The 57,671-nt window shown below is 39.4% G+C and carries 50 protein-coding genes and 1 tRNA gene (2 of these 51 cut by a window edge); 10 read left to right on the top strand and 41 right to left on the bottom strand.

Going from position 1 to position 57,671, the window contains the following annotated elements; genetic code table 11:
• The 24 genes from A2536_02590 to A2536_02475 all read right to left on the bottom strand — a co-directional run.
• Positions 1-587 carry the 5' portion of a hypothetical protein gene (locus tag A2536_02590; GenBank protein ID OGF47497.1) on the bottom strand. Its footprint begins 382 nt before the window's first position, so only the first 587 of its 969 coding nucleotides appear in the window; it begins with the start codon at positions 585-587; its stop codon lies beyond the left edge, outside the window.
• A gap of 281 nt (positions 588-868) precedes the next feature.
• Positions 869-2,233 carry a hypothetical protein gene (locus tag A2536_02585; GenBank protein OGF47496.1) on the bottom strand — a complete coding sequence of 455 codons (1,365 nt, stop codon included), beginning with the start codon at positions 2,231-2,233 and terminating at the stop codon, positions 869-871.
• A 130-nt stretch (positions 2,234-2,363) separates the two neighbouring features.
• Positions 2,364-3,863: a hypothetical protein gene (locus A2536_02580; GenBank protein OGF47495.1), complete on the bottom strand. Its 1,500-nt coding sequence runs from the start codon at positions 3,861-3,863 to the stop codon at positions 2,364-2,366.
• A 2-nt stretch (positions 3,864-3,865) separates the two neighbouring features.
• Positions 3,866-4,573 carry a hypothetical protein gene (locus tag A2536_02575; protein ID OGF47494.1) on the bottom strand — a complete coding sequence of 236 codons (708 nt, stop codon included), beginning with the start codon at positions 4,571-4,573 and terminating at the stop codon, positions 3,866-3,868.
• A 1-nt stretch (position 4,574) separates the two neighbouring features.
• Positions 4,575-5,528: a hypothetical protein gene (locus A2536_02570; GenBank protein ID OGF47493.1), complete on the bottom strand. Its 954-nt coding sequence runs from the start codon at positions 5,526-5,528 to the stop codon at positions 4,575-4,577.
• Positions 5,529-5,796: 268 nt separating this feature from the next.
• Positions 5,797-8,460 (bottom strand): DNA mismatch repair protein MutS, encoded by a 2,664-nt coding sequence (locus A2536_02565; GenBank protein ID OGF47492.1) that lies wholly within the window; start codon positions 8,458-8,460, stop codon positions 5,797-5,799.
• On the bottom strand, positions 8,460-9,050 hold the full coding sequence (locus A2536_02560; GenBank protein OGF47491.1) for a hypothetical protein: 591 nt from the start codon (positions 9,048-9,050) through the stop codon (positions 8,460-8,462). The genes A2536_02565 and A2536_02560 overlap by 1 nt, the downstream gene beginning before the upstream one ends.
• 426 nt (positions 9,051-9,476) lie before the next feature.
• A complete protein-coding gene (locus A2536_02555; protein OGF47490.1) occupies positions 9,477-11,495 on the bottom strand; it encodes a hypothetical protein in 2,019 nt (672 codons plus the stop codon).
• The gene (locus tag A2536_02550) at positions 11,492-12,919 is read right to left on the bottom strand and encodes a hypothetical protein (GenBank protein OGF47489.1); all 1,428 of its coding nucleotides are present in this window, start codon (positions 12,917-12,919) and stop codon (positions 11,492-11,494) included. The genes A2536_02555 and A2536_02550 overlap by 4 nt, the downstream gene beginning before the upstream one ends.
• 184 nt (positions 12,920-13,103) lie before the next feature.
• Positions 13,104-14,450 carry a hypothetical protein gene (locus A2536_02545; protein OGF47488.1) on the bottom strand — a complete coding sequence of 449 codons (1,347 nt, stop codon included), beginning with the start codon at positions 14,448-14,450 and terminating at the stop codon, positions 13,104-13,106.
• Positions 14,451-15,671 (bottom strand): tyrosine--tRNA ligase, encoded by a 1,221-nt coding sequence (locus A2536_02540; GenBank protein ID OGF47487.1) that lies wholly within the window; start codon positions 15,669-15,671, stop codon positions 14,451-14,453.
• Between the two features lie 141 nt (positions 15,672-15,812).
• Positions 15,813-16,535: a dolichyl-phosphate beta-D-mannosyltransferase gene (locus A2536_02535; protein ID OGF47486.1), complete on the bottom strand. Its 723-nt coding sequence runs from the start codon at positions 16,533-16,535 to the stop codon at positions 15,813-15,815.
• 8 nt (positions 16,536-16,543) lie between these two features.
• Positions 16,544-17,221 carry a hypothetical protein gene (locus tag A2536_02530; protein OGF47485.1) on the bottom strand — a complete coding sequence of 226 codons (678 nt, stop codon included), beginning with the start codon at positions 17,219-17,221 and terminating at the stop codon, positions 16,544-16,546.
• A gap of 179 nt (positions 17,222-17,400) precedes the next feature.
• Positions 17,401-17,763 (bottom strand): hypothetical protein, encoded by a 363-nt coding sequence (locus A2536_02525; protein OGF47484.1) that lies wholly within the window; start codon positions 17,761-17,763, stop codon positions 17,401-17,403.
• A 3-nt stretch (positions 17,764-17,766) separates the two neighbouring features.
• Entirely contained in the window at positions 17,767-19,356 is a 1,590-nt protein-coding gene (locus A2536_02520) for a hypothetical protein (GenBank protein ID OGF47483.1), read from the bottom strand.
• Positions 19,357-19,498: 142 nt separating this feature from the next.
• Complete coding sequence (locus A2536_02515) at positions 19,499-22,141, bottom strand: hypothetical protein (protein ID OGF47482.1); 2,643 nt, start codon at positions 22,139-22,141, stop codon at positions 19,499-19,501.
• A 173-nt stretch (positions 22,142-22,314) separates the two neighbouring features.
• A complete protein-coding gene (locus A2536_02510; protein OGF47481.1) occupies positions 22,315-24,237 on the bottom strand; it encodes a hypothetical protein in 1,923 nt (640 codons plus the stop codon).
• Positions 24,230-25,477 (bottom strand): hypothetical protein, encoded by a 1,248-nt coding sequence (locus tag A2536_02505; GenBank protein OGF47480.1) that lies wholly within the window; start codon positions 25,475-25,477, stop codon positions 24,230-24,232. The genes A2536_02510 and A2536_02505 overlap by 8 nt, the downstream gene beginning before the upstream one ends.
• A complete protein-coding gene (locus tag A2536_02500) occupies positions 25,474-26,724 on the bottom strand; it encodes a hypothetical protein (protein ID OGF47479.1) in 1,251 nt (416 codons plus the stop codon). Before A2536_02500 ends, A2536_02505 begins: the two co-directional genes overlap by 4 nt.
• Before the next feature lie 24 nt (positions 26,725-26,748).
• Positions 26,749-27,135 carry a hypothetical protein gene (locus A2536_02495; GenBank protein ID OGF47478.1) on the bottom strand — a complete coding sequence of 129 codons (387 nt, stop codon included), beginning with the start codon at positions 27,133-27,135 and terminating at the stop codon, positions 26,749-26,751.
• Positions 27,135-27,689, bottom strand: coding sequence for a hypothetical protein (locus tag A2536_02490; GenBank protein ID OGF47477.1), 555 nt, complete (start codon positions 27,687-27,689; stop codon positions 27,135-27,137). Before A2536_02490 ends, A2536_02495 begins: the two co-directional genes overlap by 1 nt.
• A 4-nt stretch (positions 27,690-27,693) precedes the next feature.
• Positions 27,694-28,320: a hypothetical protein gene (locus tag A2536_02485; protein ID OGF47476.1), complete on the bottom strand. Its 627-nt coding sequence runs from the start codon at positions 28,318-28,320 to the stop codon at positions 27,694-27,696.
• Positions 28,317-29,264, bottom strand: coding sequence for a hypothetical protein (locus A2536_02480; protein OGF47508.1), 948 nt, complete (start codon positions 29,262-29,264; stop codon positions 28,317-28,319). The genes A2536_02485 and A2536_02480 overlap by 4 nt, the downstream gene beginning before the upstream one ends.
• A gap of 62 nt (positions 29,265-29,326) precedes the next feature.
• A complete protein-coding gene (locus A2536_02475; GenBank protein ID OGF47475.1) occupies positions 29,327-31,045 on the bottom strand; it encodes a proline--tRNA ligase in 1,719 nt (572 codons plus the stop codon).
• Between the two features lie 419 nt (positions 31,046-31,464).
• Between A2536_02475 and A2536_02470 the strand changes: the two genes are divergently transcribed.
• Positions 31,465-32,031 carry a hypothetical protein gene (locus A2536_02470; protein ID OGF47474.1) on the top strand — a complete coding sequence of 189 codons (567 nt, stop codon included), beginning with the start codon at positions 31,465-31,467 and terminating at the stop codon, positions 32,029-32,031.
• A gap of 253 nt (positions 32,032-32,284) precedes the next feature.
• Here A2536_02470 and A2536_02465 read toward each other — a convergent pair whose 3' ends face one another.
• The gene (locus A2536_02465; protein OGF47473.1) at positions 32,285-32,659 is read right to left on the bottom strand and encodes a hypothetical protein; all 375 of its coding nucleotides are present in this window, start codon (positions 32,657-32,659) and stop codon (positions 32,285-32,287) included.
• A 455-nt stretch (positions 32,660-33,114) separates the two neighbouring features.
• Between A2536_02465 and A2536_02460 the strand changes: the two genes are divergently transcribed.
• Together A2536_02460 and A2536_02455 are read left to right on the top strand one after the other, a co-directional pair.
• Positions 33,115-33,516, top strand: coding sequence for a hypothetical protein (locus A2536_02460; GenBank protein OGF47472.1), 402 nt, complete (start codon positions 33,115-33,117; stop codon positions 33,514-33,516).
• Positions 33,513-34,061, top strand: coding sequence for a hypothetical protein (locus A2536_02455; protein OGF47471.1), 549 nt, complete (start codon positions 33,513-33,515; stop codon positions 34,059-34,061). The genes A2536_02460 and A2536_02455 overlap by 4 nt, the downstream gene beginning before the upstream one ends.
• Before the next feature lie 161 nt (positions 34,062-34,222).
• Here A2536_02455 and A2536_02450 read toward each other — a convergent pair whose 3' ends face one another.
• Both A2536_02450 and A2536_02445 read right to left on the bottom strand, forming a co-directional pair.
• Entirely contained in the window at positions 34,223-35,083 is an 861-nt protein-coding gene (locus A2536_02450) for a 4Fe-4S ferredoxin (protein ID OGF47470.1), read from the bottom strand.
• The gene (locus A2536_02445; protein OGF47469.1) at positions 35,061-35,486 is read right to left on the bottom strand and encodes a hypothetical protein; all 426 of its coding nucleotides are present in this window, start codon (positions 35,484-35,486) and stop codon (positions 35,061-35,063) included. Before A2536_02445 ends, A2536_02450 begins: the two co-directional genes overlap by 23 nt.
• Before the next feature lie 161 nt (positions 35,487-35,647).
• Here A2536_02445 and A2536_02440 point away from each other — a divergent pair, with 161 nt between their 5' ends.
• Positions 35,648-38,293 (top strand): hypothetical protein, encoded by a 2,646-nt coding sequence (locus A2536_02440; GenBank protein OGF47468.1) that lies wholly within the window; start codon positions 35,648-35,650, stop codon positions 38,291-38,293.
• Between the two features lie 233 nt (positions 38,294-38,526).
• Here the strand turns inward: A2536_02440 and A2536_02435 are convergent, their stop codons facing one another.
• Together A2536_02435 and A2536_02430 are read right to left on the bottom strand one after the other, a co-directional pair.
• Positions 38,527-40,110: an ATP-dependent RNA helicase gene (locus A2536_02435; protein OGF47467.1), complete on the bottom strand. Its 1,584-nt coding sequence runs from the start codon at positions 40,108-40,110 to the stop codon at positions 38,527-38,529.
• A 232-nt stretch (positions 40,111-40,342) separates the two neighbouring features.
• Complete coding sequence (locus A2536_02430) at positions 40,343-40,861, bottom strand: hypothetical protein (GenBank protein ID OGF47507.1); 519 nt, start codon at positions 40,859-40,861, stop codon at positions 40,343-40,345.
• 334 nt (positions 40,862-41,195) lie between these two features.
• Here A2536_02430 and A2536_02425 point away from each other — a divergent pair, with 334 nt between their 5' ends.
• Complete coding sequence (locus A2536_02425) at positions 41,196-42,017, top strand: hypothetical protein (GenBank protein ID OGF47466.1); 822 nt, start codon at positions 41,196-41,198, stop codon at positions 42,015-42,017.
• A 2-nt stretch (positions 42,018-42,019) separates the two neighbouring features.
• On the opposite strand, the gene A2536_02420 is transcribed toward A2536_02425, so the two are convergent.
• From A2536_02420 to A2536_02395, 6 genes are all read right to left on the bottom strand, one after another.
• A complete protein-coding gene (locus A2536_02420; protein OGF47465.1) occupies positions 42,020-42,352 on the bottom strand; it encodes a hypothetical protein in 333 nt (110 codons plus the stop codon).
• A complete protein-coding gene (locus A2536_02415; GenBank protein ID OGF47506.1) occupies positions 42,324-42,830 on the bottom strand; it encodes a hypothetical protein in 507 nt (168 codons plus the stop codon). The genes A2536_02420 and A2536_02415 overlap by 29 nt, the downstream gene beginning before the upstream one ends.
• A gap of 206 nt (positions 42,831-43,036) precedes the next feature.
• A complete protein-coding gene (locus tag A2536_02410; GenBank protein ID OGF47464.1) occupies positions 43,037-43,561 on the bottom strand; it encodes a hypothetical protein in 525 nt (174 codons plus the stop codon).
• 58 nt (positions 43,562-43,619) lie between these two features.
• Positions 43,620-45,179, bottom strand: coding sequence for an AAA family ATPase (locus A2536_02405; GenBank protein ID OGF47463.1), 1,560 nt, complete (start codon positions 45,177-45,179; stop codon positions 43,620-43,622).
• A 149-nt stretch (positions 45,180-45,328) separates the two neighbouring features.
• A tRNA-Gln gene (locus A2536_02400) sits at positions 45,329-45,402 on the bottom strand.
• Positions 45,403-45,524: 122 nt separating this feature from the next.
• Positions 45,525-46,715 carry an MFS transporter gene (locus A2536_02395; protein OGF47462.1) on the bottom strand — a complete coding sequence of 397 codons (1,191 nt, stop codon included), beginning with the start codon at positions 46,713-46,715 and terminating at the stop codon, positions 45,525-45,527.
• 186 nt (positions 46,716-46,901) lie between these two features.
• Here A2536_02395 and A2536_02390 point away from each other — a divergent pair, with 186 nt between their 5' ends.
• Entirely contained in the window at positions 46,902-48,008 is a 1,107-nt protein-coding gene (locus A2536_02390) for a 2-nitropropane dioxygenase (GenBank protein OGF47461.1), read from the top strand.
• A gap of 24 nt (positions 48,009-48,032) precedes the next feature.
• Here the strand turns inward: A2536_02390 and A2536_02385 are convergent, their stop codons facing one another.
• Complete coding sequence (locus tag A2536_02385) at positions 48,033-49,097, bottom strand: hypothetical protein (protein OGF47460.1); 1,065 nt, start codon at positions 49,095-49,097, stop codon at positions 48,033-48,035.
• A gap of 371 nt (positions 49,098-49,468) precedes the next feature.
• Here A2536_02385 and A2536_02380 point away from each other — a divergent pair, with 371 nt between their 5' ends.
• Entirely contained in the window at positions 49,469-50,152 is a 684-nt protein-coding gene (locus A2536_02380; protein OGF47459.1) for a hypothetical protein, read from the top strand.
• Between the two features lie 56 nt (positions 50,153-50,208).
• Here A2536_02380 and A2536_02375 read toward each other — a convergent pair whose 3' ends face one another.
• Positions 50,209-53,202 carry a beta-galactosidase gene (locus A2536_02375; GenBank protein OGF47505.1) on the bottom strand — a complete coding sequence of 998 codons (2,994 nt, stop codon included), beginning with the start codon at positions 53,200-53,202 and terminating at the stop codon, positions 50,209-50,211.
• A 168-nt stretch (positions 53,203-53,370) separates the two neighbouring features.
• Positions 53,371-53,718 carry a hypothetical protein gene (locus A2536_02370; GenBank protein OGF47458.1) on the bottom strand — a complete coding sequence of 116 codons (348 nt, stop codon included), beginning with the start codon at positions 53,716-53,718 and terminating at the stop codon, positions 53,371-53,373.
• Positions 53,719-53,864: 146 nt separating this feature from the next.
• Between A2536_02370 and A2536_02365 the strand changes: the two genes are divergently transcribed.
• Complete coding sequence (locus tag A2536_02365) at positions 53,865-54,254, top strand: hypothetical protein (GenBank protein OGF47457.1); 390 nt, start codon at positions 53,865-53,867, stop codon at positions 54,252-54,254.
• Positions 54,255-54,349: 95 nt separating this feature from the next.
• The gene (locus A2536_02360; protein ID OGF47456.1) at positions 54,350-54,550 is read left to right on the top strand and encodes a hypothetical protein; all 201 of its coding nucleotides are present in this window, start codon (positions 54,350-54,352) and stop codon (positions 54,548-54,550) included.
• Here the strand turns inward: A2536_02360 and A2536_02355 are convergent.
• Together A2536_02355 and A2536_02350 are read right to left on the bottom strand one after the other, a co-directional pair.
• Positions 54,534-55,472, bottom strand: coding sequence for a transketolase (locus A2536_02355; protein ID OGF47455.1), 939 nt, complete (start codon positions 55,470-55,472; stop codon positions 54,534-54,536). The genes A2536_02360 and A2536_02355 overlap by 17 nt on opposite strands.
• Complete coding sequence (locus tag A2536_02350) at positions 55,469-56,278, bottom strand: transketolase (protein ID OGF47454.1); 810 nt, start codon at positions 56,276-56,278, stop codon at positions 55,469-55,471. The genes A2536_02355 and A2536_02350 overlap by 4 nt, the downstream gene beginning before the upstream one ends.
• Before the next feature lie 388 nt (positions 56,279-56,666).
• Between A2536_02350 and A2536_02345 the strand changes: the two genes are divergently transcribed.
• A complete protein-coding gene (locus A2536_02345; GenBank protein OGF47453.1) occupies positions 56,667-57,356 on the top strand; it encodes a hypothetical protein in 690 nt (229 codons plus the stop codon).
• 41 nt (positions 57,357-57,397) lie between these two features.
• Here the strand turns inward: A2536_02345 and A2536_02340 are convergent, their stop codons facing one another.
• Positions 57,398-57,671: the 3' portion of a hypothetical protein gene (locus A2536_02340; GenBank protein ID OGF47452.1), read on the bottom strand. 194 nt of this gene lie beyond the right edge of the window; 274 of the gene's 468 nt are visible here — the last part of the coding sequence; the start codon falls outside the window, past its right edge; its stop codon occupies positions 57,398-57,400.

Here is a 57,671-nt window from a genome sequence, read left to right as displayed (position 1 = left end):
TTTGCGCCTGCTTTCACAGCTTCTTGTATATCTTGTTTTGCTTCTGCTATCAGAGTTTCTGATTTTTTTATAATTTCACATAATTTTCTGGCTTCAGCTGCTTCTTCGTAAGCTTTCTTTGCCGGTTCCAGCACTCCGGGATAATCCTTTCCTGAATATATTTTCTTAGCGGAAAGCAGATCTTTAAAGGCACGCATAAACAAATCAGTCGCGTGTTTTTCCGCCCCCAGCTCCCGCGCGGCCTTTACTTCCGCTTCGGCTTTTTCCAGAGCCAAGTCTGCTAAAGTTTTTGCTTTTGCCGCCTTTGCGTTTTCCAAAGACTTTCCCGCAAAGGTAACGGCAACTTCAAGGTCTTCTTTCGCAAGAGCATCTTCCGCAACAACAAGCTTGGACTCCGCAGAGTCAAGAAGATCTTTTGCGTATTTTTCCGCGCCTGCCTTCTTTGCCTCTGTAATTACAGTTTTTGCTTCTGCTATTAACACTTCCGCATCACGAAAGGCCTTATCCTCTTTTGTCAAATCTTTGTTGGCAGCACAACCGGAAAAGAAAATAGAACCGAGGAGAAAAATCGTAAACATTAGTTTCATAAAAACCCCCTTAGAAACAAATTCGAAAAAACCGGCAAATAGTGAAACTCCACGCCCTTACGGACGTGGCGTCATTTCATACTTGAGCTATGCTCAAGCCAAAGGAGTATCCTCCTTTGGAATCCTCTTGTGAGCGGAGCTTATTTATTATATGCGGTTTTTTCATCCACGAGCTTACGCCAGTGGTTTTCAAAACCGCCTGCACAATAAAACTCCAAACCCAATCTATTTTTATTCCCTTTTCTTTTTCATTCTTTTTCGGATTTCGAGTTTCTATTTTTTCACTTTGTACTTTGTATTTGTTCTATCTCTTTGAGTTTTTCCAATATATCCGCAGAGACAATGAACACGGATTCACTACTGTCTATTTTAACATAAATTCCGGAATTTGCAACATTTCCAATCAAGATTTTTGCTTTTACCTGTTTTTCGTTGTTTACCATGCCGGATAAAGTTATTATAAAATCAGGATTCTTAAGCCCGTACTTCTCAAATTTTTTACCCGAATCATCCGCAAAAGTTTTCGCCTCAAAATTAAGCAGGCTTTCTATTAAATTGGAATACGGCGTTTCTGCGGTTTTTCTCCCCGCAGGTAAAACAGGTTCAGTGACTGTATATTTCCCGTCAACGCCCTTTTTTGCTGTTATCTTTTTCTTGTCTTTTACAAGCTCTACCTCATTAATATCACTGCCGGTAAGATACAGGAGTTTTTTATCTCTGAAATCGTTATAGACTTTATCCGCACCTCTCAAATAGGCACTGTCTATGGAATAAATTACCGGAGAATTATCCAATTTCGCGTAATCTTCTTCTTTTGTCAGATGTTTTTTTCCGATCAAAACTGTTATATTTTTCTTATCTGATAAACTTGAAGCAAGGGTAAGTCTTGGATTTAAAAGACCATACTTCTTTAAATCTATTCCGTTATCGTCAACAATGCTCTTCGCCTTTAGCTCTTTCATTCCTGATATGAATTTATTTACTTCCTCGTCTTTGGCTTTGAAACCATAAGGATTAATTAGCCATTTTCTATCTTCCCCTTTCGCTAAGGAAAATTCCTTTGCCTCATACTTCAGGTCAATCCTGTTTACTTTATCGGTGTCTATTTCAAAGAGAGATTTTTTCCTGAGACTATCCGCGTTTTTCATAACATTTTCAATAGAAAAACTATAGCCAATATAAAGCTCAGACCGGTCTTTATCTTTTACGTAATAAAAAGTCCCTGTGGGATTTTTATCACCGATCAGCAGAGTATTTTTCTTTCCATTCTTAAGAGTGAAATTTACATTGTAAGACGGCTTTTCCAGACCATAGTTTGAAAGAGCCTCGGGCTTTTCGATTTTTCTATCTATAGTCAAGGCGGCAATATTGGTAACCACTATATCTACTTCGGATTTTTCAATTTCATAGGATTTTGGTTTTACCATAACCCAATCATCTCCATATTTTTCACATAACACGGTTTCTCTGGAAGCATTGTTTACCAACTCAAAGGATTTAATATCATCCTTGACCATATTAAATATTTTTATTTTACCCCTGTCTATCTTATCCCCTCTGTCAAGATAAAGGCTAACGCCTCCAAGAACAACAAATATCCAGACGACAATCCAGGCAGATAAAAATCTTTTCTTTTTAGGGCTCATAATAAGTCCCCCCTTTTTAAAAATGACCCCGCACCATTCACTGCATTCAGATGCAGGACCATGAACCTGATCCTAAACAATCGTTTCCTCAAGTATAGGGGAATGGTTCATGGTTTCTAAATATATTATCTTATTTCTTCCGTCTTTTAAGGAAAACTAAAATTCCGCCGCCGACCACAATAAGCGGAGCTACAACAATAGTCATAATAAACATGATTGTCCATTGTGTACCGGTCAGGGATTGCAAAGACCTGACATCAATGGTTTTTGGTCTTATGGAAATCTTTGACCCTTCGTCAATCAGCCAGTTAACGGAATTTACAAATAAATCAAGATTGCCCTGCATTCCGCCTATTCCGGCGGGAGCATTGGTAGCAAAATCTGAATCTCCTATTATCACAAATTTCATTTGCTTGGAACTCTCTGTGTCTTCTATTTTGGAATCTTTTTTATCTTTTATATATTCCGTAACAGCCCAGCCCAAAGACAGCGGCGGTTTCACGTCTTTATCGTCCTCTTTCGGCCCGGGTTGCACCTTAAGACTCTGTAAATTTGTTTCTCCCCAGCTTGCGTCGGAAGTAGTCATTAATTTATCTTTAGAATAAGCACGCGTTCCCTGCCTGCCGGTATCTGAAATAGACCTGCTGGCCGGGAAAAAAACAGGTATCCTGTTCTTAATAAAAGGTTCCGTAATAATATGATTCTGCCACTCCGGAATCGGAGCACCCGGATCTTTTACAACTACCATATTGAGGTATGATTTTGGATCTACTACAAAATCATTATCCAGTTTTAAATTCCAGTTACCAAGTAAAGTTTCAAAACCCGTAGCCACAAACGGGTCAAAGAGCATAATTGCTTTTCCGCCTTTATCCAGAAAAGTTGAAACCATATCCACTTCTTTGTTCCCAAATGAAAATTGCGGTCCGCCTACAACCAAAACTGTGCAATCCTCCGGTATTTTTCCTTCTTTCATCAGATTCAGGCTTTTTACTTCATAATTATCGTTCACCAGAAGCTGTTTAAGGAACCCGAATCCGGAGACATTTTGCACGTCTTCCAGTTCTCTTTCCCTGTGCCCTTCTGTGAAATAAATAACTTTTTTCTTTGCCTCGGAAACAGAAAGGATCGCATTTACTATCGCCTGCTCTCCCTTAAACTCCCTGTTTCTGTCATAAGTGCTGACTACATCTTTTTCGAAAATGTCTTTTCTTTTGTCTCCCATTTCCACCACGGTAATATTGTAATCATTCACCTTGTAGGCGGAAGCGGCAGCTTTGTCATAGTCCAGATCCAATATTTTTACTTTAATCTTTGAATTCTGCTTTGCCATATCTTTAAGCAGCTCTCCCATATAGCGGTCAAAACCCATGTTTTTCTTGACAATAGCCGTAATGCGCAGTTCCTCTTTAAGGTCTTTCAGGATCTTTACAGTCTGAGGGGACAAGCTGTATTGCTTATTAGCCGTCACATCATACTGCAGATTAAAATTACTTAGAATTTTCGAAACAAACCAGAAGCAACCGAGGATAAGAATAACTATCAGGATAGAGGCTGTTCCGTACCTGGTATTTCTTTTATTAAAAATATTTTTTATACTATTCGCTATATTTATTATCATATTTTTCATCTTTACCACCTCTTCCATTCAAGCCGCTTGACCGTAATAAAAAGAAAGAAGAAGATCAGGGCAGCGTAATAGAACATGTCATTTACGCTTATTACACCTTTTGAAAGATTATCCAGAGGTTTAATAAGCGAAAGAGAACCGAAGAAATTACCGATTCCTCCTGGAAGTAAATCCCCCATCCAGCCGATAATCCAGAAAAAGATAAGAGTAATCATCCCGACAACCGCAGAGATAAGCTGGTTTTCCGATAAGGAAGAAGCAAAAAGCCCTATGGCAAGACACGCAGCGCCATTTAAGATAAAAGCAAGGACGGAGGTGAGTACCGGCCCCATATCCGGCCTGGCAAAGAGAACCAGATACAAAGGATATTGAAGGAAAAACACCGCGGTAACCAGATATAAAAACAGAACCCCGAGATATTTTCCGATAACGATATCGGACACTTTTACCGGAGAGGTGAAGAGAAACTCAATAGTCCCGAGCTTTTTCTCTTCCGATAAAAGCCGCATGGAAAGAATAGGAGCCATCAACATGAAAGTAAAACACATGTTCATAAGAAAACCCCTGACTTCCGCGATCCTTGAAGTAAAAAGTATTGAGTAATACATAAATCCCGAAATCAGTAAAAACATCCCGATAATTACGTAGGCCACAGGAGAAACAAAATAGGACTTAAATTCTCTTTTTGCGATAATAAGCGCTTTATTCATTTTACGCATCCTCCTTTGTGGTCAACCTTAAAAATACTTCTTCAAGACTCAAGCTCGAGCTCTTCATCTCAAATATAATCCAATCATTTTTTACGGCAGTTTTAAATAACTCTTCCCTGACATCTTTACTGCCGGCACGAACAACTTCTACAATGGTCAGTCCGCCTTCCACAGCAACCTTTACCTCTCCAAGGCCTTTGATCTTTTCGTATTCTTTTGCGACCTCAGATAGAACCTGTTTCCCTTTAAGTTTCACGACTACTTTATCGCCGCCTTCTATTTTTCTGGATAATTCTTCCTGCGTATCTTCTGCAACTTTTTCACCCTTGTCAATGATGACAATCTTATTACAGGTCATAGCTACTTCAGGAAGGATATGACTGGAAAGGATAATAGTGCGTTCACCCGCCATATTTTTTATCAGCTGCCGGATTTCTATTATTTGTTTCGGATCCAAACCCCGTGTAGGTTCATCAAGGATCAGTACTTCAGGATCATTCAAGAGCGCCTGAGCGAGCCCTACTCTTTGTTTGTACCCGCTTGAAAGACGGCCGATTATCCTGTTTTTTACATCTTTAATACCTGCAAGCTCCATTGCTTTAAATACGTTTTTGTTACGCTCTTTTTTTGGCGCACCCTTTAACTGCGCGGCAAAATCTAGAAAAGAGTAGACTGTCATTTCATAATATAAAGCCGGCCCCTGATGCCCTTCCTGCATATACCCGATCCTCTTTTTAACCTCAAGAGGATCTTCGACCACGTCAAAACCCGCGATTTTCGCGCTTCCCCCTGACGGCTGAAAATATCCGGTAAGAATTCTCATTATTGTAGTCTTACCCGCACCGTTTGGACCGAGCAAGCCGAGAATCTCGCCCTTATCCACGGTAAAAGAAACGCCTTCCACCGCTTTAGTCGGACCGTAAAACTTGGAAAGATTTTTAACTTCTATCAAGATAAACCTCCTTTAAAAAAATAAATTACAAAAATAGTTACGAGTAGCGGGTTGCGAGTTGAGCAAAGTCTAAATATCAAACCATAGTCCTTTGTGTAATCCACCTAGGCGGATTACGGGTGCTACACTAACGTGTTATTATAAACTAAAAACAGTTTACCGTTTACAGTTATTATTTGCCTGCTTTTTCTCGCTGTCAACTATACACTGTAAACGGTAAACTTCTTTATAATGACAGTGTTTTTCAGTATTATGTTCCCTAATGTCCGGCTCAAATGTCTTTTTTAAGCTCATTTAACAGGTTCAGCGCTTCAATCGGGCTCAAGGAATTTACATCAATTTCTTCAAGCTTTTCGAGAATCTTTCTGCCTTTATCATCTGTAGAGGCTTTTTTTTTGTCAAAAATTGAAAGCTGGGAAATTACACCTGCCCCGCCTGCCAGTTTTGATTTACCTTCTTTATCATAATTAGCTTCTTCCAGATTATGCAGAATTTCTTTAGACCTTTTAAGAACTTCTTTTGGAAGCCCTGCCAGACGGGCAACCTGAATTCCATAACTCCTGTCCGCGGCGCCTTCCACTATTTTCCTTAAAAATATTATCTCTTCGTTCCATTCTTTGACCATGATATTATAGTTCTTTACCCGCGGCAGTGTCAACGCCAATTCGGTTAACTCGTAAAAATGCGTCGCAAAAAGAGTTTTTGCTCCGAGTTTTTTATTATCATGTAAAAATTCCGCCACCGCCCAGGCAATGCTTATTCCGTCAAAGGTGGCCGTACCTCTTCCTATTTCATCAAGAATAATAAGAGACTTTTTTGTGGCATTGTTTAAAATATTGGCGGTCTCCAACATTTCCACCATAAATGTGGACTGACCCAGGGCAAGATTATCAGAAGCTCCTACTCTCGTAAATATCCTGTCCACCACTCCTATTTTGGCTGAATCCGCGGGGACATAGGAGCCAATCTGGGCCATTAAGACGATCAGAGCCGTCTGCCGGAGATAAGTGGACTTTCCCGCCATATTCGGACCTGTGATAATAACCACCTGGGTATCCGTGTTATCCAGAATTGTATCGTTTGGGACAAAACCGTCTTTCACTATAAGTTCTATGACCGGATGCCTGCCGGATTTTATTTCTATTATGTCCGTATTGTTGACTTCCGGCTTGACATACTTATTTACCGCCGCGGCTTCCGAGAAAGAAGCAATAACATCCAGGGCGCCTATTAGTTTTGCATTTTCCTGCAATTTGGGTATACTCTTCGCAATTTCCTCCCGCACCTGACAGAAAAGTTCATACTCAAGAAGCCCTATCTTCTCATCGCTGGAAAGGACCAGGGATTCATATTCTTTCAGTTCCGGAGTAATAAATCTCTCTGCATTCGACAGCGTCTGTTTTCTAATGTAATTTTTAGGCGCGCTTCCCTGGTTAGCCTTGCTCACTTCTATATAATAACCAAAGACGGAATTATAGCCGACTTTGAGCGAACTTATACCGGTGCGTTTTCTTTCATCTTCCTGATATTTTGTTATCCAATCCTTTCCGCCCCTGCTGATATTCCTCAGTTTATCAAGCTCTTCATTAACGCCGTCTTTCAAGATATTTCCTTCTTTTACGGAAAGGGGAGGATCTTCTTCTATCTTTTCTTCGATCAAGCAGGCTTGTTCTTTCAGCAAACAAATATTATCTTTTATCTTCATTAAAATACCGGAATCTGATTTACCGAGAAGCTCTTTTATCTTTGGAAGTTCTTTTAAAGAATTTTTTAGCGAAATAAGTTCCCGGGCGTTCAAGGCCTTGCAGCCGATCTTACCGCAAACCCTTTCAAAATCCGCAAGTTGTCCGATAACATTTCTCAACTCCTGCCTTAAAATATAATCCTGCAGGAATTCGTCCACACCTTCCAGTCTGCTTTCTATCTCCTTTACGTCTATAAGGGGCTCCAGTATCCACCTCTTTAATACACGGCCGCCCATAGCGCTTCTTGTTTTATCAAGAACATAAAAAAGCGTACCTTCCTGGCTTTTATCCGCCATGCGCTCAAATAATTCAAGGTTCTTCCTGGTCGCGCTGTCCACCAGCATGAACATTCCCGGATTATACACGCTGATCTTACTTAAATGAGATACCGAACCTTTCTGGGTTTCTTCGGCATATTTTAAAGCCACTCCGGAGGCCGATACCGCCGCTTTATATTCTGCCAGGCCAAAACCGTCAAGCGAGGCAGTTTTAAAGTGTTTTAGCAGTATTTCTTTCGCAACTTCATGATCGAAGTAATAATCCTCCTGAAAACCCGTTAAAACACCGCTGCTTTCAAGATATTTGATCAATCCGGGTTTGCTGCTTTCATAGGAGGCCGGCAATATTATTTCTTTGGGTTTATATTTATTCAATTCGTCGTAAACAGTATCAAGTCCGTCTTTTATGTTAACTTCAGAAGTCAAAAGCTCGCCCGTAGAAATATCCAAGAACGCCACTCCCGCTTCTTCCCCTTCTATATATAATGCGGCCAGGAAGTTATTTGATTTTTGTTCGAGCAACCCGTCTTCAAGCACCGTCCCAGGGGTAATTAATTTTACTATCTCCCTTTTTACTATTCCTTTTGCCAGCCTGGGATCTTCTACTTGCTCGCAAATTGCAACTTTATGCCCGCTCTTTATCAGCTTGGTAATATAATTTAACGCAGAATGAAAAGGAATACCGCACATAGGGACAGGTTCAGAAACTGAAGTATCCCTGGGATCTTTCGGATTCCGGCCCCCGCCTCTTTTTGTTAGTACAATTTGAAGCAGGGAAGAGGCCAGCTTGGCATCCTCAAAAAACATCTCGTAAAAATCCCCCAGCCGGAAAAACAAGATAGCGTCGGGATGCTGCTTTTTAAGCTCCCGGTATTGCCGCATCATGGGCGTCAACAATCCATTTTTTTCCATTAAAATTCCTTTAGCTGCAACGCGCGTTTAAGTTTGCGCGCAAATTTTAATATATCATAAGTGGAGTACACTTCTTTTACAAATTTTCTTGTTTCGGGAAAACTTATTACCATAACCGCCCTATCAGGATCTCCTTTATAATTTTTGATCCACTCGTCGGCATTTTTTGTGCCGGCATTATAGGCCGCAAGAGCAAAAACCAGGTTGCCGTTATAACGCTTCAGGAGTTTTACCATATAGTAATACCCCAGGTGAATGTTAATCTCAGGGTTGTACAAGTCTTCTATATTCACATAATCAACGTTCAACTCATGAGCCATTTCTTCCGCTGTTTCCGGCATAAGCTGCATAAGACCTATCGCCCCTTTTTCTGAGACCGCAATCGGATTAAAAGCGCTTTCAGATCTGATAATCGCGGCCACTAAGAGAGGGTCAAGTTTATACTCTTTAGAGTATTTTTCCAGCAAAATATTATGTGTTACAGGAGAAAGTGCGGTCCAGAACCAGTCACTGACCAAAAATAAAATAACCGTAAGGACCACCAGTACGGCGCTCAATATTATTATTTTCTTATTGTTCTTGTTTTTCATACAGCTTTTTCGTTTTTGAGAAGTACGGATAGTTTTTGCATCTTTAGATGAGGCTCGCAGGGGGATTTGCTATTAAATCCAAAATCTTTGTAGTATATAATTTATACATCAGCTTTTAACGTGGTTGATAACTTCTTTACCGCTTTTGAAAGAACCACTAATATTCTTAATCTCTTTTTCAGAATTAAGCGTCTCGTAAGTAAAAATCTTTTTCTTCAGGCTTTCCAATTCCTTATTCAAGCGGTCTATCGTTATTTCGGCTCCATGTGCTCTATTCACTTTAAAAACCTCCGTTTATTACTGCTTAATTTTAACATAATACTTCTACTTTTACAATATTCAGTTAATTCTCTTTCCTTCAATCTAAATCAAATACTTTTGAATCAAGAAGCACTATGAAATTAAGAGAATCATCCTTTCTCCTTGTTATTTTTTCACAACGCAAACATATAGATCAGAATTGGTATCATTAAAAACCACTTCAAAAGCGTCATTAAATTGACTGCTTCGCAATATTAACGGTAAATCAGCATTATTATAACTCGAAAGCCGTTTCGCCTCCCTGATATTAATGAGAGCAAGCGAGATGTTTTCTTTTTTTAAAACATTTTTCAGGCCGCCTTCACTTTTCGCTCTTTCCATGTATTGAAGCAGCGGTATCACGTCATAATCTGTTCCCGCTATGAACGGTTTTTTACAGTAAAAAGCTCTGCTCTCTCCTATAAAAAGTACTTTACTTCCCGGCTCCGTTTTTATTTTATTTAAATATTCCACAGCTTTAAAATACGGATTAGGATACGTACCTCTTTGAATGCCGAGATATTTTTCTTTTGTGAGTTTACCGGAAAATAGCGAAACCGGGTCCATATTTCTGAAGTTAATATTTGAGACCCAAACCAGGTTATTGACAGCAAGTACAGCAAGTACAGCAAAAACAGTAAAAGAAGCGTATTCGTCTTTTTCTTCCTTAAGGAAACTGGTTATCACATAACCAAAATACAGCGAAAGAAAAATAAGTCCGGGAATAAAAAACCTGGCTATTCTGGTAACACTTACCCAAAACAGCGCAGTAATTGCTATAAATACCAGCAAGGATTGTAACGGCTTCTTTTCTCTTCTTTTTTTCAGGAGAGGCCAGAAGAGAAACGGCAGAAACGCCAACAAAGCCGGTCCAAGGTTCATACTCGCAAAGGGGCGGGACATTGTTAATGTCCAGGGCAGTTTAAGAAAATCAACCATGGAATTAACGGGAGTTCCCGTCTGCTCCGCTAAGAGCTTAAGCATTCCCGGAGTTCCGGAAAAATAAGGATATACAGGATTGTCAAAGAATAAGTAATTCTTAATCAGCCAGGGTACAACAGGGATAAGGGCAAAAAAGAAGAAGACGGCAAATACTCCAGGAGCTTTTTTAAACACCCTGTTTTTAAAACAATAGTATAGTAGAACTGACACAATCCCCGCAGCATAAATAATGCCGGAATACTTTATTCCCATACCAAAACCCGCGAAAAGCCCTGCAAGGGCTACTGTTTTACTTGTATCAGAAAAGCCTTTCTCCGCCGCATTCACCACCAGATAGAACGAAAGAAAGAACCAGAATGCCGACAAAGCATCCACCTGCGTATTTACAAGATTAACAGAAACCAGCGGTATTATACAAAAAAGAGCAATTGCAAATAAACCTGCCTGCCGGCTTATATATTTTTTCGAGAAAGAGTATACTGAGACCAAAAGAAGCATCCCGAAAAGAAAATTAATGAGTTTGGCAGTTACCGGCCCGTTTAAAACTAATCCTACCAGATACAGGATCTCTCCATTTCCGGGAAAACCGGAAAAAATATTATAAGGCATCGAAATTATGCCATGGTTTAGCAAGAAGGAAGCGGGTATTGCAAGGTGATATTCAAGAGAATCAAAAAAAGTCTCCGGCGTTAAAGCCATAAAGAGGTTCATCAGCATGAAAATACCGGTTATAACAAGTAAAAGTTTTTCCGTCCCGCTGTATTTTTTCGGTTCAAACCTGATACCGGAAGGATTACTGTAAAGTTCAAACAGAGCATAAATACAAAGCCCTATAAAAGCCGTAAAAATAACCCCCTCATAAAGAATACCCAGAACGGCTATCATGAAAACAAATGCCGTAATAACAGAAAAACCCGCTGCTGCAGAAACAGCAAAATAACCCGGAGTATCAAAATCTTTTTTTAAAGTATTTGCAAGTTTTCTTCCGATAATATAAGAGACAGCGAAAAGGAAGCAGGCAAGAAAGATTTCAATTAAAACTTCAACCAGATAAGAGGAAGCTCCTTTCAGATTAAAGCACGCGGGGAAAGTTGATACATACGCCAGAAATTTATTATAATCTGCCGGCAATACAGTATTATATGTAAATATTACAACCAGAGCCCAGATTAAGAAAATTACAAAAATCAGCCTGTTCTTCACTTTTCACCTTGTTTTGCTCCGAGAACTTCAAACACAAGATTATAAGAGGTTTTTCCCTTAAATTGTACAAGTTCTACCTGCCTGGTTTCAAAATGATCTGTAATTAAATCATTCGTTTGCTGGGAAATAAGAATCTGAGTGCCGTAATTTTTATTTAACGCCTGGAGACGGGCAGCAACATTAACCGCATCACCTATCACAGTATACTCCATATGTCCCATCGAACCGATATTCCCAAGTACCACTTCTCCGGTGGTAATACCGATCTTCATACCAAATATCGGCCTGCCTTCACCTGCCCATTTAATCCGGAGTTTATTCAATTCCTTATTCATTTCCAAAGCCGTAGCCACAGCCTTAACAGCATGGTCCTTAAGAGGTACCGGTGCGCCGTAAAGGGCCATAATTGCATCTCCCATATATTTATTTATCATTCCTTTATTTTTAAATATTACTTCGTTCATACATGAAAAATATTCATTTAGAAGCCTTACCACCTGCTGAGGATCAAGAGCTTCCGCCATAGAAGTAAAATCACGGATATCTGAAAACAGAATAGTTACAAGACGTTTTTCCCCTCCGAATGTAGTCTTCCCGCCGCTCTTTATTACCTCATCTAAAAGTTCAGCGCTCATATAACGGGAAAACGCCACCTTTATCTGCTCCTTCTCTTTCAGGTTTTTAGCCATGTCATTAAAGGAGCTCACCAGATCATCAATCTCATTCATCATTCTTACTTTAATTTTAAGATCATAGTTACCCGCGCTTATTTTTGAAGCACCGTCAATTAAAAGTTTTATGGGCCTCACTAAAAACATTGCAACAAGAGAAGAGATAAAAAATCCGAAGACAATAGTAAGGATAGCTACAATTATCACGGTTCTGGCAGCGACGGACATAAGCGCATCAATCGCATTCTGAGAAACCCCAAGATGAACCTTTCCTATTATCTCCTCACCTTTCTTCACATCTGATCTAACCTCATAAATTTTTTCTCTTTTGCCGTTGCTCATCCCAAAATAATACGGGGTTTTTTCTTTTATTTCAAAAACTGGAGAGATGTACTTTTTATTCCATTCTCCGGAGATATTGTTTGAAGCAATAATTATAGATTCATCCGCATCGGTAATCCGGACATATTTTATCCATTTTTTATTATCTCTGCTGTTTACTACTTTGGTAATAGTGGAAATGAGAGCCGTATCGTCAATAGGAGACTGGGACAGGGCATCGGAAACATTGCCCGCAATACTTTCACAAAATTGCTGGCCGGTGGCGATAAAATTGTCTTTTAATATTTTAACTTGGTTTTGAAGTGTCAATAAACTTACCGAACCGATAGAAAGAGCTATAAGCACTGAGAAAATAATACTTAACTGGCTTCTAAGGGTGAACTTCAAGAGTTTTTCCAAACGTTTTCTCATAAGACTCCATAAATATAAATTAACCGTTATACGTTATCAGGTAATAAATTCGTCCATAAAAGCCGATAAAAGTCCGTAAAGGTCCATAACGTTCTACACTATGGTGTTATTATATATTAACAACTCCCTTTATTGCCGCGCCTCTGCGCATCCGACCATCCAAGCATCCGCTTTATTTTCTGCTTTATTTCCCTTTCTTTCTGGCTGCCTTTTTAATATTTAAACCTGCTTTTTCAAAAGACGGATCCAGGATCAAAACGTCATTCCATTTTAATATTGCCGTATCTATATCTTCCCGGCCGTAAGCTTCCAGACCATCGAGATAAACTTTATCGCGAAGCTCAAATATTTCTGTTTGATATTTTTCCAATAATTCCATAGCTTTCCGGTTTTCGGGGTCAATTCTTAAGCAATCTCTGAGTTCTTTTGCCATATTCAGCCAGTCTTTGGCATCGGCAAATCTTGAGGCACTATCTAAGTATACTTTTCTGGAAGACTCCACAAGATTTTCAATTCTTTTAATCTCTGCAATTAAATAGCTGACATCCTTTTCTTTGTTGAGTTTCGAAGCAAATTTGGAAGCCAGCTGATAATTCTGTATGGATGCAAGGTAATTTTTTTCTTCATACTCTTTTTTTGCCGCGGCAATATTTGTTTCATATTCCATCTTCACTCTTTCCATACTGGAGAAATTATTCAGACGCTTATTTGCCGTCTCAATACCTTTTTTTGCAACGGGATCGTCTTTCTCTATTGCAAGGATAACATTCCACTCTGCGGCAGCTTCTATCAACTTGTCCTGATTAAAAAGGTCCGTTGCTTTTTTATTATGTTCTTCCACTATTTCTTCTTTGTTCTTTTTTATTTCCCTGGCAATATCGGCATCATTCGGACTGGAGGAAAGCGCCATCTGCCATTCCCCCGAAGCTGCCAGAAGCTTACCATCTCCGGCTAACTCAACTGCTTTTTCCAGATGCGCTTTTGCCTCTTTTTGTTTATATTTTTTATTTATATCCCCCAGTAATTTCTGCGCCAGCTCATATCTCGGATTAAGAACAAGTATGGCTTGACAGAGTTTCATAGCTTCTTCATGATTACCGTTATTATGCGCTCCCAGAGCTTTTGTGTAGAGCGAGGAGGATTGAGCTTCTTTATCTTTTTTATCATCTTCATATTTTTTCCCGCCCATAACTTCAGGAAGCGCCGCTTGTTTTCCCTTAATAATAATATCAGTGAGATAAGTTTTTCTATTATGTACAGCCCAATAGAATTTCCCGATATCTTTATTATTATAAAGTTCGTCAAGCTTGGCAATCACACTTTCAGGCGCAGAATAATCCGCATCTTTATAAATTAAGATATAACTGGAGTTGTCCCAGATCGTCACCTGTATTCTGTTCGCGTTTTTTACTGTAACCCTTCCGGTAATGGATCCATCTGTTCCGGTTAAACTGTCATTTGACTGGCAAAATGCAAAAAAAGCCGAAAGAACAAACATTGAAAGTTTTGCAATGAAAGAATATTTTTCCATTTACACCTTTATTTTAAAGTATTTTCTTTTTCCGACTTTTACTATATCCCCTGTTTTGATTTTGACATCCGTATCGGTCTTCTCCACCCTTAAATCATTAATATATACTCCGCCCTGTTCCACCAGTCGTTTTGCCTCAGTCTTATTTGTAACCGCATTAAGCGCTATCAGAAGGTTAATAATCCAGATGCCGCCTTCTTTTAAGGAATCAGCAGGAATAGAATATTCCGGAATATCTTTCGGCAGCTCTTTTTCTGTAAAAACCCGCTCAAATTCAACAGCTGCTGCTTCTGCAGAATATTTATCATGATACATTGTAACAATTTCTTTTCCCAGGCGTTTTTTAAGCTCTTTCGGATGAAGTTTACCGTTTTCTAGTCCTTTTTCCATCTCCCGGATTTCCGGCATAGGAACCTCTGTTAAAAGTTCAAAATAGCTGATCATAATAGAGTCGGGAATTGACATTATTTTTCCGAACATTTCACGGGGGACTTCATCAATGGATATGTAGTTATTTAAAGATTTACTCATTTTATTCTTCCCGTCAGGGCCCATAAGTATCGGAAGAAAAAGCCCCACCTGAGGAGGCTGACCGCTTTCCCGTTGTAAATCTCTTCCGACTATAACATTAAACCTCTGATCTGTCCCGCCAAGTTCAACATCAGCCTTAATTTCAACCGAATCCCATCCCTGCATCAGAGGATATATAAATTCATGAAGAGCTATTGGAGTCCGGCTCTTATATCTGTTATCAAAATAATCGTGTTCCAAAAGAGAGGCCACGGTTATCTTCGAAGCCAGGCGGATTACATCGTTAAATGAAAATTTAGAAAACCACTCGCCATTATAAACAACTTCCGTTTTGGTCTCATCCAGTATCTTAAATATTTTCTCCCGGTAGTTTTCTGCATTAACCATTACAGCTTCATAGGTAAGCTGCGGACGCGTGGCATTCTTCCCGGAAGGATCTCCGACCATAGCAGTATAGCTCCCGATTATAATAACCACCTGATGTCCGAGTTCCTGAAACTGCTTAAGTTTGCGGAGAGGCACGGTAAAGCCAAGATGGACATCCGGCGCAGTCGGATCAATACCGAGTTTAACCCTGAGAGGTTTATTTTCTTTAACCGATTTTTCCAGTTTAAGGAGAAGTTCTTTTTCACTGACTAAATCAGCGACGCCGCGTTTTAAAAGAAGAAGTTGTTCAACGGCTGTTTTCATTTTTTTCCTTTTCTAAAAAAATTCAACTTAAAACTTAAAAACCGTCACGGGTAGCGGGTGACGAGTTGCGGATGCTACATTAATGTGATATTAAAACTCCTTGATGTAAACCTAGCCCCCAGAACCCAGCACCTAGCGCCATTATTTATTGTTTTTTTTTCCGAAAATATTTTCAAACCGCAATTGCCAGGGTATAAGCAAAGCCTCAATAACAATGTTCCTGTTTAGTTTGGAGGTGCCGCTGTGCCGGTCAATAAATATTATCGGGATCTCGCATATTTTAAAACCACTTTTACGAGCGCGGTAATTCATTTCTATTTGAAAAGAGTATCCGTCACTTTTTATTTTGTCCAGATTAACAGCTCTTAGCACTTCAGCTTTAAAGCACTTAAAACCGCTTGTGGCATCCTTAACCGGCAAACAAAGTATTATTCTCACATACAAATTAGCAAAAATAGAGAGTAATAATCTTTTTAACGGCCAATTTACGACACTTATACCATTGATATATCTGGAACCTATCACCAAATCATAGCTGCCCGCTTTTTCAATAAACAGAGGTAGTCTTTCCGGGTTATGTGAAAAATCAGCATCCATTTCGAATATAAAGTCATAACCCTTCTCCAGGGCATATTTAAATCCCGCAACATAGGCTGAGCCAAGGCCCTGTTTTCCCTCACGGTGCAAAACCTTCAGCCGTGGTTCACCCAGAGCCATCTTATCTGCGATATTTCCCGTACCATCAGGAGAATTATCGTCCACAATTAAGATGTTGATTTCCGGAGCAAATTTAAAGACACTCTCAATAAGCTTTTCTATGTTTAAAAGCTCATTATATGTCGGAATTACTGCTAAATATTTCATCGTGTATGCTATTTTGCTTCTTTTACAAATTTTACATTGTCAAAATAGAAAACACCTGAACCTTTAATAATAAGCTGTGCCTTATTAATATTTGCCCATTTACCTTCACGCGTATCGGAAACAAATTCCGAGTCTTTCACTGTGATTTGAACCCATTCACTCTTATCGGCATTTATTGTCTGTGAAGTCCATTTTTTCCATTTAGAATCAAATAGGTTTATAGCTATTGACCCCTTACCTTTCTCAACAAAAACATAAAAAGAAACGGCATTATTCAGAGCCATTACATTCTCGGAAGAGAGCGTAATCTGAGCAAATTTCTTTTCGTTTGCCGGATTCTGAGAATACGCCAGTTTCGCACTCTTTTTTCCGGTTTTAAATTTTTTACCATCCTGCACAAGAAGAATTTTATCTTCCACTGTTTCTTCCATGCCGGAAGCATCTCCAATATAGGAAGAAGCCTTCACTGTAAACGGTTCAGCTTCAAAGTCCTCTAAAACAGCTTCTGCAGCTTTTACCCCTGCAGGTTTTACTGTTTCAGGCATCACAACTTTTAAATCCTTAGGTACTTCCTTAACAGCCGCATTTTTATTTACCGGAGCAGTTGTCTTCTTTTCGGTATCCGCCGAAAAGCCATATGCCGCAAGAACCGACAAAAGAGCTATTACCGATACTGTTTTTTTCATACTGTCCTCCTGAATTTAATTATCTCTAACGAAACACCATTTTACCTTTATTGATCACCGATTAGAGTATTATCAAACAATAACTACGTTTAACTTTCAGGCCGGGGCACCTCCTTTAAATAAGTATTTTACTTATCACTCCCGTAATCCCGACAGTAATTTTCTATCATCATCGCAAGCTATTTTTTCTCTATAATATTTTTTACGGTATTTTTAAGCTCGTCAAGATCACCTGATTTAATAAGATATTTTTCGGCAAGCCAGACATTACTGTTGTTTTCATAGCCGGAGTACGCAGAATTCAGTATTACCGGCGGAACTTTCCTGGCGGAATCCCTTGAAAGCTTTTCTAAAACCGACAGGCCATCTATATCAGGAAGGCGAATGTCCAGGATTATTAAATCCACTGTATTTTTAGAAACCAATTCAAGCCCCTCCGCGCCGGTCGAAGCCAGCAACACATTATAGCCTTCTTCTTTAAAAGTTTCGGAGTACAGCTGCCTTATATTTTGCTCATCATCTACCACCAATATTGTTTTCATAGTTTATCCCATATTCTGAAAAGGCAAAATTATTTTTACAACAACTCCGGTAGAATTCGGAATTATCATAAGTTTTCCTTTGTGTTCTTTTACAATTTTCTCTGCAATAGGAAGCCCGAGCCCCATGCCGCCTTTTTTCGTAGTAAAGAAAGGTCTGATAATTCTATCAAGATTTTCGAGTTCAATCCGAGCCCCTTCGTCTTTTACCTCCAGAACAAAGCTATTATTTTCTATTCCGGCAGTTACCATTATTGGAGTTATTTCCGCCGCATCCAAGGCGTTTTCCATAAGATTAATTAACACCTGTTTAATTCTCTCACCGTCAGCTATTATCGGTTTTAATGTTTCCGAAATATCCACTTTAACAATATTTTTTGTTTTTCTGCCTGTTTCCACCAAAACAACTGCTTCTTCTACTACTTTTCTAACATTTATTGGCGCTAAAGTCAATTCAAAAGGCCTTACAAAATCAAGCACATCATGAATAATTCTTTCCAGACGTTTTACTTCATTTATTATTATTTCCATATGCCTCTGATTCTCCGGATGATTCTTCACTTTATCCATTACCATTTTGGCAAAACCGCCCACTGAAATCAAAGGAGTCCGCATTTCATGAGCTACTGTTGCCGCCATTTCTCCGATAACTGCGAGTTTCTCCGTTCTCATCAATATTTCCCTTGCTTCTTTAAGCCGTTCGTTTGTTTCTTCCAGTTCTTTTGCCCTTATTTCTAAATTCCGATAAAGCAAGGCGTTTTCAATGGCTAATCCCGACTGAAAAGCAAATCCTGACAGCAAATTCAGATATTCTATGGTTATTTCCTTATTATTTGCGAAGTTATCTGCAACAATAACACCTCTTACACTGGCTCCGGAAAAAATAGGAGCAACAGCAAAATATTCGGCTTTCCAAAAATTAAGAAAAGTCTTTGGTATTAAATCTCTGTATTTATAATCACAAACCACGGCTCTTCTTTCCTTCATGCAAATCGAGAAGACATTTTTTTCCGAAAGAGGAAGCATTATCTTTCCCGGTTTATATTTTTTTCCCGAAGCCTTAAAACCGCTTTCATATATATTTATAAGTTCAGGCAGATTTGCCGAGCTTACATCCAGGTTTGCTATTTCCTGCCAGACCCTGTAAGCTTCCTCCTTCGAAGCCGGAGAAACCATCATTCTGTCTTCCAAAAAAATTTCACTTTCGTCTACCATGAGAAGCATGGCCCTGTTAAACTGCAGTCCGTAACCGGCGGTTACACAAGTAAGTATAACATGAAGTGTTTTATCAATCTCTATCGTGCTCTGGACTAAACTGCTGATCTTTCGAAATAATAGGTTTTGCGCCTCACTCTTTTCCAGTTCTGAGTAAAGCTGATTAATCAGCCCCATAAACCCGTTTTCTGTATCTGTCTGTGTTTGCCTTTTAAATATCTCACAAGAGAGGCACTTCTTAAAAGCACTTGATGATTCCATCCCGTTAAGACAATGTTTATTTCCGGAAGTTGCCCAGCAGTAGATATCCTTCCTGCCAAAAGCAGGACAGGATTTTTCCCCGCACTTCATATGTTCCCAACAATTTAATTTATCCGGCACTTATCCTCCGCCTAGGCGGATTTCGCAAAGAGTTTATGGTTAGTTATTTAAACCTTTGCTCAACTCCCCTATATTCACTTTCTTCACTGTGATTACTGCACTTTCTGTACTTGCTTCACTTACTTCCTTTGCTCAACTTTCTTTACTTATTTTCTTTCCATAAAAATATTTTTCTATCACCTGCAAAGCATAAATATCTAAAACCTTCTTTATCCTGTGAAAAAGCAGGAGTACGATAGATTAACGACGGTTCTTTAGCAAGATCCACAGGAAAACCGGGAGCTAAAGCTCCGTCATGCGTAAAGGCATAAAGTAACGCATCCCTGCAACCGATAATTGTTTCCAGTTTTTTGTCCCCGATTATATCTGCAAGCAGCGGATTGTTACACATCCATCCCTTTGTTTCGGCAGGCCAAAACGGATAAGCTTCCCCCGTTGAGTTTATGGCCCAGACTTTGTTTCCAAGATTAGTCCCGACTACTATTTCTTTAGCTCCGTTTCCCGACAAATCACCGATCACAGCAACTGATTGAATATTACTTTTTAAATTAACGGGAAAACCCATCAGAGCCTCTCCGCTTCCTTTCCAGGCATAGAGGTAACCGGATTGGGCATTATTGCAGCTTCCTATAACAATCTCCGGTTTACCGTCGCCGTCAAGATCACCTATAGTCGGAGTTACATAAAATACATCACCTTCTATGGCAGAAACAGGCCAGCCTTTTGCAGGAGCCCCATTTGGCTGCCAAACATAAAGTTTTCCGCTGACAGAAGCAATCAGAAGCTCCGATATCTTATCTTGATTAATATCTGCAACTACCGGAGTAGAAAGCCATTGCGAAGTCCCTCCCTCCGGCAAAACGTATTGAGGCCATCCGGGAAAGGTGCTGCCATCTTTTCTGAAAACATACACTATTCCTGTATTCGCACCATTTACGGGTATTATCGTTGCCGCTATTATTATTTCTTTCTGTCCGTCCCCGTCCAAATCGGAAACGGCAGCAGAGGTGCCAAGATCCGCAGAACCTTTGATCTTCCAGGGTGTATTAAACTTTGTTTTGCCTTCTTTATCAAACACATAAATATTCATAAGATCCGGGCCTGTTTTTGTGGTAACCACAATTTCAGGTAAACCATCACCGTCAATATCGGAACAGGAAGGGGTATTCTCGCATCTTTCAGTAACAGGAGCCGGCCACCCCGGAAGAAGCTTGCCTTTTTTATCCAGTACATATATTTTAGATGTAGTAGCAGCTACAACTTCCGGCTCCCCGTCACCGTCAATATCAGAAAAAACCGGGGAAGAGTAGACAAACTGGCCTTCGGCTTCATAAGGAAATCCGCCTGCAAGATAATACGATTCACCTCCTGCTGCTTCTACTTTGGATGATACTAAACCGGGGAAAAGAAACAAGCACAGAAGAAGATTTAAACCGTATTCCTTAATTTTATTAAAAAGTGTTTTATAGTCTATTTTTAATATTTTTGCCGCCTTTGTTTTATTCCCGCCGGTTTCTTTCAATACTTTTATGATATATTTTTTTTCATATTCAGCCGCTGCTTTTTTTCCGACTTCAAGAAGTCCCATCCCGTTCTCCATAATATTCCCGTTGGCTGCGCCATCCAGGCCCTGCGGCAAATGTTCAGGCAGTATTTCTTCCGTTGAAAGAAGAACAGCACGCTCCAGAACATTTCGAAGTTCTCTTACATTTCCCGGCCACAAATATTTCATAAGTCTGTCCGCGGCACCTTCAGAAATTTTCGGAGCTTTTTTTCTCTGATTTTTAGCAAATTTTCCCGAAAAATAAGAGGAGAGCATCAGAATATCTTCGCCCCGCTCACGAAGCGGAGGGATAATGATTGTAAATACATTTAATCTATAAAGCAAGTCTTCTCTGAATTTATTTTCCTTAACCGCATTTTCAAGATCTATATTACTCGCCGTGATAAGGCGTGCGTCGATTTTTGTGGTTTCTTTTCCTCCTATTCTTTCAATTGTTTTTTCCTGTAAAAACCGGAGAAGTTTTTTTTGGACATCACCCGTAAGATTTCCCACCTCATCCAAAAAGAGAGTGCCGCATTCCGCAAGCTCTATGCGCCCCTGTTTTCGACCTACTGCTCCGGTAAAAGCCCCCTTTTCATATCCAAAAAGTTCGGATTCCACAAGATTCTCGGGAAGCATAGCACAATCAATCGCAATAAGAGGCTGGGAAGCCCTCCTGCTCTTCATATGAATAAAACGGGATAACAGCTCTTTTCCTGTTCCGCTCTCCCCTACAAGTAAAACTGTTATATCCGAAGATGCAGCTTTTTCCGCAAGCCCCAGTGTTTTTCTCATGCAAGAGCTCTTATAGACAATCGGGTCTTCTGCTAAACTTTCATTCAGATAACCGGCTAAACCTGTTACTTCACTTGAAAGTTTTTTTGTTTTCAGGATATTTTTAGCTACAATTGCAATACGATCTTTTACCGAATCCTTGGTTAGATAATCCTCGGCGCCTAATTTTATCGCTTTTACCGCCGCTTCCGCATTATTATACGCAGTAAGCATAATTACAGGAAGTTCAGGACGTGTTTCTTTAATTTTTTTCAGGGCTTCATAACCGTCTTTTTCTTCAGGCATCATAAGGTCAAGATAAACCAATTCTATTTCTTCTTCTTTCACCGCAAAGAGCGCCTCTTTTATCGAAGAAGCTTCAATAACACAAAACCCTTCCTCCTTTAAGGTTTCTGCAATAAACCAACGGCTTTTAGGTTCATCATCTACAATCAATATCTTAGTCATATTCTTCCCCTTTTTTCTAAAAAGATTCCACATCCTCCAGTTATATAGGACGGATCTTTCGAAGAAATTGCAAAGCTACTAGATTCCGCTTCCGCCTGAGGCGGACAGGGATACAAACCTTGATCAACTTCCTTCACTTTTTCCACTTTACTTACTTTCATTGTTTCCCTTACTTATTTATTACTATCAGTTTTAAAAACAGGAAACTGCTCTCCGACAGGAAGCTTTACCGTAAACTTTGAACCTTTCCCAACTTCGCTCTCCACCAGGATTTTTCCATTATGTTTTTGTATTATTTCATAGCAGAGTGACAGTCCAAGCCCTGTACCTTTTCCCACTTCTTTGGTAGTATAAAAAGGTATAAATATTTTTTTCAGGGTTTCCTTGTCCATACCCGATCCGTCGTCTGTTATTATTATATTTACATATTCTTTATCCCAAAATGTTTTAATCGAAATACTGCCGGACTCTTTCATCTCCAGGACGGCATCCATCGCGTTATTCGAAAGATTTATTATTATCTGTTGAATCTGGTTTTTATTCGCCCAAATTAAAGGAAGATCAGCAGCAAGCTCCTTTTTAACTTCTATATTCCTTACCTTAGAAAGAGCGTTTACCAGAGTGAGAGCGCTTTCTACAGTCTGATTTACATCAATCTCTTCTTGTACGGCTTTCTGGGTTCTGGAATAAGTCAGAAGGTCATCTATTAATCTCTTACTCCTTAATGCCTCCCGCTCTATAGCTTTAAGCGGTTTATAAAAAATATCTGTTTCAGCTATACGCTTTGCAACACTTTGTGCATATCCCAGAATAACGGTCATGGGATTATTTATCTCATGCGCAACCCCGCCGGCAAGCTTCCCGATGGCCGCCATTTTTTCGGTCTGCAGCAGCCTTTCCTGCGCTTCTTTTAAATCATTATAAGCAGTCGTAAGTTCTTTTGATTTCATATCCAGATCTTCCATTATATTCAAAGACGCAAGCTGTGTAAGTTCCAGATCGTGATAAGTCTCCTGCAATTCGGCTATCTTAACTTCTTCTTCCTTCTCTATTTTAAGGAACTCACGGATATCATTAAAAATAATAATAATCCAGGAAATCTCTCCGGTCTTTTCACTCCGGGCTGTGACAGAGAAGGAAACAGTTACAAACTGCCCGTTTTTTGCTTTTATCTTTGTCTTCCCGCTTCCCGGACTAAGAATTTCCAGAAGATCGTGATTACTCTTTATTCTTGCACCGATATCTTGTTCAAAAATCAAGGCAATATCATGTTCGATGAGTTCTTTTTTTTCATACCCGAGTAATTTATTAACAGCCGGATTTACCAGCACAATATTGTTGTATTTGTTAACTACAAACAGCATATCATCAATAATATCTATAATCTGATTTGAAAGAATAGATGCCGAAGGAAGCTTTTTTTGAAATCTGATATAAGAGAACCAGACTGCAATAATCCAGATTAAACCGATAGCCTGTTCCGAAAAGGGCAAGCGGTGTATTAAGCCTTTGGAAAACAATATAGTCCCGAGTATAATAAAAAACATAATAGAAAAAGCTATAAAGAATATCATTGACAGGTGCTTTTTCTGTAAATAATTTCCTCTCGCTGATACATTTTTATAGTAATACAAAAAACCAAATGTCACGGATATCACAAAGTAAACAAGATGTATCCACGGCCAGACAGAAGATAGATTAATCTGTTCAACATAACCGTACTTTGCGGAAGTAAAACCTTTCAGGGCAAACATACCGGTAAAACTTTTAAAATATAAAACGGACAGAAGCAGAGCCAGAACACCCAGGTATTTAAAATAATCAAATTCATTCTCATTTTCAGCCAGAGCAATAAAGATCAGCCCAACAGCTCCTGGAACGGCCAGAAAACCGAGTGACGCAATTCTATACCAGAAAAGAACAGCATTTGGTTCTGCTGAATTGTTTAAAAACAAATAAGCGCCTGTCCACAAAACATAGCAAAAACCAAAAAAAACCAAAGAGTATTTTACCCGGGAACTTACCCTCATGAACAAAGCATAAGCAGTCAGATAAACTGCCAGTACAAAAACAATTATTCCAAAAATATTATACATCGCCATGCAACCTCGCTTTAACCGATTCTGCTTTAATATTTTCCAGCTCTTTTAAGAGTTTTTGCTTCTGGTCGTCTCTTTTTCCTGTTATCTTTTGAAACCTCTCCATGAAATCTCTCTTCTTCTTCAACTCCGCAAAAGTACTGCTCATTTCCCTGTTTTTCTCTTTTTGTCTTTCGATATAACCAAGTATTTCACTGACATCGCTTGCAACAATTACCGCGCCGGAAAATCCTATCTTTTCCACTCTTACACAGGAAACATTAAATTCAACAGGAATTCGTTTTCCGCTGCTTGTTTTTAAATAACCTTCACATTGTCCGGAGATGTTTTCTTTTGATTCATACCCGCAAATTGTGCATTCCAGCATATTTGCATTGATAAAAACAATATCTTTCAACTTCTTTTTTAATAGTTCCTGCTGGGGATACCCCAGTATTTTGACAGCAGCCTGGTTGACTTCAACCAGCGAGTCATCTTTATTGTCTGATAAAATAAATATTTCAGACATGTTCTTAATAATATTTTTAGCGGCAATATCCCTTGTATCCAGGAGCCGGTAACGGAATACTGCCAAACTGTAAACGGACAAAATAAGCGTCTGTAAAACAGTACCCATAAAGTGATTATATTTAAAACTGCCGCCGCCAAGACAGGCGTAAATTATATAACCGGAAAGAAAAATCAGAGTATTCCCAGCTGTCAGGAATTTAGCCTGTTTTTTTTCCAATTCACTTTTTGCATTTCTATACCAGTCAATACAGAGAACTATTGCGGTAAAAAGTGCCAGCGAGGAAAATACACCATACGCAACCATCCAGCGACTTACCGACCTTACTTGCACATAGCCGAATTCGCTAAGACTGAAACCGCTTATCAAAGTATCTTTATGCAAACTGACAAATCCAAACAGCAGGGACAACCCGAAAGAAACAGAAAGTATTTTGTTATTATACTTTTGCCCTCTTCCCGATATGACAAGAATAAAATGCAGTGTCATAGAAGGAAGAAATGAATTAACAAAAGTGGTAAAAGAATACCAGAACCAAAGGCCTCTCTCAGAAATCTTATCCAGGGGAAAAGAGGCGTAAATCCTGAAAAGCATCGTCAGAGCTGCAATAATTATATAACAGCAAAACACATATTTGAGTTTGGGACGAATATCCATAAGAAAAACGTTTACAGCCAGGAATATCAATGCCAAAAAGAGCATAAAAGAAGCACTTAAAAAATAGTTCATGCCGGATCTCTTTTTTTCGAATATTTTTCAGCTTTTCCCGCTGCAGCATATTCCATATTTATACTTTTCTTTAACGCAATCATCTCCAACTCTTCTCTTATTGTTTCTTGCTGAATATTTCGAAATGCTGTCTCTTCCTGCTTTAGCAGCATATAAGCCGCTTGAATTTCTTTATCCTTCTGAAATTCCTGTTCCTGCATCTTTATTATTTTTCTAACGTCATGAAGAGTCGCCAAATAACCCTGAAACAACCCGGCATGATCCTTAAGTATTGATACCGAAAAATTAACAGAGAGAAGCTCGCTTTTGCCACTGAGATTGATAAAATGCTGTTTTATTATTTTTGTTTTTTCTGCTTCTCTCCCTTCTAAAAATAATTTTTTTACGACATCCTCATCAATATGATCAGCCAGTTTTTTCTGCAAAAGCTCTTCTTTGCCATACCCCAGCATTTCCGTTGCGGCTTTATTGACAAAAAGAAATTTCCCATCCTTATCCATTATTATTATACCATCCTGTATTGTTTCTAAAGCATCTTTCGCTACGTCTTCTATCGTGGGTTTCAAAAAACTATAATTTTCTATAACATACCAGGCTCCAAAAACCACTACTATCGTAAAAATAGGTCCCTGCGTGGGTAAACTAAAACCGTATTTTGGCAGAAAAATATTTGTAACCGCAATAAGAGCAAAGGCAAAAACACTTATTCCGGATATTATCTTCATAATTCTTTTTTCTTCTTTAGTTCCTTTTTTTTGTATCACCAGAAAATATACAATAGACGAGCCTATAATCGCCAAAATGTAATACATTAAAAATATATAATCCCACCGGGTTGAGAAAGTTCCGGCTTTTTGCCAACCCTGCAGGCCCAAATGAAATCCGGTTGTAAAAAGACTATGAGAGAAGGACCAGTATAGAAAAAAAAGACCCGGAAAACCAAAAACAGCATACAGAATGTGCGTTTTGAATTTAACATACCTCAGCATAATATTATTAAATAACATTACCAAAAAAAAAGGGAATGTAATAAAACCAAGAGAAGAAATTCTATACCAAAAAAGAGCCGCAGCCTCATTTGGACTTATATATACAAATGAACTTCCGAACGCCCACACAGAAAAACACAAATTAAGATTAAAAAATATTATATTTATCTTCCCTTTGGGATTAAATAACAAAGCTCGCAGCCCCAGAAAGAGATAAACAAAAATCAAGACCTGATTTATGGCCGAATACAAGTTCACCCTTGCCCCTCCAGTAAAACAGTATTACGGCACTTTATTGCATTTATAAGCTTTTTCTACGGATGCAATTACTTCATCTATATGAAAAGGTTTACTGATAAAGCCGCTTGCGCCAAAACGCATACTGTCATTATAATTTGACTCTTCACCGTAACCTGTCATCATAATGACTTTAATATCAGGATTATGTTTTTTAGATTCCTTTAAAACCTGAATTCCTGTAGCTTTTGGCATTCTAATATCACACAGAAGGATATCAAACTTTTCTTTTTTTATCTTTTCTATAGCCTCCTGTCCATTTACGGCTGTTGATACAGAGTAACCCTGCAATCCAAGCTCTAATTCAAGAAGGTCCCTTATCCCGGGTTCATCATCTGCAATAAGAATCTTTGCAATAATTTGTGCAATCATTATTTCCTCCCTAATTTTTCAGTTATTTCTGCAAGTATTTTTTCTATATCTTCCAGCCTGCCTGCCCCGGTATCTCCGCAAGCCAGTTTGCCCGTACCGGGTCCAATAAATTGGAACCCAAATTTCTTTAATTTGTTCACATTATCTTTTACAATTTTATTACCCCACATAGCCGTATTCATAGCCGGACAGATTAAAACCGGGACTTTTACGCAAAGCGCCGTGGTCGTTAAGGGGTCATCCGCCAGTCCGCCTGCAAGTTTACCGATAACATTTGCCGTTGCCGGCGCGATAACTAAGAGATCGCATTTTTTTGCCAGTTCGACGTGCTCCACCTGCCACTCTTCTTTGCCCAGAAGCTTGAACATATCAGTGTAAACAGGCCTTCCTGACAGAGTCTGAAAAGTGAGCGGTGTCACGAACTCACACGCATTTTTAGTCATTATGACATTAACTTCCGCGCCCGCCTGAGACAACTTGCTCACAAGGTCGCATGTCTTGTATGCCGCTATCCCGCCGCAAATCCCGACTATTATATTTTTACCTTTCAGCATTCCTTCACCTCGTCAGCAGTTCTACAATCTCTTTGGCAATGTTTTCTTTTCCGGAAATATTACCTTTAATAAATCCGCTTTTTCCTATTATCATCGCGGTATGTTTTTTTTCTTTTACACTTTTAAAATCATTAGCGACCACATACTCCGCGCCGCTTTTTTTAATAAGTTCCCGCGCGCTTTTAAGTAACCCGCCTTTTTTCGCATTATACTCGAGCTTAAACCCGACCAGTTTGGTTTGCGGGGCTATTTTCTTTATCTCATTTATTATTTTGGGCGACCTGAGCAGTTTTATATGCCAGCTTTTTTTATCCGACTTTACTTTCGCCTTTATTTTTTTCGGCGCTATATAATCGAGAACCGCCATGGCGTGCACGACTGCCTGCGCCCCGCTTTTTAACTCTTTCTTCAGCGCCCGGAGCAATTCGTCCACCGTCTCAATTTCTATTTTTTTAACTCTTTTGTCTGCGGCAAAAATACTGCCCTTGCCGTAAAGCTGTACCACCTGATGCCCCTGCAAAGCGGCCCTTGCGGCAATCAAGCTCCCGAGTACCCCGGTCGAGTAGTTGGAAATATATCTTATCTCGTCCAGGTAAGATCTTGTTGGCCCGCTTGTTACGATAATTTTCATAACAAGAACACCGCAAAATCAGAATCCTTAGCCGTCATCACTTCCAGAATACTCTCTTCACCTGTTGCTTTATTTTGTACGCGCACCTTCACTTTTTGAGTTTTATCCGGCACATCGCCGTACCTTGCCGTAATGCCGGCGGCGAACTCCAGCTGCTTCTTTGCATTGGCTCCGGCCATAATGGAAAATGGTCCGTTAAAATCCTCAAGCCAGAGCGTATAGCTTTTTTCCGCCTTGAACTGTTCCAGTATCTCGTTTTCCGCTTTATTCCTGCCTACCACAAGTTTTGCTTCTTTCTCCAACCGGAAATGCCGGCCGTATTTCAAAAAAGCAACGTCTTTAGAATCAAACTCCGGTTTATTCTCCAGTAAATCCTTGATACGTCTTGAAAACTGCGGATCAGTAAGCAAACATCCGCCCGCAGGGCAGGAAAAATCCTTCATTCCCTTATTCGCGGCAAAACTCATCTGCTCTTTTCTTCCCCGGCCTGAAATATTTTTTAACTTTACCCTGTCAACCCAGCCTTCTTTTTCAGGAACAGTCTCAGGCATAGAAAGCGCGCTTAAAGGGCGAAGTACCAGATTCGAAAGCCCTGCTTCTTTTTCTATCAAAAGCATAGTTTTTTTATGCTGCGACATCGGTCTTTGATCCACCACTTCCCCGGTAATGATAAAGGAAGCTCCGATATTCTCCATTAATTCTTTTGCTTTTCTGAAAGCATAAATCCTGCAATCAATACATACATTCATATTACTTCCCCGGCCGTGCGCCGGCTTTTTAACTATTTCAATATAGTCCTCACCTTTTGCGATAATATGGAGCTTAATTCCTGCCGCTTCGGCAACTTTAGATGCAGGCACGCAGCCTCCGCCCTTTCCGCCGCACGTGCAAAAAAGAGAAGTAAAATGAACGGCTTCCACGTCAATATTATGTTCTTTCATCATAACTAAAGCCACCGCACTGTCTAGCCCTCCTGATAAAAGGAGAAGTGCTTTCTTTTTTTCCGTCACTTAGTTAATCCTTTTTCAATCAGAACCTTAATCTTAGACAGGACTTCCTCACGTTTCAGTGTAATCTCTTCATTTGTCTTTCTTATTTTTATCTCAAAAACACCGTCATTTACAGCTTTATTTCCAATTGTCACTCTAAGAGGAATACCGACAAGCTCCGCATCTTTAAATTTAAATCCCGCGCTCACATCCCTGTCATCAAGGATAACCTCAACGCCTGCCGTTTTGAACTCTTCATATACGGAATCGGCGATTGCCTTTACTTTCTCATCGTTGTAATTTAAAGCGATAATTACAACGTGATAAGGCGCGATAGCCATAGGCCAGATTATCCCGTTCACATCATTCCCCTGTTCTATCGCCGCGCCGATGATCCTGGTAACCCCGATACCGTAACAGCCCATCACCATCGGTTTTCTTTTGCCATCCTCATCGAGGAACTCCGCCTTCATTGCCTTGCTGTATTTAAGCCCGAGCTTAAAAGTATGCCCGACCTCAATTCCTCTGAGCGCCGTCAAAACTTTTCCGCATTTAACACAAGTGTCACCCGCGCCCGCGGACCTGAGATCTATAAATTTATTTATCTTAAAATCCCTTTCAAAATTCGCATTGATGTAGTGTGCGTCTTTTTCATTCGCACCTATCACAAAGTTTTTCATTTTCAAAACCGCGTTATCCGCGAATATCTTCATACCAGAAAGGTTAACCGGCCCCGCAAATCCGACCGGCGCTTTTGAAGCCGCTTCCACTTCTTCCGGCGTCATCATCACAAGTTCAACCGCTTTCAGGAAGTTCTTAAGTTTATGTTCATTAAGCTCGTCGTCGCCTTTGATAAGAGCCGCAACAGGCTTGCCGTCCGCCATATAAAGGAGCGTCTTTACAAGCTGCGAAGGAGTTTTCTTTAAGAAAGCAGTTACCTGCTCAACAGTATGCTGTCCGGGTGTGCCTACTTTCTCAAGAGGTTTTAATTCTTCTTTATCATTTCCGCAAAAAGGCGAAACACCTTCCGCTTTTTCCCTGTTAGCCGCGTAACCGCAAGCCGGACAATTAATAATTACTTCTTCTCCTGTATTTGCCAGCACCATAAATTCATGCGAAAAACTTCCCCCGATATTCCCGGTATCCGCTTCCACGGGCCGGAAATCCAGGCCGCAGCGGGTGAATATATTTTTGTACGCCTCAAACATTATTTTATAACTTTCTTCCGCACACTCTTCATTCCGGTCAAAAGAGTAAGCGTCTTTCATAATAAATTCCCGGCAACGCATCACGCCAAAGCGCGGACGTATCTCATCCCTGAATTTATTCCGTATCTGATAAAAATTCTTCGGCATATCACGGTAGGACCTGATCTCCGTCCGTGCAAGATCTGTGACCACTTCTTCGTGTGTAGGACCAAGCGCGTACTCCCTATTTGCCCTGTCTTTTACTCTGACAAGTTCCTTGCCATAGAGGTTCCACCTGCCGGTCTCTATCCAAAGCTCCGCCGGCGTCATAATAGGCATTAAGATCTCCAGCGCCCCCGCATTGTCCATCTCTTCCCTGATTATTTTTTCTATCTTGTGATAAACCTTAAATCCGATAGGAAGAAAATTATAAAGCCCCGAAGCGACTTTCCGTATCATCCCCGCCTTGAGCATGAGCTTATGACTGATGATTTCCGCCTCAGCCGGTACTTCTTTGAGTGTAGGTATTAGTGCCTTACTCCATCTCATACTATAATCCTCTCTAATATATTTTTATTGCTACAAGCTAAAAAAATGTCCATAAAAGTCTATAAGGTCTATAAAGTCCGTAACGTCTCACATTAATGTAGCATTATGAACTAAAATACTTCCTTTCTTAGCTTTTCACCTTATAAACCTTACAAACTTTATTAACCTTATAAACTCGTGCTTATTATTTTACCACATATAAGGAAATATTTCCATAGTTGACTGGCAAGGCAAGACGCAGAAAACACATTGTTTTTTTTGCTGTTTTTTACTTATGGTGTTTTGATGTCGCATTATAAATTTCATTGTCAATATATTTTAATTCATGTATACTATGCTAGCTCAAGGAGAAATATAATGGAAGTCGCAAAAACCATGTTTATTATTATTAAGCATATTCTTATTAAGGAGACAATAAAATGAACAACAAAGATGCTTTGTTTGATCCCATCGGTGAAAAGGTTTTCAAAATCAGAGGCCAATATGTAATGCTGGATAGAGATTTAGCCGGATTATATGGCGTGGAAACAAAGCATTTAAACAGGCAAGTAAAAAGAAATCCTGAACGGTTTGAAGGTGATGATTATATGTTTCAATTAACCCAGAAAGAATATAGTGAAATCTTGAGGTGCCAAATTGGCACCTCAAGATGGGGCGGTCAAAGATATGAACCCTACGCTTTTACAGAACTTGGTGTTTCAATGTTGTCCAGTGTATTAAACAGCCCTTTAGCTATCAGAGTAAACAGACAAATCATGCGGTATTTTGTCTATATGAGAAATTTAGAGTTAAATAATAATGATTTTAGAAAATTCGTTGAAGCCAAACTGAAATTACACGATATTAATTTTGAGCTCATTCATTCTTTACTCGACAGCTTTCAAAAACGCTTAGTATTACCTCAAAAAAGTACAGGAAAATACGGCTTTCTAAAGTCCGGAGAAAAGAAAGACGAAAATAATTTAAAAAACAAAAAAGTACGTTAAAAAGACCTATTCAAGCGCAGAGGTCTGCCTTTTTTGTTTAGGCAGGTTTGTATTATTTCTCGACCTTTTCCCAGTCAACTTGAGGGGTAACTTGGGGGGTAGCTTGCGGGGTGACAGGCGGAGTAAGGCAAAAACGAGAAGGATCTATTAAACATCTTTTAATATCAAAACCGAGCGGAACCGAGTACATTCAAGCGAGTCCTTTATTGTGTCTCCGTCTGGTATTTATCCTCCTAATTTTAAGGGCTGCCCTTTATTTCATATCCGTTTCTTCCAAACCTGTTGTCTGCTCTAAATGAAGTTTTCCGTCTTCTGAATATCTTTTTATTATAAACTCTCCCTCTCGTTTAATCGGAGTGGGTTCAACCTTCTCTTTATACATTTTAGCCAAGGCACTTACTATGGTCCCTTCTACCTGAACTTTTACTTTGCAATATTCTTTTCCAATAACAATATCCTGGATTGTTACCTTTGCTATCGCAATCTTTCCAAAGAAGTTCTCATCCTTACTGGTCTCATAGTAATTCTTTACAAGCTCCGGGGCTGCTTTCCTTATCTCACTCTCCGAATATTTCGCACATCCCGCAAAAAACAGTACCGCAACGACCAAACCAACAAGTTTCTTCATAAATCCTCCTGAAATCTGAAATACACATAGATTAAAGCTGATATTTCTTATTTTTTTAATTAAGGACTGCCCGCCGTTTTCCTATTGACTTTTCATATTTACTATAATTTTTCAGGAATATTTGAGAGTAATTTGCTTTCGATCCGCCAAACACATTGCTCACAAGTTGAGCAAAGGTTTAAATATATGTCCATAATCCCTTTGCGAAATCCGCATAGGCGGAGGGTGAAACGGAGACAGCTGAGGAATTACTAGGCAGCCCGTTATTTTATGATTACATTATTATTTCACCCGCACATTAGTATTATAGTATTTTAAAAATTGTTTTCAAGTGGCTTTAATGGGGCACTTGGAGTTTTCCGGAAGTTGCTTATTTGCCTCTGAGCAAATAGTGGACAAAATGACAGCAGACCTTGTATAATTGATTATATTACAGCAAAGCAACGGAGGCTCTTATGATAAAAGCATTTGCACATATTTGTTTTAACGTTTCCAATCTTGAAGAATCAATTCATTTTTATTGCGATATCCTGGGACTAAAGCGCGGGTTTGATTTTGTAGATAAAAAAGGGTGTATTTTCGGGGTATATCTGCATGTGGGCGGCAGGAGTTTTATAGAATTATTTAAAGGCGAGCCTAAAAAGATCCAAAATGCCGGGCCTTACGGGCATTTTTGCCTTGAGGTTGATAACTTAGAGAAAACCGTGAAAGAGTTAAAAGCAAAACAAATTAAAGTTACCGATATTATGCTTGGCTCAGATAACGCTTATCAGGCGTGGATAGAAGACCCTGACGGCAATAAGATTGAACTTCATTATTATACTCCAAAAAGTAAGCAGCTGGATTCATTTAAATGACATTTATTGACTTGGTAAAACACAGATTTTCCTGCAGAAAGTTTTTGAATACGCCGGTGGAAAAAGAGAAGCTGGAACAGTGTCTGGAGGCGGCCCGTCTGGCCCCTTCGGCGTGCAACTCCCAGCCTTGGAAGTTCATTGTGATCACCGACCCGGTCTTAAAAGAAAAAGCGTGCGCCGCGGCATTTAACGGGCAGTACTCCGCCGGCTCTTTCGCAAAAATAGCCCCCGTCCTTGTAATAGTCCTCTCCGAAAAAGGGAATTTTTCATCAAGGGTAGGAAATTTTGTCAGAGACACAAGATTTTATTTAATCGACATCGGAATCGCAGTGGAGCATTTCATCCTTCAAGCCTCAGAACTGGGACTTGGAACCTGTTGGATGGGGTGGTTTAATGAAACAGGACTTAAAAAAGCTTTGGGGCTTCCAAAATCAGCTAAAATAGATGTGATTGTTCCGGTAGGATACCCGGATCAGCTGTTACGCGAGAAGATAAGGAAGTCGAAGGAAGAAATCTCCTCCTATAATTCAATTACTAAGATCTAAATTCTAAGTACTAAACAAACCTTAAATCAAGCATTAAGACTTAAATTCTAAATCCTAAACAAAAGCATTGTACTTATATTAAATATCTTCCTTTTTAGTGCTTAGTGCTTTGACCTTAGTTATTGTTTTAAATTTAGTGCTTTATTCTTAGTGATTATATTTTAGTCTATCCGGTTTCCCTTAATGCCAATAGTAGCCTCTTTCATTGCAATATTTTTCCCCGATGTTTCTATCGCGGCTTCCACCGATTGAAGCAGTCCAAAACAGCACGGTACTTCCATATGGGCTACCGTTACGGACTTAATATCGTTTTCTTTTATAATTTGGCCGAGCTTCTCTGCATAAAGAGCGTTATCATCCAGTTTCGGACAGCCGATAAGAAGTATTTTACCCTTCAGCAAATCCTGATGGAATTTCGGATAAGCAAAAGGAACGCAGTCCGCGGCAATCAGTAAATCTGCGCCGTTAAAATACGGGGCATGCACAGGAACAAGCATTATCTGCACCGGCCAGTTCTGAATCTCCGGTTCAATCGCAATTTCAGCTTTTGCCGCGCCTCCAAGCATCTGAGCCTCCGAGCCTCCGCTCTTACGCCTCAGGTCCTGCATCCTGCTTCCGGGACAACCGCCGCCGTGTTCATGTCCTTCTTCGCCATGAACCAGCTCAGGAACATTTATCTCCGGATTGTTCTCCGTCAGATATTCTATTGCCTGGCGGAGGAGCTCTTTTTCCCCATGGTCTCTAAGATGTATCAAATGCGCCTTAACGGTATTTTTTCCCTGCGCAGCAATATTTGCCATAACTTTTTTTTCATCATACTTTTCCGCTTCCCTTTCTTCAATAATAATTGCGTCCTCAGGACAATGGCCAAGACAGGCCCCGAGTCCGTCACAGAAAAGATCGGAAATCAAGCGGGCTTTACCGTCTATTATTTGAAGTGCTCCTTCCGGGCAATTTGGAATACAAAGCCCGCATCCCGTACATTTATCCGCAACTATTTTAATTATCTTCCGTTTCGCCATATTTCCTCCCGCCCTCTATTATTTCCTTAAGGTTAATCCTTGAAAGCACAAGATAAGCGTACTCTTCAATTTCCCCGAGTTTCTTACTTAAGAAACAGCTGCTTTTATTAATACATATTTTCTTCTTAAAAACACATTCATTAAGACAGACCCGGCCCTGAAAGAGCGATATAAGTTCCATCAGCATTATCTCTTCCGGTTTTTTAAGCAGAAGAAAGCCTCCCCCGGGCCCTTTTTTTGACGTCACAAAACCGTTCTTCCCCAGCAACTGCATGATTTTTCTCATAAAAGGCCACGGTATTTTTACATTTCGGGTAAGCTCCGCCGCAGATGCTTCTTTGCCTTTCTCTGCAAGGTATTTCAATGCTCTTACTGCATAGTCCGTACTCCTGATTATAAGCATATTTTCTCCTACTATATGATACCACGGTAGTATCTTTTTGTCAAGTACTTACTTTCATATTTATTGACAAAACCGGTACTTTCGCTTATAATTAATCAGAGTATGTTTCCAAAGCTGCTTTATTTTGAAGTATATCTCTTTCCGAAAGGAAGACAAATAATATGAATAAGATCCCCTCTAATACCGAGTTATTAAGTCAAGTCAAAGAACAAGGAAGCCTCCCAAAATACTACAAAATACTCGCCGAAATGGCCCAGGATTTTATATTTGTTATTGATAATCACGGCACAGTTAAATATATAAATAGCTTTGGCGCAAAAATATTTAACGTGCCGCCCAAAAAGCTTGTTAATAAAAACATTAAAGACCTTTTCCCTGCAGGAGTTGTAGACCGGATGCTTGCCAATATTAATAAAGCTATTGCTTCAGGAAAGCTTCTTGTTTACGAAGGTCCTATCCAATATCCAAATTACACTCTCTGGCTGGACACGCAGTTAATCCCAATACGCGACTCCAGAAACCGGCTCAATTCCGTGATAGGCATTTCCCGGGATATTACGGAGAAAAAACTCTCGGAAAGCATTAATATAAAATACACTTCAAGCTTAAGCAACCTCATAGAGATACTCGGCCAGCTTTCCGGGGAAAAAGACCTGAAAAGTATCTGTGAAAAAGCCGTCCTCTTTGCAAAAAAACGCCTGGGTTTTGACCGGATGGAGATTTTCATTGCCGCGGAAGCCAAAAAAGACATCATCGCCTTTCACTGCGGTATAAACCATTGCAAAAAAGATTTCAGCGTTTTAAAAAAACCCTATGAAAATATTTACAAGATCTTAAACGGCAAAGCGTCGCTTATTGTTGATAATATAAAAAAAGGCGAATGGAGCATTGCTCTTCCTATTAGAAGCAAAATAGGAAAAAATATCGGCGTACTAAAAGTAACATCTAAATTTTCCGGCTCCGGACCGGATAACTACACCACCTCCCTCCTGCGCATGTACTCACTCGGGCTTTCTTATATCATGCAGAACATAAAGACTAACAGCGCGGTTAAACACTCCGAAGATCTTTTAAACAGAATCATGAATGCAGTGGATGAATCCATTCTCGTCCTCTCTCCCGAGTTAAAGATAATTTACGCCAACAACTTCTTCTTTGGGCTTATGAATAAATTGGGGCTCCCGCCGCTTAAAGTAGGCGATACTTTTCTAAAAGGTAATCCGGCCTATCAAAGGGCGTTTAGAAATGTCGAGCGCTTCTATAAAAAGATAATTAAGACAAGCAAACCTTATGATTCTATAGAGAGCACCGTGATCGGTAAAGGCAGTACCGGATACTATTCCGCCAAAAGAATCCCGATACTTAACGAAAAAAACAAAACCGAGCTCATTCTCAATGTCTCCAGAAATATTACCGAAGAAAAAATAGCCTTAATCAACCTGAAAGAGTCGGAAGCTTTCCTTGAGAATGTTTTTAACAGCATCCAGGACGGTATAAGTGTACTGGATAAAGACCTTAATATAGTCCGCACCAACAAAGTAATGGAGAAATGGTACAAAGACTCGATGCCTTTGGTAGGAAAAAAATGTTATCAGGCCTACTATGGAAATGAAAAAGCCTGCGCAATCTGCCCCACATTAAAAACATTAAGAACCGGCACTACCTGTAATGAGACAGTACCGCATGTGGACAGCAGTAAAAATATTATAGGATGGTTAGACCTTTATGCTTATCCTCTAAAGGATGCAAAGACAGGCAAGATAGAAGGCGTGATTGAATATGTAAAGGATATTACCAAGGACAAAGCATCAGAGAAAAACCTTTTAGAAAGTGAAGTAAAATATAAAGAATTGTGGAACAATGCGCCTGTAGCTTACCACACTTTAAATCCTGACGGTATAATAACCAGCGTAAATGAAACTGAATTAAAAATGCTTGGTTACGATAAAGAAGATATGATAGGCAAACCAATCTTTGATTTCATTGAGCCTTCTCAAAGAGAAGAAGCTCAACTTCGTTTTTTAAGAAAAATAGCGGGCAAAGAAACAGCCAAGTCAGGGAATAGGACCTATTTAAGAAGCGACGGCACAAAAATAGTTGTCTCCCTTGATGACGTTCTGGAATTTAACGAAAAACATGAAGTAATCACGGTCAGAACTACTATGGTAGATGTGACCAGGCAAAGACAGATAGAAGACGAGCTTAAAAACAGTTTTTCTAAACTTAAAAAAACTATGGATGATGCAATGCGCGTTATCACCCGCCTCGTAGAAATGAGAGATCCTTATACCGCAGGGCACCAGGTAAGAGTCGCCCAGCTTGCGTCTGCTATCGCCAAAGAGCTCGGGCTTAAAGAAGACTCCATTGAAAGAATCCGTATAGCGGGACTTTTGCACGATTTAGGAAAGATTAATGTGCCTATAGAAATACTAAGTAAACCCGGGAAAATATCTGAGTCCGAGTTCAACATCATAAAAATCCACCCGTCCATCGGGTATGAAATACTTAAAGAGATGGATTTCCCTTATCCAGTTGCGGAAACAATACTGCAGCATCATGAAAGAATTGACGGCAAGGGATATCCATACGGTCTGACCGGAAAAGATATTCTCCTCGAAGCAAAGATTATCATGGTCTCAGACGTCGTCGAAGCTATGTCCTCTCACAGACCGTACAGACCGTCAAAAGGAATGAAAGAAGCTCTCAGGGAGATAACAAAAAATAAAGGCAAGCTTTACGATGTTAAAGTCGCGAAAGCCTGCCTTAATGTTTTCAAACAAAAAAAATTCGTTTTTTCCGACAGATAAAAACCCGAAACAAAGATAATAACTAAGATCTAAATTCTAAGCACTAAACAAACTTAAAACCAAGCACTAAGAACAAAACTATAAATTCTAAACAAAATCATCGAACCTATATTATATATCTTCCTTTTTAGTGCTTAGTGCTTTGACCTTAGTTATTGTTTTTAATTTAGTGCTTAATTCTTAGTGATTTACTCGTTACTCTCTTCCCATTGTCTAGCACCTAGAACCTTTTCCTATCTTTTCATGGCAGGAGAAATAAAGACCCTGCTTCCTTTCAACTCTTTTCCTTTTATTTTTTTAAGTACTTCCCTGGCTTTTTCCGCAGGAACTTCAAAGAAAGAGAACCGGTCATGCAGGCTTACTCTAAAGATCTGTCCTCCAGGAATACTTCCTTCTTTTTCAATAAATTTTACAAAATCATTTACAGAAATACCGTTTTCCTTTCCCACGTTAATAAAAAGTCTTACTTTTCCAGGGGCAGCGCCGGTATTGTTCAGATCATCTTCATCCACATCTTCTTTTTCCTCTTTTCCTCCAAGCATCATTTTAAGCAATGCTGCAGCTACATCCATAGAAGCGTAGTCTTCACTTACTATTTTTTCCGCAAGATCAACAAAACGATCCAGTTTACCCTCATCTATGGTTTTCTTTATTCTTTCAATCAAAATATTTGACCTTATCGCTTCCAAATCTGTGGAGGAAGGAGTCTTAGCCCGCTTGATCGTAGTTTTTGCGTAACGCTGAATATCCCTGAGTTTATAGACCTCGTTGCCCACTACAAAAGTATAGGCTTTTCCTTCTTTTCCCGCTCGGCCGGTACGTCCTATTCTATGCACATACGCGTCTTCATCCTGGGGAATATCATAATTAAATACTGCTTCTATATCATCGACATCTAAACCTCTGGCTGCAACATCGGTCGCAACGAGTATTTCTATTGCGCCTCTCCTGAATTTTGCCATTACCCGGTCTCTTGAAGCTTGTTTCAAATCTCCATGAAGCCCTTCCACAGCATACCCTCTTGCCTGTAAAGCATCAACAATATCATCCACCTGTCGTTTAGTGTTACAGAACACAAGCGCCAGTTTAATATTATTAAAATCAATTAAATTAGAAAGCGAGTCCAGCTTTCCGCTCTCCCTGACATCCACATAATATTGCTCTATCTTGGGAACTGTGAGTGTTTCATGAGCGATCCTTATATGAACAGGATCCTTTTGAAATCTCTTGGTAAGTTCTAAAAATATCCTCGGCATAGTTGCGGAGAAGAACATCGTCTGCCTTTCCTTAGGAACCTTTTTTAATATCTCCTGGATATCATCGACAAAACCCATATCAAGCATCTTATCAGCCTCATCCAGCACCACCATCTTTACTTTGTCAAATTTAATGGAGCCCCTGTTAATATGATCTATAACTCTTCCGGGAGTTCCTATTACCACCTGTACCCCGCGCTGGAGCGCGCTCAATTGCCGGCCAATAGGCTGGCCCCCGTAAACAGGAAGAACAGAAATACCTTTTTTGTATTTTGAAAGCCGTTTAATTTCTTCCGCTACCTGAATAGCAAGTTCCCTTGTAGGGCAAAGAATCAAAGCTTGAATATCCCTTTTTCTTGCGTCTATTTTTTCCAGTATAGGTATTCCAAACGCCAGCGTTTTGCCGGTACCGGTCTGCGCCTGCCCGTTAACATCTTTACCTTCCAGGAGAGGAGGTATTGCAGAAGTTTGAATTCCGGTGGTTTCCTCGAATCCCATATCAGATATTGCCTTGAGCAAGTCATGTGATATCTTTAGTTCCGTAAATTTTAAATTTTCCATATTCTCCTTTTTCCATAGAGCGATTCCACAGATTGCAAAGCTTTAGGATTCCACTGATACAAACAGATGGGACAAACTACTAGATCATGTTTTGCGGAATCTTCAATTTAACTAATCTTATATTTACTATACAGGAAAAACACATAAAACTCAACCCAAATTAAAAGGGACTGCCGGTTTTGACAGCCCCTTTTAATTAAAACTTCATTGTTTAGAATTTCTAATTTAGTAATTATTTCTTTTTCTTTTCCACCCGGTATCTAATTATCGTCAGATATTTCTTTGTATCACCGGCCCCGAACATTCCGGGTCCTTTTATATATTCTTCTTCGTGTTCTCCTGCAATTTTACATCCGCTATCGGTAATGAATTTTTTAAGTTTTTCTATATTTGCCGTTTCTTCCGCATAGGGTCCGACATGAAGAATTTCTGCAACTTCTCCGTATTTCCAGGTCACAAGTTTAACATTGGAATCAGAACCCGGGGGTAGTTCTGTTACTGTTTCCGGCACCGGAACTCCGTACAGGCCGACCCATTCGCTTTTTTTATTTATATCTACTTCCGCCCATCTTGCTTTTGGCGCAATAGCCTTCATTTTGTCTATACCTTTAAGCCCATAGTACGTTTTGAAAAGAGCATTAAAAGCAGTCCTTGCAACTGTGTTCGGATCCCCCGTTCCCATATATTCCAGCATCTTCCGGTCGGAATACTCCGTCATTCTCGGCTCCACCAAAGAACCGTACTCTTTCATCAGCTTCCCGTAGTCATCCCCGAACCAAAAGAAAGCAATAACTCCTGCAACAATCAAAATCCCGATCACAATCAATACTTTTTTCATTTAACCCTCCCGGATTTTACATTGTATTATTTTATCAGGTTTCCGCCATATTTTCAAAATATTAAAGCAATTGAATATGCCCTATTAATACTATATAATACGTTTACTAAATTCAAAAAGCAGAGGTGATCAGATGATTTATGAAGTAGGAGCGGTAGCACTGCTGTTTTTATTTGTCGGTTTTGTTATCGGATGGACAGTAAGAGGAATGTCTTCAAGGAACGAAAAGAAGTAAAAGGAGATATCTATGCCAATAAAGGAGGTAAATAAAATGCCGGATTTTGATATAAAGAGTATTTTCAGGTGGGCAGGGTTAGGATTTATTGTAATAATAGCCCTGGTAATGTTTTTTGGCTGTTGGTACACGGTAGATGTCGGGGAGGTAGGAGTTGTTTTCAACGAAATCTCGGGAAAAACCAGGACTACACCGCAGGGCGCACATTTAAAAGCGCCGATGATTGAACATGTCTATCATTTTGACGTAAAAACACAGAGATTGGATATTAAAGCAGAAGGTATGTCAAAAGACCTTCAGCTTGTAGTTGTAGATGTAGTACTTAACTATCATCTGGAAAATAATAAAGTAAATGAACTTTTTACCAGAGTTGGCGTAGATTATGCCGCAAAAGTCATTGTCCCGGCAACGGCAGAAGTTGTAAAATCAGCAGTTGCTAATTTTCCGGTAGAAAATATAGTTATGGAACGGCAGAAACTAAGAGATCAAATAGATGCCGAACTGAAAAAGCGTCTGGTCTTTTATGATATCGTCATGGAATACACCAATATTGTGGACATAGACTTTGCCAAGGAGTTTAACGATATCGTTGAGAAAAAGCAGATAGAAGAACAGAAAATCAAAACAGCTCAATATCAGAAGATGCAGGCTAGAGAGTATAAAGAAAAAACTATTTTAGAAGCCGAAGGTGAAGCAAGGAAGCAGGAGCTCATGAAGACCAGTGTAACCAAGGATATCGTCTCATTAGAATGGATTAAGAAATGGGACGGCAAGCTGCCGCAAACCATGCTCGGCGACAAAACTATGATGATGATAAATCCCGACGGAAAGTAAAGTTATTTTTTCAAGAGGGACGGCCCTTTATTGGACTGTCCCTCTTTCTGTTTATATTTATTAATTATTTCCAATTTAACGGCTTTACCCGACTGCTTTATCCTGGCTTCTTTCTTTGAAGCACCGGATTTATCCTTACATCTTTTCTTGTATACTATTTCAACGGGAACCCTTCCTCTTGTATATTTTGCACCTTTTCCTTTATTGTGAGTTTCTATCCGTTTTTTTATATCATTGGTTATCCCGGTGTAAAATGTTCCATCAATGCATTTTAATATGTAGACATACCAGGATTTATTTTTCACTTTAACTCTCAAGGTTTTTCTCCATAACATAGTCATCCATGAAAAACCCGCCGCCTATGTCTGTACCCACCTCTTCCGTTTTAATAAAACCGGTCTTAAGATAAGCATTAATGGAGTTTAAATTATTTTTATTTACAGTAAGAGTAATTTTAATAAGCTTATTTTGTTTAGCTACATGTTCAACAAATTCCAAAGCCTGTCTGCCCAGCCCCTGCCCGCGATATTCTTTTTTAATATATAATTTACTCAAAAACAGCTCATTTCCCCGGGGGAAAATTGCCAGGTAGCCAAGCTCTGCCGCTACTTTGTCTAAAATAAGATAATACATATACCCGTCTTCTATTTGTTTCTTTATAGCATCAGCTGTCTGAAATTTAAAAAGCATGTAAAATATTTGCTCCATTGAAATTACCGGCGGATAATGTTCTATCCAGATCTCTTTTGCCAGCGCTTCTATTTTTTCAATAGAAGCCTCATCACCCGCTATCACAATATTGATTTCTTCCATTTTTTCTTTACTCCCGTACAAATTCCAGGTTAATAGCTTTCTTTTGATGTCTGCGTCCACCATGTATTGACAATTTCAGGAAGGCGATTTAAATCTATCACCGATATTTATTTTACTAATATGTAATGTTTTTCTATAATACCGCGGATCTTTCCTCCGCGTACAATAAATTGTCACTTGTCATTTGTCAATCGTAAATCCTCTTCTCACTCTTCCGTCGGACGGACTATGCAAAATATCTTTGAATAAGTATGCTCATCATACCCGCCGGGTTGCGCTTTATTCATTCCGGCGTAGTCTAAAACCTTTGCGATTTTTCTTCCCCTGTCAACCCACCTGATAAAGATACTGCTATGTTCGACATTGTTGAATTCAATGTTGATGTGCATCACCCAATCGCCCGCCTTAAGTTCACCCGGATTAGCATAGGGACCATTTTGACTTCCTTTGAAAACTACAACTCTTTTGTTCTCAGTATAACCCGCTTCATTATATACTGCATTTATAAAATCCCAACAGCTTCCAAGTATTACGCGTTTTTTTTCAAAAGCTATGAATTCACCTGCTTTTATTATCTTTTGTCCCGGATTCCCGGTGAAAACTTTGTTTTGCTCCCGGCTTGTACGGGTTTCATCACTGCGCGTACGACCGCCTCTGGAAATTGAGGCACAACCGGTCAAGTAAAATGCCAGAAACAATAAACCCGATAAAACACAATACCTTTTAAACATATCAATCCCTCTGGCAACTCTTTATCTGTGCCATCTCTTTACCCATCTCTACTTAATATCAGGCCGGAACCGGCCTTATTTCCAAAATCCTGTCTACTCTAAAAGTCCGTTCTTCCTCTCTGTTTTCACAATATGCAATGAGCCCCAAAAAGGTTTTTTCCCTGTAAACCATTTCTCCTGTTTTTTTTGGAAGAATAATTCTTTTTGATTTTTCATCGCTGTTTTTAAGGTAGATTATTTCAAGTCTTGTCTTGTTTTTTATCGCTTCTTTCAATATTTCGAGTTTTTTTATAAGAGGCATACTTTCTTCGGATATCTTATACTGATATTTGGTAGTAAACTCAATTACACGCCAGTCCATCAGAATATGATTTTTCTTTAGAGGCTTTTCAAGTATCAGACCGCCAAAAGAGGTACATCTGCTTAAAGCGACATACGCTTGCCCGTGAGCGAAAGTGCCTGAACCGAAGTCAACTCTAACCCTGTTAAAAGTCTTCCCCTGGCTCTTGTGTATCGTCACGGCCCAGGCAAGTTTCATCGGATACTGTGTAAAACTTCCTGTTATTTCGGACTCAAGCGCTTTTTTTTTATTATCATATTTGTAGTGAAAAATATCCCATGTGTTTGAGTTTACTTCCTCAATTGTTCCGTCAGAAAACTCAACAACGATACAATCTTCTGAACCATCCGTATTCTTATAAAAATCAACTATGGTCCCGAGTGTCCCGTTCACCCATCTTCCGGTCGGTTCATTGTTTAACATCATTATCTGAGCGCCCTTTTTAAGACGGAGAATACTGTCAGTCGGAAAATGCCCGCTTTCAATGTTACCCTCCGTTTCTGCTTCATATTCATGCTGTTTGCCTCTTAACTTTAAAAGCTGTTCTTCATTTATTTCAGTAGCTGCCTTATTAGTTGTCGTCAGATATATAAAGTATTTAGAACTTGATTTATCCTCAAATTTTGCCCCGTACCGCTGGTTTAATATTTTAATATCCTCTTCCCCTATGGTATTATTCCGGATCTTATTTAAAAGCCGGATAAAACCTTCTTCGGACTGCCGGTAAATCTTTTCAAACTCCATAAACACCATTTCCAGGTCCCGAAAGACTTCCGCTGAAAAAAAATAAGGGCTTTTATAAAGTGTTTTGAACATTTCTTTCTCTTTTGAGGTCACTACAGGCGGAAGCTGGTATAAATCCCCGATAAATATCATCTGTACGCCTCCAAAAGGTATTTTCTTGTCCTTTCCGTTTATCCGGAGAAATTTATCTATGCAATCCATAAGATCAGCCCTTACCATCGACACCTCATCAATGACAATAGCATCAATTATTTTGAAAAGTTCTCTATTTTTCTTTTTGGAGACTTTTACTTTTTCAAGTGTGATATCAGGCAGGAAGCCAAAAAATGAATGTATCGTTTCCCCGTTTACATTAAGCGCGGCAACCCCGGTAGGCGCGATAACTGCTATCTTTTTTTTCGTGTTTTGTTTGAAATATTGAAGGAAAGTCGACTTGCCGGTGCCCGCCTTCCCAGTAATAAAGACATGCTTCGAAGTTTCCTCGCAAGCAGTAAATGCCTTTACAAACCCTTCATTTAATTCGATTTCATTCATAAGGTTATTATATACCTTACAAATAAAAAGAGGTAGAGAAAAGAGAAGTCACCAAAAATAGTTACGGGTAACGAGTGGCGGGTTACGGGTTTTCACGTAGTGGCATAATGTATGCAAATTTATTCTGGTCAGCTATTTAAAGCGTAGTTTGGTTGCCGGGGGAGGAATCGAACCTCCATAGGCAGATTCAGAGTCTGCAGTCCTACCATTAGACGATCCGGCATCCTTAATTACTAAATTTTCAACTAAAATTTATGAAAGTTATTATAACACAGAGGATATTGCTTTTCCATCAGAAAAAACCGTTCCTATTTTGCAACAAAATTCTTTAACAGACGGTTTTCATTATTTTCGATATGCAACAAATAGAAACATTACTGTTATTGCCGCCGCAAGAATAAAGCCCGACATAAAACCTGCGGTAACGGAGAAGGCGGCAATAATACTTCCCGCAATTAACGGGCCTGTGGAATGGCCTATGTCCATTATTGAAGAAAGAGCGCCCATCGAAGCTCCAAGCTGTTCTTTCTTTGCCACATCCGCAACATAGGCGCTTGTAGCCACCGTTGAAAAAGACATGGCAAGACCAAAGAGTAAACTTACCCCAAGCACCGCGGTAAAAGAAGTTACAAACGGTAAAGCAGCAACCGCAAAGCCAAGTGTGAATAAACCGCAGGCAATCTGAGAACGTTTATCTATAGTATCTGCCAGTTTTCCAAACAAAGGTTTTGTAAGCGCTATAGAAAGTATTTGCAAAGAAAATATTAAACCGACAGTTTGAGGTTTGTATCCGATCGTTTTCAAATAGCCCGGAGCAAATGTCTCAAAAATACCGAAAGAAAAATATGTAGAAAGATCTACCAGGGCTGTAGCAAGTATTGCCTTATTTTTGATTATATATTTTAGACTTTCAAAAAACGCCGTCAGTCCGGGATTTTTTTTTACCGCAGTTTCACCGGTCTTAACCATAAAAGCACCTACTACCACAGGGATTGAGAATAAAAAAGCAATAAAATATACGGCACGATAACTAAAAAGCTCACCCTGCGAAGAAAAGAAAGCAATTATAGCACCGCCTGCAAGAGGAGCAAGAGTTCGGCCTATAAGAGTTGTCGAGGAATATACACCCAATTTTTCACCTTTATTCTTATCATACGCTTCAGCTATTATTGTAGAAGCAATAGGCCCAAGTATTGCCGTCGCCATTCCGTGAAAAAATCTTACAGGGATCAAATACCACGCATTGGTTACCAGAAGATACATTAACGGCGCCAATAAAAAAACAAACGCAGAGGCTCTAAGAAGAAATTTCTTTCCGAGCTTATCCGCCATTACTCCCACAGGAAAAGAAAACATTATACCCGCTAAAGGCGATATTGAAGAAATGAGTCCCAGCACTTGATCCCCCGAGCCAAGAGACTTTACCAGATAAGGTAAAACAGGATTTTTAGAAATTGTAGTAGTAAATATCCCGAAAAATCCCATTAAAGAGATATAAAATATAATACTTCCGGACTTTTCTTTTGTACTTTCCATATTCTCCCTTTTCCAAGACTTATAATATATATAGCAAAAATATTAAATTATTTATATGAAAATATTTAATTATATTTGCTTTTTTAAAATAAAAAGGGTATAATATTTTTTGAGTATTTTATTAAAATAGACTTTCTGGCCTGAGAGCATGCGGATTTTCTAGGTATTCTTAAAAAAGGAGTATTTTTGGTTAATCATATTTTACCGCAGTTAAACATCGGCGGTCTTATAGCAAAAGTTCCAATAATTCAAGGCGGTATGGGTGTGGCTATTTCTTTAAACGGCTTAGCATCCTCAGTTGCAAACGCCGGAGGTATTGGTGTATTGGCAACCCCCGGTATCGGACTAAATGAGCCGGATTTGAAGGAAGATTTCATCGGTTCAAATAACCGCGCGCTTGCCAAAGAAATAAAAAAATGCAGAGAAAAAACCAAGGGGTTGATTGGCGTTAATATTATGTACGCGCTCACTAATTACGCAGAGCTTTCAAAAACAGCTATAAAAGAAGGCGTGGATATTATATTCTCCGGAGCCGGGCTTCCCATGAACCTTCCTGAGTTTTTAGAAGGCGGTGCAAAAACGAAACTGGTACCTATTGTTTCTTCCGGAAGGGCAGCTAAAATACTTGCAAAACGCTGGATTGATAAATATAACTACGTCCCTGACGGATTTGTTGTAGAAGGACCTATGGCAGGCGGTCATGTCGGCTTTAAACTGGAAAACATTGATGACCCGGAATATACTCTGGAAAAACTTGTAGTAGAAGTCCTTAAAGTGGCTAAAGAAACAGAAAAAGCCACAGGCAAAAAAATACCCGTAATAGCAGGCGGTGGAATATTTACCGGAGCAGATATTAAGAAATTCCTTGATCTAGGCGCTTCCGGAGTCCAGATGGCTACCCGTTTTGTCGCCACCGACGAATGTGATGCCGATATGATATTTAAACAAGCCTATTTAGACTGCAAAGAAGAAGATATGGTTGTTATTAAGAGCCCTGTCGGAATGCCCGGCCGAGCCATTAAGAATAAATTTATAGAAGATTCGGAAAAAGGAAAGAAACAACCCTTTGAATGCCCCTTCCATTGCATAATCACCTGTGATGTAGTTAACGCCCCTTATTGTATTGCTTTAAGCCTTCTTAATGCTCAAAAAGGGGAAATGGACCACGGTTTTGCTTTTGCGGGAAAAAATGCTTATAGAGTTACAGAAATAGTTTCCGTCCAGAAACTTATTGATTCCCTTTCCGAAGAGTACAGTAAAGCCGTAGAGAAGCAATCCGAACCCAAGGTTTAAACTCTAAAAAACTTATTTTAGGTCTTATATTTTATATGGTCTGTATTCGTTTGCAGTTTTATACATCGCTAAAATATTTTTCAGGGGAGTATCCGGCTGAATATAGGTGTGTCCCGGACCCATAATATACCCGCCATCTTTACCAAGTATATCAATAAGTCTTTTTACTTCATCGGAAACTTTTTCCGAAGAATACGTTGAGAGAACTTTTTGAAGATCAACACCTCCGTAAAAACATATATCTTCACCAAAATCCCGTTTCAAACCCGCCGGCTCCATTCCTTCTGCAGTTATCTGTATTGGTTCAAGCATATCCACACCACAATCAATAATTTGCGGCAGGAAAGTTCTGACGCTCCCGCAAGTGTGAAGAAGAAATTTCTTATTGTGTTTATGAACTACACTTGTAAATTTTTTCAAATAAGGAGCTACAAACTCCTTGAAGGTTTCCGGGGAAAAAAGAGGCGCAAGCTGGGAACAGGTATCGTCAGCCATATAGACAATATCTATGCCCTCCCCGTGTTCTTCCAGCATCTTAGTAAGATAATACTCGCTTTTTTCAGAGATAGTTTTGATCAAATGATCGGCATATTCCTTTCTGGCGACCATATCGATCATAAGATCTTCCATTCCCCGTACCATGGAGGCTAAAAAATACGCACCCCAGGTAAAAGTACCTATTATAGCTCTGTCAGAATGCGCTTTTGCCTCCGGGACAAATTGTGAAAAGTCTAAAATATCATTATCCGGCCAGTTATGATTCTTTATATCAAAAAGTTCATCTTTACCCGCAAGCGGACTATGAAAGATCTCTTCATAGGTTCCGCCTGAATAAGCAGTTACCCTGGATTTAAAACCCCAAATACTTGTTTTTTCTATTTTTTCGGAATCAGAGGCAAGATAAATATAATTCCGGGGAAGAATCATCCAGGTATCAACATTCAGTTTGTCAAAAAGTGTTTCTTTTTCCTTGGTCTCAAAATGCTTAAAAAGCATCTGATATACTTCCTTCTCCGCATCAAATGTAATAGCGGTTCTATCTGCCAACTTATGATTAACCGCTCTTAGTACTCTTTCTTTTGAATTCATTGTTCCTCCGTTTGTCGTATCTCATCGTATTATATTGTATATAAAATAAAGGTGTTTTTCCATAAAGAAAAAGCCAATGAACCTCTCCGAGCTTACGCACGGAGTTTCGACGATAGGATCCGCCCAAGGCGGACCACGAGCTCATCCGCCTAAAAGATTGGCGGATCCGCTAAGGGCGAGATCTCGGCAGAAACTCTGACGGACAGGCTACTCGTGGTTTTCTTTGGCATAACGTCATAAAAACATGAATTTAGCTATAACAAATAATAACATTTCTACATATTTTCAAATTTAATAGTTTTGAACTTTTGTTAAAAATATGCTACTAATATATTAGACATGTAATATAATTTTGTTTTATAGGGGGAATTATGTTAAAAAAGGGTTTGTTCCTGGTGATAAGCGCAATATTGACGATCACTGTTTCTGTCCGGGCTGAAGGAAATACCGCAGAGAAGCAAAAACAGGCTTCGGAAAATAAAGGCACTATTACAATTGATATTCCAGAATCAAAAAAGAACGTCAGCCTTTCACCTGAAAAAATAACCCCGCCTGAGAAAAGCGAAACAATAATGAATATCCAGCCTACGGATCAAAAAACAATAACTAAAACTGTTGGAACGGACAACAAACAAGTACTTATTAAAGAACCAAAGCCAAACTTTGAAGGCAAGTATTATATTCCTGCAGAAGGAACCGCGGAATGGTACGCTGAGTCAGTAAAAGTCAATAATGAAGGTATAAAATGGGAGAGTTTTTACGACGATCTTGTTGTTCTCAGACCCGGAGATTCCTGGAATGATACTACAAAGACGCTGGATTTTCAATTCGGAACAACAATATCTGCTCTGGCCTTTTTAGGGTTCGCCCAAAATGGAGGATCTAAAACAGGAGACAGGATCAAAGGGTTCCTTGTATCTGCAGCAATTATGACCGGTTTAGAAGCTATCAATTCAACCCGTCCAAAACAACACTTTTGCGCAAAGAATTTAACTGCAGGAATTGCAGGTTCAATATTCGGAAGTTTTGTTTTGACCGTAGGATTCGGCTTCTAAAGAAGCTATTGACGATTTACGAATGACAATTGACAATTTAATGTAGTATTATTTAATTAATCAATCCCGACAGTGTAAGTAAATTCATATTTATTCTTCAACAACTTATATTTATCAAGAGTATCAGGCCCGCATGACATGGTTCCGAGCCCTCTATGAGCGTGGTCTATATGTACGATAGTCTCTTTTCTTGGTTTAAGATCAATGGTATGTGTCGCTTTAAAAAGGTCCCCGTCTGAAAAATGGCTCACATTAAACTCAAATGTCGGTTGCCCTGCAACAACCAAAACGTTCTTCTTTCCTGATAAGCTAAACCAGCGAGTATCTGTTTTATGCCCGTGCTCTTGAGGCATTATGTAAGGTACGTACTGTTCAGTAACAGTACCTGAATATATTCCCAGTTTTGCGGATGACTTTCTGTCACTGTAATTTTCCCAGGGGCCCCGGCCATTCCAAACAAGGTCTTCAAATCCTTCTTTAATCTTTAAAACCACCCCTGCCCTCGGAATATCGTTTATCCCCTTTCCAAGGATTATTTTATTTTTTATCTGCATTTTACCGGAACAAAATGTATATTCCTGTATATGCTTAAAATCAGTCCATTTTTTCCTGCCGCTGCCTGTATGCGTTATTACTACTGCCGCTTTGCCGTTTTTCCAAACAAGCTTAGCTCGTTTTAATCGAAGCTCAACAGAAGGCAAACCAAGTTCTTTCCATTTTTTCAAAACCGTATTTCTTTGAGGAACAAGTTTGATACCGTCGTTATCCACGGCGGCCCTCCATATGTTAAGTTTCGGACCTTCCGTAATGATATTTTCTTCTTTTCCAAAAAAAACCAGAAAACCTTTTTCAATATTAAATTTTGCTGTCAGCTCCCCGAAAACCACCGAAATCATTTTTTTTGTTTTTGCAATCCGGGGGTTAATTTTCTTGTTTCCGGATTTAACAACCTTGCTTTCAGGAAAGACGAGTTGTTCTGCAGCAACTTCAGCTCCGGCCGAAGCCCAATATTTATTTTCGACATGGGAAAATACAAAATTGATATATTTTTCTCCGCTTTTCCCTGTCAATTTTTCCGAATATTTCAGTTTAAATATCTTTGACTTACCCGGAGCAACTGTCAATTTCGGAAGGAAACCACCCATAATATACTTTCCGTCAATTATTAATTCCCATTTTCCGTTCAGCCGGGTTAAATCAGTAAAGAAATTTTTATTTGTAATTTTCACCAAACCGGAATGAAGATTAACCGCTTCCACTTTTACCGGTTGATAAATATATTTAACTTCATAAAGCCCCGGATGCGCAGTCCTGTCCGGCCAGACAACTCCGTCAGCTACAAAATTTGCATCATTAGGAAAATCACCAAAATCACCGCCGTAAGCCCAGTATTCTTTCCCGTCTTTTGTTTTTTTCTTAATACCGTGATCAAGCCATTCCCAGATATAACCACCCTGCAAACCCGGATACTTTTCTATAGCTTCCCAGTAATCGGCAAAGGAACCGTTGGAATTACCCATCGCGTGAGAAAACTCGCACATGATCAGGGGCCTATCCTCATTCTTACCCGGGGTTTTTGCCCACTTCACTATTTTTTCAATAGAAGGATACATAGGACATATAACATCCGTAGCAGATCTTCCTTTTGACCAATCCGCAGTAGCTCCTTCGTAGTGAATCGGCCTTGTGTTATCATAACCTCTTATCCAATTCGCCATTGCATCGTGATTCGGCCCATACCCGCTTTCATTACCGAGCGACCAGAATATTACTGAAGGATGATTTTTGTCCCGCTCAACCATATTTACGGCTCTTTCTAGAAACGCGGAAGTATATCTATTGTCCCTGCACAGTTCATGGTAAAACGCATGAGCTTCCAGATTAGCTTCATCAACAATATACAGTCCGTACTTGTCGCAAAGTTCAAGCCAGTAAGGATCATTCGGATAATGAGAGGTTCTAACCGCGTTAATATTAAAGTTTTTCATAACCTTAAGATCTTTTTCCATAACCTCTCTGCTTATATATTTTCCTTTCGTATCGTCATGATCATGCCTGTTGACACCCCGGATCATCACTCTTTTTCCGTTTATTAACAGATTTCTATTTTCAATCTTTATTTCTCTGAAACCAAATTTTGTGGAAACAATCTCTCTTTTACTGCCTTTTCCGTGAACAATAACGATAGAATACAGATAAGGCGCTTCAGCATTCCAAAGCACAGGGTTTTTAATATTCAGAAGATACTTTCTCTCGGTATTGACATAAGAGATTGCTTCAATATTACTTTTAACAACAATTTTCCCGGTGCTGTCAATTAACGAAATACTAACCGGTTTTTTAAAATGTTTTTCTCCGGGAAAACCAATTTTCACACAAACGTCTATTTCAGCCTTTTTATAATTATCTTTAAAAGTTGCTTTTACAAAGAGGTCCTGAATATGAGGGGTTGACGTGGAATAGATATACACTTCCCTTTGAATACCCGCCTGCCACCAGTGATCCTGGTCCTCAAGAAAAGTGGCATCGGACCATTTAACCACCACACATATAACTTCATTCTTTCCGCTCTTTAGAACCTTCGAAATATCAAATTCAGCGGGAGTCCTGGCATCCTTATTCATCCCAACAGCTTTTTTATTTACATAAACATATAACACTCCTTCACAGCCGCCAAAATGAATTACAGTACGTCTTTTCTTCCAATTTGAGGGTAAAGTAAATGTTGTACGGTAGATCCCGGTTGGATTGTCCTTTGGAACAGAAGGAGGAAGGTTTTTAAAGGGCATTTGAACATTAGTATAATGCGGCCGGCCAAAACCCTGCATAGTCCAGTTACCCGGAACTTCTATCTTTGACCATTTGCCGGAGTTCAGCCCGCTTTCAGTCGCTTCATACGGGTTCTTTTTTATTTTAAAATCCCATTTCCCGTTTAAAAACTTAATAAACGGTGATTTTGAACGGTCTGTACTCGCCGCATCCTTTTCATTTTTATAATAATAAAAAGTAGCCCTGGGCGGAAGCTTATTAATATTGGTAAGCTCCGGCATCTCCCAGGATTTCATTTCTCCAACCAGTATCATCGGCAAGGTATTTATTTTAATATTTATATTTCTCATCTGTTTTCCCCGTATTGTTCATCAACAAAACCAAACCTTAACATCCGGGTTCATTTTATACGGAAGATATCATTAACCAGGCACGCCCAGCACCGAGGGTCAACTTTTATTGGTTATCTGGGAAAGAAGCTTTGTAACGGATTTTTTATATTTATTGCTTTTGTCTTTCAATATATATGCAATTTTATTTACATAAGGGTCGGTTTTATACTCCTTCTTTTTGCTTTCACTCTCAAACAACTCAGGCAAAGGTATTTCCAGAATCTCAGAGATCCTCACAAGCGTATCTATTGAAGGAACTGCCCTTCCTCTTTCAAGCTGAGAAAGGTAGCTCCAATCTCTCTCAACCTTTTCACCCAGTTCTTCAAGCGTCATTCCCAGATTATTCCGGGATACCCTTATTTTTTTCCCGATATCCCTATATAAATCACTTATATATTTTTTCATAGCCCAGTATAGGGGATATCCCCTCTCTTGTGTATTGACCATACACACACATATGCTATTGACTATAATACCAATTTGCGCTATACTTTGTATATAGCACTAAGCGTCGCATTAATAATTTAACCACATAGCGCAAAGGGGGCTCTATGACCGACAAAAAAGAAACTGCAATTTTGATTGTGGACGATGAAGAATGGATAAGGGATCTTCTTAAAGATATTCTGGAAACTAACGGATATCGCACCAAAACAGCAAAAAACGGAACAGACGCAATTAAAAAAATCAAGCAAGAATCATTTAATGTTGTAATATGCGATATAAACATGCCAAAACTCTCAGGTTTCGATGTTTTAAAACAAGTCAGGCTTATTGATTCTTCAATTAAAATAATAATGATGACTGCCAATGGGAATGAATACTATTACAACCAATGCATGTCTATGGGGGCATCCGGCTTTATCGGCAAACCTTTTGATATGCAGGAAATGCTTGCAGCCATAGAATATTCAACAGGCAAAAATAGCTTCACTGATTAATCAGGCGCAAGTGGTTTTCAAAACCGCCTGAACAATAAGCAATCTTTGATCCTTCAGAATGAACCTCTGCGGACTTACGTCCGGAGTTTCGGCGAATGGAATTCAATTTATCCCGCTTTATGATATATTTCCTATCGGGAAAAGTTTTGCTTATTATTCATGCCACATTTCCGCCTGAGGCGAGATCTCACCAGAGTTCCTGTCTGGTGGACATCCACGGAGTTACCTACGTGGTTTTCTGCGGCATACTCGCCATAAAACAAAATATCTTTTCTCGTTTTAATTTTTCCTTTTAAGTGCATTTTTTACGGCCAGGACAATATGTTTATCTTTCAGCCCGTACTTTTCCATCAGTTCCCCAGGTTCTCCCGATTCGCCAAAAGAGTCCTTCACTCCTATCATTTCCACCGGTACCGGGAATTCCAGAGATAACACCTCAGAAACGGCCGAACCAAGACCGCCTATTATCTGATGTTCTTCAGCCGTAACCACTGCTTTTGTCTTTTTAGCCCAGAAAACAACCGCCTCTTCATCAAGGGGTTTAATTGTATGCATATTCAGCACGGCTGCCTCTATTCCTTCTTTTTTTAATATTTCAGCCGCGGATAACGCTTCAGCAACCATTATCCCGCAGGCTATTATAACCGCGTCTTTACCTTCTTGCATAACATTTGCTTTTCCGATAATAAACGGATCATTTTCCTCCGTAATTATATTCGAAGGAGCTCTTCCCGTTCTCATATATGAAGGACCTTTATCCACAATAAGAGCTTTTACCGCTTTCTTAACTTCAACAGCATCGCAGGGACAAATTACTTTCATGTTTGGCAACACTCTCATAATTGCAAAATCCTCAAGGCATTGCGCGGTTGCCCCATCCGAACCGACTGTCACGCCGCCATGAGAAGCAACAAGCTTTACATTAAAATTATTATAGCAGACCGTCACCCTGATCTGATCATACGCTCTGTTTGTTAAAAACACAGCAAAAGAACAGACGAAAGGGATAAAACCTTCCCTGCTCATGCCCGCGGCAGTTCCGACAAGGTCTTGTTCGGCAATACCAAGATTGTAAAATCTTTTTGGCACAGCATTTTTAAAATTTATTGCTTTTGTGGAGTCTTCCAGATCACCGGATAATACAACTATCCTTTGATCTTTTATTCCTGTTTCAGCAAGAGCTTCACCGAACCCGTCTCTTATGGCTTTTTGGATCATAAAAGCTCCTTAAGCGCCGCAGCGAGTTCTTCCTTATTTGGGGCCTTACCGTGCCATTTTGAGTTCAACTCCATAAAGGAAACACCCTTTCCTTTAATTGTATTTGCCTTGATCACATATGGTTTATTTTTTACTTTTCCAAATCCCTCTAACGCAGTTGAAATCTCTTCCATATTATGGCCGTCTATTTCCATAACCTCACACCCGAAACTTTTCAACTTCCGGGTAAGGGGTTCCAGATTTTTTATTTCAGAAACAAGACCGTTTTGCTGAACTTTATTTGTATCAATTATGATACAAATATTATCCAGCTGATGATGCACGGCAGTCATCAGGGCTTCCCAAACCTGGCCTTCCTGCATTTCTCCGTCCCCGAGCATGCAATAAACTTTAAAAGGTAAATCTTTTAATTTACCCGCAAGAGCCATTCCGTTTGCAAAAGACAACCCCTGTCCCAGACTGCCTGTAGAAAGTTCAACACCGGGAACTCCTGTGTATACATGACCTTGAAGCAGAGCTCCTAGTTTTCTAAAGTTTTTTAACTCTTTCTTTTCGAAAAAACCTTTATTGGCAAGCACCACATAAAGAGCCGGACTTGCATGCCCTTTAGACATAATAAATCTGTCTCTTCCCTCTTTCAAAGGATCTTTTGGATCAACTTTTAATTTCCCAAAATACAGGCAGGTTAGAATATCGATCGCAGATAATGAACCGCCAGGATGACCTGCTCCCGCGCCGCTGATAGTTTCCAGTATTTCTCTTCTAAATTGCTTTGCCTTTGCCCTGAGCATATCAAGATCAGCCATTTTTACTCCCTTGTAATTAGGTTAATTATACCATTATTGCTTATTATATCAAGTATTTTCATCCTTCCTGTTTCAGCTTACAGGAGTTTCCCCATTATTTCGAGGCATAACGGATTTTTCGCAAGCGGAGTTTTCCTATTTTCTGTGACTTGTGAGCAACGTACAGAAATTTATAGAAATGTTCGGAAAAAGGCTGAATTGTTCGAGCGAAGTGAGTTGAGCAAAGTCTAAATATCAGACCTTAAATCTTTGCGTTATCCACCTAGGCGGATAACGGAATATGCAACTGTACTTAATCTTTAATACGAATCGGAACAGAAAATGGGAAAACTCCACGTTTCAGCTTATCCTTTACTTTCCAGCTTTAATATGTTAAAAGTATTCAACCATGTCAAACAGAACAATAATACTATTTTTGCTCCTGATTGTTTTAATGCTTGCTGCGGCCGTGCATTTCACCCGGCTTCCAAGCTATATAACTTTTGAAGATTTCCAAAATAACAGTGCTTTCTTCAAGAGATACGTAGCAGATAACTATTTTTTAACCGTATTATTTTATATCGGGATCTATTTTGTAGTGGCTGCTTTTTCCATTCCCGGCGCATTTGTCCTTACCATTGCGGGAGGTTTTCTATTTGGTACGGTAATCGCAACGGTCTATGTTTTAGCCGGCGCTACGGCCGGGGCTATACTGGCTTTTCTGACTTCAAGATATCTTCTTGGAAACTACATACAAAAAAGGTACGAAAAAGAACTTCTTGGCTTTAATAAGGAAATTAACGACAATGGAAAGAACTACATTTTAATGCTCAGGTTTATTTCTATACCGCCGTTTTTTCTTTTGAACATTATTGCCGGACTTACCAAAATAGATCTTAAAACTTTTATTTGGACCACAGCTCTCGGAATACTGCCCGCCACTTTAATATATTCTAACGCCGGAAATAATCTTTCCAGGATAGAAGAACCGGGAGATCTGCTTTCAATACGACTGCTGGCCGGTTTTGTTTTGCTCGGACTACTTACGGTACTGCCTGTTTTAGCCAAAAAATTCATGAGAGTCAAAAAAGCAGTTTAAGCCCCATTTCTGTTAATATAGACGTAAAATCCACGGTCTGATTATGATTTCAGGTCAGTACCTTCTATCCCGAGGTAGATAATCTTTTCTAAAAGACTTACGGCTGTGTTTACATATTTGGGGCATAACATAACAAAGAGTCCGTTGTCTTTTGCTTGTTTTTTACCCGAAGCGGTATCCATGTCACACTCCAACAACTCACTGCAATTTATTGAACCATAAATTTTTGTAAATTCTTCACAAAACATTTTTACAACTCTTCTTGTCTCTTCCTTTTTGGAAGCGTCTCCCGCATCGACACGGCCATGTTTCAGT

The organism is Candidatus Firestonebacteria bacterium RIFOXYD2_FULL_39_29, from assembly GCA_001778375.1.
Classification (GTDB): Bacteria; Oederibacteriota; D2-FULL-39-29; order D2-FULL-39-29; family D2-FULL-39-29; genus D2-FULL-39-29.
The sequence above is the reverse complement of the archived record's forward strand: the minus strand, read 5'-3'. Positions and strand labels throughout refer to the sequence as shown.

Bases quoted from the DNA above. Each gene is read 5' to 3' on its own strand.
- A2536_02585 (OGF47496.1), bottom strand. From the start codon at position 2,233: ATGAGCCCTAAAAAGAAAAGATTTTTATCTGCCTGGATTGTCGTCTGG.
- A2536_02580 (OGF47495.1), bottom strand. From the start codon at position 3,863: ATGAAAAATATGATAATAAATATAGCGAATAGTATAAAAAATATTTTT.
- A2536_02575 (OGF47494.1), bottom strand. From the start codon at position 4,573: ATGAATAAAGCGCTTATTATCGCAAAAAGAGAATTTAAGTCCTATTTT.
- A2536_02565 (OGF47492.1), bottom strand. From the start codon at position 8,460: ATGGAAAAAAATGGATTGTTGACGCCCATGATGCGGCAATACCGGGAG.
- A2536_02560 (OGF47491.1), bottom strand. From the start codon at position 9,050: ATGAAAAACAAGAACAATAAGAAAATAATAATATTGAGCGCCGTACTG.
- A2536_02550 (OGF47489.1), bottom strand. From the start codon at position 12,919: ATGAGAAAACGTTTGGAAAAACTCTTGAAGTTCACCCTTAGAAGCCAG.
- A2536_02545 (OGF47488.1), bottom strand. From the start codon at position 14,450: ATGGAAAAATATTCTTTCATTGCAAAACTTTCAATGTTTGTTCTTTCG.
- A2536_02540 (OGF47487.1), bottom strand. From the start codon at position 15,671: ATGAAAACAGCCGTTGAACAACTTCTTCTTTTAAAACGCGGCGTCGCT.
- A2536_02535 (OGF47486.1), bottom strand. From the start codon at position 16,535: ATGAAATATTTAGCAGTAATTCCGACATATAATGAGCTTTTAAACATA.
- A2536_02530 (OGF47485.1), bottom strand. From the start codon at position 17,221: ATGAAAAAAACAGTATCGGTAATAGCTCTTTTGTCGGTTCTTGCGGCA.
- A2536_02525 (OGF47484.1), bottom strand. From the start codon at position 17,763: ATGAAAACAATATTGGTGGTAGATGATGAGCAAAATATAAGGCAGCTG.
- A2536_02515 (OGF47482.1), bottom strand. From the start codon at position 22,141: ATGACTAAGATATTGATTGTAGATGATGAACCTAAAAGCCGTTGGTTT.
- A2536_02510 (OGF47481.1), bottom strand. From the start codon at position 24,237: ATGTATAATATTTTTGGAATAATTGTTTTTGTACTGGCAGTTTATCTG.
- A2536_02505 (OGF47480.1), bottom strand. From the start codon at position 25,477: ATGAACTATTTTTTAAGTGCTTCTTTTATGCTCTTTTTGGCATTGATA.
- A2536_02495 (OGF47478.1), bottom strand. From the start codon at position 27,135: ATGATTGCACAAATTATTGCAAAGATTCTTATTGCAGATGATGAACCC.
- A2536_02490 (OGF47477.1), bottom strand. From the start codon at position 27,689: ATGCTGAAAGGTAAAAATATAATAGTCGGGATTTGCGGCGGGATAGCG.
- A2536_02485 (OGF47476.1), bottom strand. From the start codon at position 28,320: ATGAAAATTATCGTAACAAGCGGGCCAACAAGATCTTACCTGGACGAG.
- A2536_02480 (OGF47508.1), bottom strand. From the start codon at position 29,264: ATGATGAAAGAACATAATATTGACGTGGAAGCCGTTCATTTTACTTCT.
- A2536_02475 (OGF47475.1), bottom strand. From the start codon at position 31,045: ATGAGATGGAGTAAGGCACTAATACCTACACTCAAAGAAGTACCGGCT.
- A2536_02470 (OGF47474.1), top strand. From the start codon at position 31,465: ATGAACAACAAAGATGCTTTGTTTGATCCCATCGGTGAAAAGGTTTTC.
- A2536_02465 (OGF47473.1), bottom strand. From the start codon at position 32,659: ATGAAGAAACTTGTTGGTTTGGTCGTTGCGGTACTGTTTTTTGCGGGA.
- A2536_02460 (OGF47472.1), top strand. From the start codon at position 33,115: ATGATAAAAGCATTTGCACATATTTGTTTTAACGTTTCCAATCTTGAA.
- A2536_02455 (OGF47471.1), top strand. From the start codon at position 33,513: ATGACATTTATTGACTTGGTAAAACACAGATTTTCCTGCAGAAAGTTT.
- A2536_02450 (OGF47470.1), bottom strand. From the start codon at position 35,083: ATGGCGAAACGGAAGATAATTAAAATAGTTGCGGATAAATGTACGGGA.
- A2536_02445 (OGF47469.1), bottom strand. From the start codon at position 35,486: ATGCTTATAATCAGGAGTACGGACTATGCAGTAAGAGCATTGAAATAC.
- A2536_02440 (OGF47468.1), top strand. From the start codon at position 35,648: ATGAATAAGATCCCCTCTAATACCGAGTTATTAAGTCAAGTCAAAGAA.
- A2536_02435 (OGF47467.1), bottom strand. From the start codon at position 40,110: ATGGAAAATTTAAAATTTACGGAACTAAAGATATCACATGACTTGCTC.
- A2536_02430 (OGF47507.1), bottom strand. From the start codon at position 40,861: ATGAAAGAGTACGGTTCTTTGGTGGAGCCGAGAATGACGGAGTATTCC.
- A2536_02425 (OGF47466.1), top strand. From the start codon at position 41,196: ATGCCAATAAAGGAGGTAAATAAAATGCCGGATTTTGATATAAAGAGT.
- A2536_02420 (OGF47465.1), bottom strand. From the start codon at position 42,352: ATGTTATGGAGAAAAACCTTGAGAGTTAAAGTGAAAAATAAATCCTGG.
- A2536_02415 (OGF47506.1), bottom strand. From the start codon at position 42,830: ATGGAAGAAATCAATATTGTGATAGCGGGTGATGAGGCTTCTATTGAA.
- A2536_02410 (OGF47464.1), bottom strand. From the start codon at position 43,561: ATGTTTAAAAGGTATTGTGTTTTATCGGGTTTATTGTTTCTGGCATTT.
- A2536_02405 (OGF47463.1), bottom strand. From the start codon at position 45,179: ATGAATGAAATCGAATTAAATGAAGGGTTTGTAAAGGCATTTACTGCT.
- A2536_02395 (OGF47462.1), bottom strand. From the start codon at position 46,715: ATGGAAAGTACAAAAGAAAAGTCCGGAAGTATTATATTTTATATCTCT.
- A2536_02385 (OGF47460.1), bottom strand. From the start codon at position 49,097: ATGAATTCAAAAGAAAGAGTACTAAGAGCGGTTAATCATAAGTTGGCA.
- A2536_02380 (OGF47459.1), top strand. From the start codon at position 49,469: ATGTTAAAAAAGGGTTTGTTCCTGGTGATAAGCGCAATATTGACGATC.
- A2536_02375 (OGF47505.1), bottom strand. From the start codon at position 53,202: ATGCCGGAGCTTACCAATATTAATAAGCTTCCGCCCAGGGCTACTTTT.
- A2536_02370 (OGF47458.1), bottom strand. From the start codon at position 53,718: ATGAAAAAATATATAAGTGATTTATATAGGGATATCGGGAAAAAAATA.
- A2536_02365 (OGF47457.1), top strand. From the start codon at position 53,865: ATGACCGACAAAAAAGAAACTGCAATTTTGATTGTGGACGATGAAGAA.
- A2536_02360 (OGF47456.1), top strand. From the start codon at position 54,350: ATGGAATTCAATTTATCCCGCTTTATGATATATTTCCTATCGGGAAAA.
- A2536_02355 (OGF47455.1), bottom strand. From the start codon at position 55,472: ATGATCCAAAAAGCCATAAGAGACGGGTTCGGTGAAGCTCTTGCTGAA.
- A2536_02350 (OGF47454.1), bottom strand. From the start codon at position 56,278: ATGGCTGATCTTGATATGCTCAGGGCAAAGGCAAAGCAATTTAGAAGA.
- A2536_02345 (OGF47453.1), top strand. From the start codon at position 56,667: ATGTCAAACAGAACAATAATACTATTTTTGCTCCTGATTGTTTTAATG.